General features: G+C 44.6%; 59 protein-coding genes and 1 riboswitch (2 of these 60 running past the window's edge). Of the genes, 7 read left to right on the top strand and 52 right to left on the bottom strand.

Features of this window, described 5'->3' with window-relative positions:
* The 11 genes from KSZ58_RS01790 to KSZ58_RS01740 form a co-directional block, all read right to left on the bottom strand.
* Window positions 1-376: the beginning of a PTS system mannose/fructose/sorbose family transporter subunit IID gene (locus KSZ58_RS01790; RefSeq protein WP_002607133.1), read on the bottom strand. The gene continues 443 nt to the left of window position 1, outside the view; the window shows 376 of its 819 coding nt (coding positions 1-376); it begins with the start codon at window positions 374-376; the stop codon falls past the left edge of the window.
* Between the two features lie 14 nt (window positions 377-390).
* Entirely contained in the window at window positions 391-1,143 is a 753-nt protein-coding gene (locus KSZ58_RS01785) for a PTS sugar transporter subunit IIC (protein WP_009270277.1), read from the bottom strand.
* Between the two features lie 18 nt (window positions 1,144-1,161).
* A complete protein-coding gene (locus KSZ58_RS01780) occupies window positions 1,162-1,638 on the bottom strand; it encodes a PTS sugar transporter subunit IIB (protein WP_008818377.1) in 477 nt (158 codons plus the stop codon).
* Window positions 1,639-1,661: 23 nt separating this feature from the next.
* The gene (locus KSZ58_RS01775) at window positions 1,662-2,057 is read right to left on the bottom strand and encodes a PTS sugar transporter subunit IIA (RefSeq protein ID WP_008818376.1); all 396 of its coding nucleotides are present in this window, start codon (window positions 2,055-2,057) and stop codon (window positions 1,662-1,664) included.
* A gap of 19 nt (window positions 2,058-2,076) precedes the next feature.
* Window positions 2,077-3,240, bottom strand: a complete 1,164-nt coding sequence (locus KSZ58_RS01770) for a MalY/PatB family protein (RefSeq protein WP_009270276.1) — start codon at window positions 3,238-3,240, stop codon at window positions 2,077-2,079.
* Window positions 3,241-3,253: 13 nt separating this feature from the next.
* Complete coding sequence (locus KSZ58_RS01765; RefSeq protein WP_009270275.1) at window positions 3,254-3,961, bottom strand: N-acetylmannosamine-6-phosphate 2-epimerase; 708 nt, start codon at window positions 3,959-3,961, stop codon at window positions 3,254-3,256.
* Complete coding sequence (locus tag KSZ58_RS01760; RefSeq protein ID WP_008818374.1) at window positions 3,958-4,695, bottom strand: sugar isomerase domain-containing protein; 738 nt, start codon at window positions 4,693-4,695, stop codon at window positions 3,958-3,960. Before KSZ58_RS01760 ends, KSZ58_RS01765 begins: the two co-directional genes overlap by 4 nt.
* Before the next feature lie 49 nt (window positions 4,696-4,744).
* Window positions 4,745-5,242: a YcxB family protein gene (locus tag KSZ58_RS01755; protein ID WP_009270274.1), complete on the bottom strand. Its 498-nt coding sequence runs from the start codon at window positions 5,240-5,242 to the stop codon at window positions 4,745-4,747.
* 332 nt (window positions 5,243-5,574) lie between these two features.
* Entirely contained in the window at window positions 5,575-6,390 is an 816-nt protein-coding gene (locus KSZ58_RS01750) for a MurR/RpiR family transcriptional regulator (protein ID WP_009270273.1), read from the bottom strand.
* A gap of 97 nt (window positions 6,391-6,487) precedes the next feature.
* Entirely contained in the window at window positions 6,488-7,726 is a 1,239-nt protein-coding gene (locus KSZ58_RS01745; protein WP_009270272.1) for a folylpolyglutamate synthase/dihydrofolate synthase family protein, read from the bottom strand.
* Window positions 7,723-8,382, bottom strand: a complete 660-nt coding sequence (locus KSZ58_RS01740; RefSeq protein ID WP_008818370.1) for a uracil-DNA glycosylase — start codon at window positions 8,380-8,382, stop codon at window positions 7,723-7,725. The genes KSZ58_RS01745 and KSZ58_RS01740 overlap by 4 nt, the downstream gene beginning before the upstream one ends.
* 201 nt (window positions 8,383-8,583) lie before the next feature.
* Between KSZ58_RS01740 and KSZ58_RS01735 the strand changes: the two genes are divergently transcribed.
* A complete protein-coding gene (locus KSZ58_RS01735; RefSeq protein WP_238135780.1) occupies window positions 8,584-8,778 on the top strand; it encodes a hypothetical protein in 195 nt (64 codons plus the stop codon).
* 267 nt (window positions 8,779-9,045) lie between these two features.
* Here the strand turns inward: KSZ58_RS01735 and KSZ58_RS01730 are convergent, their stop codons facing one another.
* From KSZ58_RS01730 to KSZ58_RS01690, 9 genes are read right to left on the bottom strand one after another with little or no spacing between them, the layout of a single operon-like run.
* Entirely contained in the window at window positions 9,046-9,594 is a 549-nt protein-coding gene (locus KSZ58_RS01730) for an NTP transferase domain-containing protein (RefSeq protein ID WP_009270271.1), read from the bottom strand.
* On the bottom strand, window positions 9,584-11,860 hold the full coding sequence (locus tag KSZ58_RS01725) for a xanthine dehydrogenase family protein molybdopterin-binding subunit (protein WP_008818368.1): 2,277 nt from the start codon (window positions 11,858-11,860) through the stop codon (window positions 9,584-9,586). Before KSZ58_RS01725 ends, KSZ58_RS01730 begins: the two co-directional genes overlap by 11 nt.
* Window positions 11,857-12,318: a (2Fe-2S)-binding protein gene (locus tag KSZ58_RS01720; protein ID WP_002607119.1), complete on the bottom strand. Its 462-nt coding sequence runs from the start codon at window positions 12,316-12,318 to the stop codon at window positions 11,857-11,859. Before KSZ58_RS01720 ends, KSZ58_RS01725 begins: the two co-directional genes overlap by 4 nt.
* Window positions 12,315-13,088 carry a xanthine dehydrogenase family protein subunit M gene (locus KSZ58_RS01715; protein ID WP_008818367.1) on the bottom strand — a complete coding sequence of 258 codons (774 nt, stop codon included), beginning with the start codon at window positions 13,086-13,088 and terminating at the stop codon, window positions 12,315-12,317. The genes KSZ58_RS01720 and KSZ58_RS01715 overlap by 4 nt, the downstream gene beginning before the upstream one ends.
* Window positions 13,045-13,863 (bottom strand): ABC transporter ATP-binding protein, encoded by an 819-nt coding sequence (locus tag KSZ58_RS01710; RefSeq protein WP_009270270.1) that lies wholly within the window; start codon window positions 13,861-13,863, stop codon window positions 13,045-13,047. The genes KSZ58_RS01715 and KSZ58_RS01710 overlap by 44 nt, the downstream gene beginning before the upstream one ends.
* Window positions 13,860-14,828, bottom strand: a complete 969-nt coding sequence (locus KSZ58_RS01705) for an iron ABC transporter permease (RefSeq protein WP_009270269.1) — start codon at window positions 14,826-14,828, stop codon at window positions 13,860-13,862. The genes KSZ58_RS01710 and KSZ58_RS01705 overlap by 4 nt, the downstream gene beginning before the upstream one ends.
* 1 nt (window position 14,829) lies before the next feature.
* Entirely contained in the window at window positions 14,830-15,834 is a 1,005-nt protein-coding gene (locus tag KSZ58_RS01700) for an ABC transporter substrate-binding protein (RefSeq protein ID WP_008818364.1), read from the bottom strand.
* A 3-nt stretch (window positions 15,835-15,837) separates the two neighbouring features.
* Window positions 15,838-16,341 carry a nucleoside-triphosphatase gene (locus KSZ58_RS01695; RefSeq protein ID WP_009270268.1) on the bottom strand — a complete coding sequence of 168 codons (504 nt, stop codon included), beginning with the start codon at window positions 16,339-16,341 and terminating at the stop codon, window positions 15,838-15,840.
* Between the two features lies 1 nt (window position 16,342).
* Complete coding sequence (locus tag KSZ58_RS01690) at window positions 16,343-17,653, bottom strand: uracil-xanthine permease family protein (protein ID WP_009270267.1); 1,311 nt, start codon at window positions 17,651-17,653, stop codon at window positions 16,343-16,345.
* 65 nt (window positions 17,654-17,718) lie between these two features.
* A riboswitch (purine riboswitch) is annotated at window positions 17,719-17,819 on the bottom strand.
* 303 nt (window positions 17,820-18,122) lie between these two features.
* Here KSZ58_RS01690 and KSZ58_RS01685 point away from each other — a divergent pair.
* Window positions 18,123-19,640: a DUF1538 domain-containing protein gene (locus KSZ58_RS01685; protein WP_008818362.1), complete on the top strand. Its 1,518-nt coding sequence runs from the start codon at window positions 18,123-18,125 to the stop codon at window positions 19,638-19,640.
* Complete coding sequence (locus tag KSZ58_RS01680) at window positions 19,621-20,283, top strand: hypothetical protein (protein ID WP_002607111.1); 663 nt, start codon at window positions 19,621-19,623, stop codon at window positions 20,281-20,283. The genes KSZ58_RS01685 and KSZ58_RS01680 overlap by 20 nt, the downstream gene beginning before the upstream one ends.
* A gap of 174 nt (window positions 20,284-20,457) precedes the next feature.
* Here the strand turns inward: KSZ58_RS01680 and KSZ58_RS01675 are convergent, their stop codons facing one another.
* The 26 genes from KSZ58_RS01675 to KSZ58_RS01550 form a co-directional block, all read right to left on the bottom strand.
* Window positions 20,458-21,522, bottom strand: coding sequence for a PepSY domain-containing protein (locus tag KSZ58_RS01675; protein WP_008818361.1), 1,065 nt, complete (start codon window positions 21,520-21,522; stop codon window positions 20,458-20,460).
* 73 nt (window positions 21,523-21,595) lie between these two features.
* Window positions 21,596-23,002, bottom strand: a complete 1,407-nt coding sequence (locus KSZ58_RS01670) for a HAMP domain-containing sensor histidine kinase (RefSeq protein ID WP_008818360.1) — start codon at window positions 23,000-23,002, stop codon at window positions 21,596-21,598.
* Entirely contained in the window at window positions 22,999-23,673 is a 675-nt protein-coding gene (locus KSZ58_RS01665; RefSeq protein ID WP_002607108.1) for a response regulator transcription factor, read from the bottom strand. The genes KSZ58_RS01670 and KSZ58_RS01665 overlap by 4 nt, the downstream gene beginning before the upstream one ends.
* A gap of 255 nt (window positions 23,674-23,928) precedes the next feature.
* Window positions 23,929-24,618, bottom strand: coding sequence for a hypothetical protein (locus KSZ58_RS01660; protein WP_008818358.1), 690 nt, complete (start codon window positions 24,616-24,618; stop codon window positions 23,929-23,931).
* A 57-nt stretch (window positions 24,619-24,675) separates the two neighbouring features.
* Window positions 24,676-25,905 carry a GHKL domain-containing protein gene (locus KSZ58_RS01655; protein ID WP_009270266.1) on the bottom strand — a complete coding sequence of 410 codons (1,230 nt, stop codon included), beginning with the start codon at window positions 25,903-25,905 and terminating at the stop codon, window positions 24,676-24,678.
* Window positions 25,902-26,609 (bottom strand): LytTR family DNA-binding domain-containing protein, encoded by a 708-nt coding sequence (locus tag KSZ58_RS01650; RefSeq protein WP_009270265.1) that lies wholly within the window; start codon window positions 26,607-26,609, stop codon window positions 25,902-25,904. Before KSZ58_RS01650 ends, KSZ58_RS01655 begins: the two co-directional genes overlap by 4 nt.
* Window positions 26,610-26,889: 280 nt before the next feature.
* Window positions 26,890-27,390: a type III toxin-antitoxin system ToxN/AbiQ family toxin gene (locus KSZ58_RS01645; protein WP_074747659.1), complete on the bottom strand. Its 501-nt coding sequence runs from the start codon at window positions 27,388-27,390 to the stop codon at window positions 26,890-26,892.
* 380 nt (window positions 27,391-27,770) lie between these two features.
* Window positions 27,771-28,694 (bottom strand): pseudouridine-5'-phosphate glycosidase, encoded by a 924-nt coding sequence (locus KSZ58_RS01640; protein WP_008818354.1) that lies wholly within the window; start codon window positions 28,692-28,694, stop codon window positions 27,771-27,773.
* Window positions 28,687-29,649 carry a translation initiation factor eIF-2B gene (locus KSZ58_RS01635; RefSeq protein ID WP_008818353.1) on the bottom strand — a complete coding sequence of 321 codons (963 nt, stop codon included), beginning with the start codon at window positions 29,647-29,649 and terminating at the stop codon, window positions 28,687-28,689. The genes KSZ58_RS01640 and KSZ58_RS01635 overlap by 8 nt, the downstream gene beginning before the upstream one ends.
* A gap of 14 nt (window positions 29,650-29,663) precedes the next feature.
* The gene (locus KSZ58_RS01630; protein ID WP_009270263.1) at window positions 29,664-31,049 is read right to left on the bottom strand and encodes a PTS transporter subunit EIIC; all 1,386 of its coding nucleotides are present in this window, start codon (window positions 31,047-31,049) and stop codon (window positions 29,664-29,666) included.
* A gap of 23 nt (window positions 31,050-31,072) precedes the next feature.
* Window positions 31,073-31,930, bottom strand: a complete 858-nt coding sequence (locus KSZ58_RS01625) for a PRD domain-containing protein (protein ID WP_009270262.1) — start codon at window positions 31,928-31,930, stop codon at window positions 31,073-31,075.
* A complete protein-coding gene (locus KSZ58_RS01620) occupies window positions 31,927-32,439 on the bottom strand; it encodes a PTS glucose transporter subunit IIA (protein ID WP_009270261.1) in 513 nt (170 codons plus the stop codon). The genes KSZ58_RS01625 and KSZ58_RS01620 overlap by 4 nt, the downstream gene beginning before the upstream one ends.
* 410 nt (window positions 32,440-32,849) lie before the next feature.
* Window positions 32,850-33,743 (bottom strand): MurR/RpiR family transcriptional regulator, encoded by an 894-nt coding sequence (locus KSZ58_RS01615; protein ID WP_008818349.1) that lies wholly within the window; start codon window positions 33,741-33,743, stop codon window positions 32,850-32,852.
* Between the two features lie 204 nt (window positions 33,744-33,947).
* The gene (locus KSZ58_RS01610; RefSeq protein WP_008818348.1) at window positions 33,948-34,598 is read right to left on the bottom strand and encodes an HAD family phosphatase; all 651 of its coding nucleotides are present in this window, start codon (window positions 34,596-34,598) and stop codon (window positions 33,948-33,950) included.
* A gap of 15 nt (window positions 34,599-34,613) precedes the next feature.
* Window positions 34,614-35,015 carry a hypothetical protein gene (locus KSZ58_RS01605; RefSeq protein WP_008818347.1) on the bottom strand — a complete coding sequence of 134 codons (402 nt, stop codon included), beginning with the start codon at window positions 35,013-35,015 and terminating at the stop codon, window positions 34,614-34,616.
* A gap of 19 nt (window positions 35,016-35,034) precedes the next feature.
* On the bottom strand, window positions 35,035-35,448 hold the full coding sequence (locus KSZ58_RS01600; RefSeq protein ID WP_009270260.1) for a PTS sugar transporter subunit IIA: 414 nt from the start codon (window positions 35,446-35,448) through the stop codon (window positions 35,035-35,037).
* Between the two features lie 105 nt (window positions 35,449-35,553).
* Entirely contained in the window at window positions 35,554-36,375 is an 822-nt protein-coding gene (locus KSZ58_RS01595; protein ID WP_008818345.1) for a PTS system mannose/fructose/sorbose family transporter subunit IID, read from the bottom strand.
* A gap of 3 nt (window positions 36,376-36,378) precedes the next feature.
* Complete coding sequence (locus KSZ58_RS01590; protein ID WP_002607097.1) at window positions 36,379-37,143, bottom strand: PTS sugar transporter subunit IIC; 765 nt, start codon at window positions 37,141-37,143, stop codon at window positions 36,379-36,381.
* 22 nt (window positions 37,144-37,165) lie between these two features.
* Window positions 37,166-37,642 carry a PTS sugar transporter subunit IIB gene (locus KSZ58_RS01585; RefSeq protein ID WP_008818344.1) on the bottom strand — a complete coding sequence of 159 codons (477 nt, stop codon included), beginning with the start codon at window positions 37,640-37,642 and terminating at the stop codon, window positions 37,166-37,168.
* Window positions 37,643-37,677: 35 nt separating this feature from the next.
* Window positions 37,678-38,700, bottom strand: a complete 1,023-nt coding sequence (locus tag KSZ58_RS01580) for a Gfo/Idh/MocA family protein (RefSeq protein ID WP_008818343.1) — start codon at window positions 38,698-38,700, stop codon at window positions 37,678-37,680.
* A gap of 432 nt (window positions 38,701-39,132) precedes the next feature.
* Window positions 39,133-41,223, bottom strand: a complete 2,091-nt coding sequence (locus tag KSZ58_RS01575) for a PTS sugar transporter subunit IIC/EAL domain-containing protein (RefSeq protein WP_009270259.1) — start codon at window positions 41,221-41,223, stop codon at window positions 39,133-39,135.
* 249 nt (window positions 41,224-41,472) lie between these two features.
* Complete coding sequence (locus KSZ58_RS01570; RefSeq protein WP_009588156.1) at window positions 41,473-42,318, bottom strand: AraC family transcriptional regulator; 846 nt, start codon at window positions 42,316-42,318, stop codon at window positions 41,473-41,475.
* Window positions 42,319-42,368: 50 nt separating this feature from the next.
* Window positions 42,369-43,829 (bottom strand): ASKHA domain-containing protein, encoded by a 1,461-nt coding sequence (locus KSZ58_RS23340; protein ID WP_009270258.1) that lies wholly within the window; start codon window positions 43,827-43,829, stop codon window positions 42,369-42,371.
* Window positions 43,826-44,461 (bottom strand): corrinoid protein, encoded by a 636-nt coding sequence (locus tag KSZ58_RS01560; protein WP_009270257.1) that lies wholly within the window; start codon window positions 44,459-44,461, stop codon window positions 43,826-43,828. The genes KSZ58_RS23340 and KSZ58_RS01560 overlap by 4 nt, the downstream gene beginning before the upstream one ends.
* Complete coding sequence (locus KSZ58_RS01555; protein ID WP_008818338.1) at window positions 44,454-45,542, bottom strand: uroporphyrinogen decarboxylase family protein; 1,089 nt, start codon at window positions 45,540-45,542, stop codon at window positions 44,454-44,456. Before KSZ58_RS01555 ends, KSZ58_RS01560 begins: the two co-directional genes overlap by 8 nt.
* Window positions 45,532-46,560, bottom strand: coding sequence for a uroporphyrinogen decarboxylase family protein (locus tag KSZ58_RS01550; protein WP_008818337.1), 1,029 nt, complete (start codon window positions 46,558-46,560; stop codon window positions 45,532-45,534). The genes KSZ58_RS01555 and KSZ58_RS01550 overlap by 11 nt, the downstream gene beginning before the upstream one ends.
* A 351-nt stretch (window positions 46,561-46,911) precedes the next feature.
* Here KSZ58_RS01550 and KSZ58_RS01545 point away from each other — a divergent pair, with 351 nt between their 5' ends.
* On the top strand, window positions 46,912-48,162 hold the full coding sequence (locus tag KSZ58_RS01545; protein ID WP_008818336.1) for an ATP-binding protein: 1,251 nt from the start codon (window positions 46,912-46,914) through the stop codon (window positions 48,160-48,162).
* 290 nt (window positions 48,163-48,452) lie between these two features.
* Here KSZ58_RS01545 and KSZ58_RS01540 read toward each other — a convergent pair whose 3' ends face one another.
* From KSZ58_RS01540 to KSZ58_RS01515, 6 genes are all read right to left on the bottom strand, one after another.
* Window positions 48,453-49,898: a glycoside hydrolase family 1 protein gene (locus tag KSZ58_RS01540; protein WP_009270256.1), complete on the bottom strand. Its 1,446-nt coding sequence runs from the start codon at window positions 49,896-49,898 to the stop codon at window positions 48,453-48,455.
* Window positions 49,895-50,551: a YitT family protein gene (locus tag KSZ58_RS01535; RefSeq protein ID WP_009270255.1), complete on the bottom strand. Its 657-nt coding sequence runs from the start codon at window positions 50,549-50,551 to the stop codon at window positions 49,895-49,897. Before KSZ58_RS01535 ends, KSZ58_RS01540 begins: the two co-directional genes overlap by 4 nt.
* A 132-nt stretch (window positions 50,552-50,683) precedes the next feature.
* On the bottom strand, window positions 50,684-52,123 hold the full coding sequence (locus tag KSZ58_RS01530) for a glycoside hydrolase family 1 protein (protein WP_009270254.1): 1,440 nt from the start codon (window positions 52,121-52,123) through the stop codon (window positions 50,684-50,686).
* 11 nt (window positions 52,124-52,134) lie between these two features.
* A complete protein-coding gene (locus tag KSZ58_RS01525) occupies window positions 52,135-52,473 on the bottom strand; it encodes a PTS lactose/cellobiose transporter subunit IIA (protein ID WP_002607083.1) in 339 nt (112 codons plus the stop codon).
* Between the two features lie 14 nt (window positions 52,474-52,487).
* Entirely contained in the window at window positions 52,488-53,741 is a 1,254-nt protein-coding gene (locus tag KSZ58_RS01520; protein WP_008818329.1) for a PTS sugar transporter subunit IIC, read from the bottom strand.
* A gap of 113 nt (window positions 53,742-53,854) precedes the next feature.
* On the bottom strand, window positions 53,855-54,169 hold the full coding sequence (locus KSZ58_RS01515) for a PTS sugar transporter subunit IIB (protein ID WP_002607081.1): 315 nt from the start codon (window positions 54,167-54,169) through the stop codon (window positions 53,855-53,857).
* A gap of 339 nt (window positions 54,170-54,508) precedes the next feature.
* On the opposite strand from KSZ58_RS01515, the gene KSZ58_RS01510 reads away from it, so the two are divergent.
* From KSZ58_RS01510 to KSZ58_RS01500, 3 genes are all read left to right on the top strand, one after another.
* A complete protein-coding gene (locus KSZ58_RS01510) occupies window positions 54,509-56,437 on the top strand; it encodes a PRD domain-containing protein (protein ID WP_022300153.1) in 1,929 nt (642 codons plus the stop codon).
* Window positions 56,434-57,264 (top strand): Cof-type HAD-IIB family hydrolase, encoded by an 831-nt coding sequence (locus KSZ58_RS01505; RefSeq protein WP_022300154.1) that lies wholly within the window; start codon window positions 56,434-56,436, stop codon window positions 57,262-57,264. Before KSZ58_RS01510 ends, KSZ58_RS01505 begins: the two co-directional genes overlap by 4 nt.
* A gap of 314 nt (window positions 57,265-57,578) precedes the next feature.
* A protein-coding gene (locus KSZ58_RS01500; protein WP_008818325.1) for a hypothetical protein crosses the window boundary here: on the top strand, window positions 57,579-57,671 show its 5' portion. It continues 57 nt past the right edge of the window; 93 of the gene's 150 nt are visible here — the first part of the coding sequence; it begins with the start codon at window positions 57,579-57,581; its stop codon lies off the right edge, out of view.

Genomic DNA, 57,671 nt, shown 5'->3' with positions numbered 1-57,671 from the left:
CAATCGAACATAAAATAGGGCGCAGGGTTCCACCTATTAAGGAATCTCCCATACCGGCAAAGGGTCCCATCAATGCTGTTTTCGTACTTTGTATCAATTCATCCGGTATTTCCTCACCTTCAGCACGCTTTTCCTCCATTCCCAAAATCACGCCTGGAATAATAGAGCCGAAAGCTTCCTCCGTATTGAAAAACTGAGTATGTCTGTCCAACAGCTTCTGCTGTTCTTCCTTGGAATCATATAGCTTCTCGGATACAAGACCAAACATGCGGACAAATGCCGGAGCCATCATTCGTTCCATATTCTGACAGCCCAATGCAAATGTTATCCAGTTCACATAACATTTTCGTACATCTTTCTTTGATAAAATTGTCATACTTTTCACCTTCCCTAAGACTGTTTCACGCAGCGCAGATAGTCAAGATATGCAATAAATGCTGCCAGCACCGTGATTGCCACTATCGGCATTTTCAATATTGCCATCATAATGAACCCAACAAGAACATACAGTAATTCGATATTCTTTTTTAAAGTGAATTTAATCAACAATGCAAAGCCAACCGCCGGCAGAATACCACCAAGCACCTGGAATATAACACCCAGCTGATCCGAGATCAATGCAATCATTTTTGGAACATAATCTGCCCCGAAATAGCAGGCAAGGAAAATTGGAATAAAGCGGACGACAAATTGTGAAATATTGGAATAAATCGGAATTCTTGTTGCCTGCTTCAGCTTACCTTCCTCGATCCAGCGATCCTGCAAATGGACAAAGACTGCATTAAAGGTCGCAACACTATATACAGCCGCTACCCCAAGAAGACTCAGCGGTACAGAGATTCCCACTGCATATTCCGGAGATGCATTTGATACCAGCGCCAGCGGTATACCTATATAGGATGCAAAATTCACATCTCCCGGCACCGACATTCCCGGCGTTACCAGTCCCACATAAAGCGCCTGTATTGCTGCTCCAATTAAAACACCATTCTTAACATCCCCCAAAATCAGACCGATCAGAGCCCCTGCAACAATCGGGCGGCCAATCATATTCCATCCGCCAACTGTCCCCAACAGAAAGGTTCCATAAATGGAGCCCAGATACCCAAGTAACGCGATTAGTAAAGCTTGTAGTAAAGTCATAGTCCTATTCTCCTTTCACTAAAATGCTTCTTTCCATTCCATTTCTTTTTCACCCGGAACCTGTTGGAAATAAACACGTATTCCCATGGCATGCAGTTCTTCACACGCCGCTGCTTCACTATCCAGCAGGTACGAAAAGTAAGTAGCCTTTTTCGTTCCCTTTCGATTGCTCATCGGCCCGATATTCAAAGCCTTCGGCAGCACGGTACAGTTCTTCTGAAGCTCCAAAGCGATGATCGGATCCTTTACCAAAACCAGTGTACGCTCACTACTCTTTTCCGCCTGTTCAATTAAAGCAATCGCCGATTGTGCAGATGCCACATCCAGATGTACATTCGGAGGTACAGACATCTTGTAAATATTGCTCATGACCGGATTGGATGCAGTGAATGCATCAACCAAAATAATATAATCAATTTTGTAATCATTCAGAACCTTTACGATACATTGTCCGTGAATCAAACGGTCATCACACCGTAATACAGTAATTCCCATACTTCATTTCTCCTTTCAAAAGATTAGATGATATCACTTTGTTCAATCCAGCGATAATCGGTTTTGCTCACTGCCTGCAAACTGTCTCTCATGTCTTGCAGTGATATACTTTCCCGTTTTACTGCAAAATCCAGTAACAGCGCTAAATTGACACCACACACAACATGACAGCCGGTCTGAGCACTTAGCACACTTGCCGCATGGAAGGGCGTAGCCCCAAACAGATCCGTAAAGATAACAAGCTCCTCTCCCTCCATGGCAGCGGCAGCTTTTTGAAGACGCTCAATCAGTATCTCCAGACCATCTCCTTCCCGCAAGGAAACTGCTAACAGATTTTCCTGTTTGCCGGCAATCATTTCAACAGCCTCCAGAAATCCATTTGCCAGTCCGGCGTGCGTGGCTATAATTCCTCCTATCATAAATCCTCCTTTCTGTTCGTTATTCGTTCTCTATTTCCTTTAGTAATGTATCCAGCCGTCTTAATCCTTCCTGTAACAGCGGTCTTGGACAGGCAAAGTTCAAACGCTCATATGCAGCGCAGGAAGAACTGAATTCTGCACCATGATTCAAAATCAAACCTGCTTCATTCAGCAGCCTTTCATGTATATCGGCATGGAATTTCATCCAGTAAAAATATGTTCCCTGCGGCTGAAATGCAACTATCTGATCAGCATGACGCTTCACGAAGGCAGTTATAAGGTTTCTGTTGTCCTTCAGGTATGTAAGCAGCGCCTGCTGCCAGTCATTGGATTTCAAATACGCTGCCTTCACCGCCTCCATGGCAAAGATATTGATACTGCTGATTCCAATGAGTGAACAATAATCTTTTAGCTTTTTTTTCATTGATTCGTTTTTCACAAGAATTGCAGATACTTTCAAGCCTGCAAGATTGAAGGATTTGGTCGGTGATACGCAGGCAATCGTATGCTGCCGTGCGTAGGTGCTTACCTTCATAATCGGTATAAATTTTGCTTCATAAACAAAATCACTATGAATTTCATCTGAGATGATGAGCAAATGATATTTCTCACAAACTTCGGAAAGCCGCTTCAATTCCTCATATCCGAAAACACGTCCGCTGGGATTATGCGGATTGCACAGGATCAAGGCCTTTACAGTATCATCTTTTTTCAATCGATTTTCCAACTGTTCGAAATCAATTTCATACTGTTGATCATGTACACACATATCCACTGGTATCACCCTTCTGTCGCTGTTTTCCACACACGTTACAAACGGGTGATAGCAAGGCATCAGCAATAGAATACCGTCCTTCGGATTTGTAAACAGATGTATGGCAGCGGCAATGGAATACATGACACCGGTGGATAACATAACATCATCTGCGGTTATATCATAAGCATATTGTTTTTGAAAGCGTTCTGCGAACACTTCATAGTACAGTCTGCCTCGATCACTATAGCCGTAAATAGGATGAGAAGCACGTTTCATCAATGCTTCTTTTATTTCATCCGAGGCAGGCAGATCCATGTCTGCCAGCCACATAGGCAGAAGATCATCGCGTTGCAGTTTATCCTGATAACGATCCCATTTTGTAGACTCTGTATGTCTTCTATCTATCAGCTCATCAAATGTATACATATCATCATCTCTCTCATTTTTTCATTTGATCAATCAAATAAGCTGTGGTTTTCATAGGATTCGTTATGGCACTGCCCATTGTAACCATATCAGCTCCTGCCGCCCATACACCACGAAGCTGTTTACTATCCCATATTTTACCCTCTCCATTCACCAGACAGCTCGTCCTGCTTTTCAATTCGCGAATCAGCTGAATATCCGGTCCGCCCAGGTTGTTATGCATCGTATCTCTTGTATAGCCGCTTAATGTAGAGGAAAGGATGTCAAATCCTGCTTTTTCACAGATGATGCCTTCCTCAACCGTAGCCAGATCCGCCATCAATACGATATCGGGATATGCGGCTTTCAATCTTTGTACAAGCTCAGTTAATTCTTTCTCATTTCTACCCCGCAAGGTACCATCCAGTGCGACGACATCACATCCTGCCTCAATAACAGCTACAGCTGATTCATAATTCGGTGTGATAAAGACACTGTCATAAAAATCCGTGTCCGCTGATGGCATGACTTTATTGATTCCTATCAGCGGTGCATCTGTAAGTGCACGTATGGCTCTTACATTTTCAGGCCAGCATGCCCGGATCCCTTTGGCTCCGCCTGCCAGCACACATTTTGCCATCGTGACCATATTTTCTGTGCCATACAATGGATTATCTTCGTATGCCTGACAGGAAACGATTAGTTGTCCCTTCAGGCGCTGTAGAATTTCCCGTTTTGTCATAGGCGCGCCTTTTTATACATTCTTGTATATTTCTCGAAATATTCATCATTGACATGCTCAGTGCCTTCGCTATTCAAGCTTACAAATACAGGTGGTGTTACTCCTTTTTCTTTTATATAATAGGCACACTGAACACTGATTGCCTGTGCGATAAAGGTATTGGCCATAGATGAAGTCGGGCACACCGCAGCAGCTACCCCCTCCATCTGTACTGCACAATCTCCGGGCACACCACAGTTATCAATCACGATATCTGCAATATCCATCAGCATTTTTCCACTTTCATGACGGGATGAAACAGCGTTTGAATGTGCAATATTGGTGATTGCAATGACAGAAGCTCCTCGTTTCCTTGCTTCGATTGCCATTTCTATAGGGTAGGCATTTCTTCCGGAATTGGATGCGATCAATACGACATCCCCTTCCTCTATATCATACAAATCAGCCAGTATAGCCGCATAACCGCTCAGTCTTTCCAAAAACGAGCTTTTTGTAGGATGCTCTGTCATCGTCAGCTCACTAGTCATAATGGGAACTACAAATGCGAGACCTCCTGCACGTCCATAGAATTCTTCACAAAGTGTATGGGAATGACCGCTTCCTGTAACGTAAAACGTTTTGTGTGCCAGAAAGCAATCTGCAATCAGCTTTGCCGCCTGGTCAAGCTGTTCCTGCTGGGTTTCCCTTACCTTGTTTAATACATCAAATCCAGTCTCAAATACTTTATTTATCATTTTTTCCTCCTTAACATGTATATACATGTAATAACCGTAAAATTTTTTATCATTGCGGGCAATGGTTGAGAATGTGCATATAGAAAGCCTTATAATCATGGTTGCTGTTGAACGCATGTCTTGGTATCAATATGCTGGATCCGTCATGGAGTGTCAGCAGCAGAAGCTTTTTGAAATATAAGAAATGTGTAATTTCCTCATACGGATAAGAATGTTGCTTTTTTCCTGTGTGTATCAGCAATGACTCTTTGGCTGAAACTATCTCGATTCTCTCATAAGTTATTTCTTTATGTTCTTTTAATATCTGCTTTAATAGTATATGATTCATAAATGTATCGCAAAAAGTCAGCCATAAAAAACAAATCACCAGAACCAGAGATATCGCTGCCGGATGTTTCAACTGAAATGCTGGAATACTAGCAAGCAGCATAATTGCGACCATCCATCGCAGCACCGTTTTCCTCCGCTTTACATCTGCATTCTCCAAACTTCTATACAGCGTAAAGCGTGCAGCATCGCGATAATCTAATTCATAGGATATCTGCATACGCACACCCTCCTTTATGGAGTTTTCTCCATAATATTTTATTATTTTGAGTTTTAACTCCACATCCATATGATACCATGGATGTATATACATGTAAATAGTAAAATAACACTATTTTCTATTTTTTATACAAAACTTGTAACCGCTATAATAATAAAAGTATGACAAATGCGTATCAGATGATACAAAGCATTGTTGTGTCCTGCCCCTATATGTTTTTTCTCAACCTCAACATAAAAAAACAATACGACCATATAGACCATCGTACTGTTCTTTATAACTGATTTATCATGAAAACTATTTTGACAATAAAGCCCGAAATGAATTTATTTCTAAGATTCATCTCTTGTTTTGCCATAGATAACTCTAGCAATATTTTCTCTGGCAATACGGACACTTCCAGCATTATGCAATCCATATCCACTGGTAAGTAAATCAAGAATAAACAGCTGTGAGACCATGGATGAGAAGGTTCCTGCATTCATTAAATTCACTTTTCCATAGCTGATAATTACACAATCTGACAATTTGGCAAGCGTCGATGTTATGTGATTGGTTATCGTTATTATTTTGCAGCCTGTTTTTATTGCTACTTCAGCCGCTTCGATCAGATCCTTTGTTTCACCGGATACCGATACAATGATAATCAAATTCTTTTCATTACAAAGACTCGCCTGCATTAACTGTCGATGTGAATCCGTCACTGCCTTTGTCTGTTTACCGAATCGAAAAAGTCTTGATTCGCCCATGGAAGCCGCGAGACCGCTTGTACCGATACCGAAAAAATAGATATATTCAGCTTCCTCAATCAACTGTATTGCATGATTGATTTCTTCCTGCTGAATCATGGAATCCGTTATCTGAATTGTTTGTATCAGATTATTCTTTATACATTCGTGCTTATCTGTCTCCTGCTGCTTTCCGTCATCGTCGATTGCCAATAAAAATTTCAATTCCTGAAATCCTTTCAGCTTCATTTTCCGACAGAATCGTACGATTGTCGCTTCTCCCACGTTCAGCATAACGGCAAGCTCGGACAGCGTTAAATCAATAACCTTGGAATTACTCTCGATTATGAAATCCGCTATTCGCTTCTCTGATTTTGTGAAGGATGGATAATATGACTCAATAATGCCTAATGTTTGCATGAACCTCACCTCTATTATATTCTTTCATGTCTATCTGCTTTCATTATACATGAAAACAATTTAATTTCACGAAAAAACAGACGTGTTCCATACCTTTCTATCCTGCATACCCTTTCTCAATCAGATATTTACGTACATCACTGATAAAATACAGAGATCCTGTAATAACAAGAGGCTTCACTTTTTGTAATGCATGTGGAATCGCCCGCTCATAGCTCTCCATCAGATGTATATGCTTTCTACCCTCCAGCAGTCTCACATCCAATGCACGTTCATTGTAAAAGGGCACAACGAGAATTTCTCCACATACTGTTTCCAGCTCCTGCAGCATCGCTTCGAAATTCTTATCCTTCAACACAGAAAACAGTACCTGCACATCCTCCATCTGCTTCAGCGTTTCACACAGGGCATGAATACCATCCGCATTATGTGCGCCGTCCAAAATGATGAGAGGCTCTTTTGAAATTGTTTCAAACCGTCCGATCCAGACAGCCTGATGCAGACCTGTTCGCAGCTGTACTTCTGTAAGCCGGATATGCCCCTGTCTTTGCAGATATAAGCATACCTCTATCGCAAGGGCAGCATTTCGACACTGATACCTTGCTTTTCCATATAATGCAACATCCTTTAAATTCCCATAATCAAAGGACAACCCGTCAGCTGTTTCCTGTATATTTGAAATTTCCCCTGCCTTTATACATTGTGCATGAGCCGAAGCGGTATGCTTCTGAAACACCTGCAGACAGCACTCCTTATCCTCTGCAGTGATCAAGTCAATACCTTCCTTCACAATTCCAGCCTTTTCTTTTGCAATTTTTTCCAGAGTATCACCGAGAAATTCCATGTGATCCATTCCGATATTCGTAATCACCGACACGAGCGGCTGCAGGATGTTGGTTGCATCCTTTCGACCGCCAAGTCCTGTTTCAAACACGCAGAAATCCACTTGTTCCTCCAGGTAATAGAAGACCGCAATGCACATATCGATTTCAAACATACTGAGGTCCCATTCCATCCAGCTGTCGTAATACCGATTGGTGATTCCAAGAAACGCTTCCTCCCTTATATCCTGATTATTGATCCGAATACGATCCAGATGGGTAATCATAAAAGGAGATGTGAAGCTTCCTACCTTGTAGCCGGCTGCCTGCAGGATACTACGGATATCATTTGTCGTGCTGCCCTTGCCATTCGTTCCGGCGATATGAATGCTTCGTAAACGATTCTGCGGATTTCCAAGTGATGCCATATACTGCTTAAAATGGTCAAGTCCATAGCCTCGATTTTTTCTTTGTTCAATGATGGCAATCACATCCTCTGCTTTCTGAAATCTCATTCACTCAGCCTCCAGTCGATAGGAGTTCTTCCCATTTCCTCTAAATATCTGTTCACAGTGGAAAACGGCCGGCTGCCAAAAAAGCCTCTGGATGCGGATAACGGGGATGGATGTGCAGACATCAGGATGCGATGCTGTCTACCGGTAATCAGCTCTGCTTTTTTCTGTGCATGGCTCCCCCACAGTACGAAAACTATTCCCTTTTCCTGCTCATTCAAAGCTGAAATAACCGTATCCGTAAAGGTTTCCCAGCCCTTTTTCTTATGTGATGCCGCCTGTCCTTCCCGTACGCTCATAACCGTATTCATCAGAAAAACACCCTGCTTCGTCCAGTCTGTCAAGCATCCGTGAGACGGTGCATCAATATTCATATCACTCTTTAATTCCTTGTAAATATTCTTCAGGCTGCGTGGTATTTGTACGCCCTTTCGAACAGAAAAACAAAGTCCGTGCGCCTGATCTGGCTGATGATATGGATCCTGTCCGAGTATCACCACCTTCACTGCTTCAAAGGGGCAGCTTGTGAAGCAGGTGAATAAATCCTCCCTTGGAGGATAGATTGTCCTATGTGCATATTCCTCATCCAGAAACTGCATCAGCTTCCGGTAATATTCCTTTTGTTCTTCCTGCTGGAAGAGTTCCTTCCATTGCTTCATGTTTTATCACTTCCTCAAACGGTATAATCATATCATAATTAAAGGAGAGGTAACAGTACCATTCCTTTGATAAAATTCTGAAACGATATAAAAGCCGAAACTGTAAAAAAAGAAAACCATATCCTTTATAAAGCATGATTCTCTTAGAAAGATGTACACAGAATGATAAAAGGGATACCTTCAGATTGCCTCGATTCACAGATGAAGTTCACAAATCTTGAGGCACAGCATAAGGATAACCCGGACTACCCACTGGTTAGTCGAGCCATCTACTATTGCAGCAGGCTTCTATCAAAGCAGAAGAATGCACAGATGGATTTCAGCATTCTGATTATGATAAGATTAAAAAAGGTATTCTATTTGGATCTGTATCCAGCATGCTGGGGAAAAGGATAATGCCATCAAGGTATACTCCATTGTTGAAATCTTCAAAAAAGACTCTTCCATCGAATGAATAAGACACCATTCCTATGAGACAGAAAAGATTACACATGGCCGATATACCAATGCGATGTTTACATCCATAAACAGGAACCGGAGAAACTGTATATCTTGTACAATGACTGTTTATTTTCATATAAAAGAAAGTCTATGAATAGTTGTGGATTCAGCTTTTTTCCAAGCAATTCCCAACCGCCATGACTTTCCTTTTTAACAATTCTATTATTTTAAATCACTTCTTTTATCAATATCCCGTACCTCATCCACATCGCATGGCACAGCGATGACCTTTTCCCTGTATTTTTTCAAAATCTGTTTTCCACCCTGTTCATCCGCCAAGGCTAACAGCTCCTTGTAATATTTCCTGGGGAATATAGCAGGATTTCTTAAAATACCTTGACAGGTAACACAGATAATATGTTCTCCATCTGCCAGCTCCAGCAGCTTCTTAAATGTATGTAAGCGCAGATACGGCTGATCCGCAACACACAGCATTGCCTGATCAGCAGTACTTCTTTCAATTCCAAGTCGTATGGAAAACGATTGTCCTTTTCGGGCCTGCGTATTGAAAACCACAACTGCGTTATAGTCCCTTGCCAGCTTTTCAACTTCTTCATACTGTGTTACCACGATGAGAGAATGCGGGTTTAAAGTCGAAAGCTTTTGCAGTGTATGTGCAATCAGCGGCATCCCGTCCAGCTCATACAACAGCTTATTTCCCTGAAACCTGCGCGAATATCCGGAGGCTAACAGAATGAGGTCAGTCTTCATCCTTCTTTATTAAAACCTTTTCTGCTGTGATCGGCAATGTGCGAACCTGCACACCGCTTGCATGTGCTACAGCCGACGCAATTGCCGGTGCCGGTGTGTTGATAACAACCTCGCCGATGGATTTCGCCCCGAACGGACCATTATCCTCGTAGCTGCTTTCAAAATCAACCCGTATTGTACCGACATCCTGCCGTGACGGGATTTTATATTGCAGAAAGGAATTGTTGCGCATCCTGCCCTTACAGGAGTACGTGATATCCTCATAGAGCGCCATACCGATTCCCTGAGCAATACCACCCTCTGTCTGAATTCTGGCAAGATTGGGATTGATAACCGTCCCGCAGTCCACAACAGCCGCATAATCCACCAGCGTAATCTCACCCGTGAGCTTATCTACATCCACCTCTGCGATTCCTGCCATAAACGGAGGAGGAGAAGTCGGTGAACAGTGGGATGCACTAGCTATCAGACACGCACCCTTGCCGCCCGCAAAACAGCGGTTCGCAAACTCTGCCAGTGTGATTTCTTTGTCATCCTCCACTGCACGAAGCATACTTCCATCAAATGTGATATGCTCCTCTTCCACGTCCAGAAGGACTGCCGCCTCACGCAGAATCTGTTTCTTTAACTCCTCACACGTTTTCACAACTGCCATGCCGGTTACATAGGTCGTTGCGGAAGCATAGGAGCCGGTATCGTATGGAGATGCGTCTGTATCCACAGACTGTGTTATGATATTATCCACATCACAGTCCAGACATTCCGCAGCCATCTGCGCCAAAATCGTATCACATCCGGTACCCATATCCGTTGCGCCGATCGACAAGGTGTAAAATCCGTCATCCTGCAGCTTGATCACGGTTGATGCGATATCCACGTTGGCAATACCGCTTCCTTGCATGGACAAAGCTACACCTAGACCACGCACCTTATCTCCCATGTCACGGCACAGTGCCTTCTCCTTCCAACCAATCATATCCATAGCCTTCCTGAGACAGCGATCCAGTGCACAGCTGTTTAAATGCTCGCCATAATACTGCTTCATAACTTCATCTTCCTGCACCATATTCTTCAAACGCAGCTCACATGGATCAATATGCAGGGTATCCGCCAGTTCATTCACTGCAGATTCTACTGCAAACTGTCCCTGCGTAGCGCCATAGCCGCGGTATGCACCTGCTGTCATTGTATTTGTATAAACGACATCCGAAACAAAGCGGCTTGCCTTTACATGATTATAAATCGGAAGTGACTTATGTCCGCTTAAACCGACAGTCGTTGACCCATGCTCTCCATAGGCACCTGTATTGGACAGGGTGTACAAATCGATTGCACGGATTTCCCCATCCTTCATGGCACCGATTTTCACATGCATCTTCATTTCATGGCGGGAGTTGCTCGCCATAAAGGTTTCCTCTCTGGTATACACAAGCTTGCACGGCTTCTTCAGCTTCCATGTCACAAAGGCTGTAAAGATTTCGGTACAGCCTGTCTGCTTGGCGCCAAACCCTCCGCCGATTCGCGGCTTGATCACCTTGATCTGTGATTTTGGTAGCTCCAGCGCATTGGCAACCATGCGCCGGATATGGAAAGGCACCTGTGTGGAGCTGACCACATTCAAGCGGTCAAAGGTATCCATATAGGCATAGGAGCGAAAGGTTTCCATCATCGCCTGTGCATTGGCTTTTGTATGATACTCACGTTCCAAAACAACATCGCATTCCGCAAACGCCTGATCGACATCACCAACGATGCTTTCATCATGAGAGTGCAGATTGCGCAGCCGTTCATTCCCGATTTCACACAGCAGCTTATAGTCCTCTTCCGCATGAACGATAACCGGATGGTCGAGTGCCTTTGTGAAATCCAGCACAGCATCATATACTTCATACTCAACACGAATCAGCTTCATCGCCTGCAGCGCACTCGCTTCATTCTTTGCGACAATGATGGCAACCTCATCACCGACATACCGTACAACCTCATCCAGTATCAGACGATCATATGGGGATGGCTCGGGATAGGTCTGCCCTGCCAGCGTGAATCTTGATGCAGGAACATCCTTATAGGTAAATATGGCTTCGACACCGGGAATGCGTTTCGCAGCACCGGTATCGATGGATTTGATTCTCGCATGCGCATGCGGTGAGCGAAGCAGCTTGATGACAAGACAGTCCGCAGGAGCCAGATCATCCGTATACACCGGCTTCCCGCTAAGCAGAGCATAGGCATCCTTCTTTATAACGGGCTGATTGATGTACTTCATGCGGCTTCCCCTCCTTTCAACAGCCAGGCTCTGATGGCACGAAGCTGTCCCATATAGCCGGTACAGCGACAAAGATTCCCTGCCAGCCAGTGCTTGATTTCCTCATCTGTCCAAGTCCTGTTTTCCTTTTTCATGGCAAGCACCTGCATCATCATTCCCGGTGAACAGAATCCACATTGCTCCGCCCCCTCTTTTGCCATAAAATCCGCAAATTCCTTTGCCTCTTTTTCCACACCCTCCAGCGTGGTAATGCGATGACCATCCGCGCGTCCCACAGGCACACTGCAGGACAGCACTGTTTTTTCATCCATCCATACGCTGCATAAGCCGCAGTTTGTCGTTTCACAGCCGCATTTCACACTCCTGTAGCCCTGTTCGCGCAGAAACTGCAGCAGCGTCTGCCCTGCAGGAACATCTGCCTGTATTCGTTTTCCATTTACGGTAATTGTTACATTCATGCGGCATCCTCCTTCAGCTGTTTCAAAAGACGCAGCGTTAATGCATAGATCAAAGCAGAACGATATTCTGCACTCCCCCGCATATTATCTTCACATTCCACACACGTCTGCATATGCTTTGCGATCATTTCCTGATCCTCACTCCAGGGCATGGTAAAACGCTGCGCACGTTTTGGGCGGGAGCCTGCGACAATACGCAGAGATTCCCCTGCTTTTGCGGCAGACATATTCAGAACCGGAAGATCCGTAGCACTTCTTCGCACACAGGCAAAGGCTGTGTTTACCGGCTCCTTTTTCAGCACGACATGCGTCAGAATATCCCGTTCATACGGCATGGCTGCATACTCCTGTAAGGAAATCCTTCCCTGTTTATGCAGAATCACCTCTGCATCCAGACAAAGCAATGCGCATAGTACATCAGAAAAGCCGAAGCGGGAATACAAGGAGCCTCCCAGCGTAGCAGTATTTCGAAACTGTACTCCTACGATATCCTTCAGTGCATCCGTTAACAGCGATCCGAATGCTTCTTGCAGACCTTCATGGGTTTCCAGTGCACGCAAAGAGGTCATAGCACCAATCGTGAAGCTGTCCTCATCTTCTTCAATCATATCCAGATGCAAATCACATAAATCAATAGCAACCGGAATCGTACGTTCCTGCATACGCAGCCACAGCATCCCAGCGATAATCTGATTCATTCGGTTTTTCTGCAGAAGCTCATATGCTTCATCGAGGCTCTTTGCCTTGCAGTATTGCTGAATCGTCAGCATAGTTATTCTCCTTCCATATAAGAGTAGGTTCACTCTTAGTTCCAATCACTGTAAAGGTATCCCCGTACAGTTCATTATAATACGTACAGCAGGCTGCCGTCATTTCCGGACGCGGCCCGCGTATATGTGCATACAGCTTTCCCTGATGCAGCAGCACAAGCTCATCCGCATACTGCAGGGCCAGGTTGGGATCATGCATACTGATCAGCATACTTCTTCCCTGAAGCTTCAGCCGCAGCATCTCCTGCAGAAACTGATGCTGGCGCCGATAATCCAGATAGGTACACGGCTCATCCATCACCATAAGGGCAGCATCCTGTAAAAAGGCTCTGGCAACATAGGTCATCTGCAATTCTCCACCGCTGATTTCCTGTAATAATTTTCCTTCAATATGGGACAGGTTCCAGTCCTTTAACAGTGCATGCACCTGCTCGTACTGTTTTTTCGAAGGCAGGGCAAACGGGGAGAGTGTACGTGCAAAGCCGCTTACGATACATTCCTCCACCGCAAGATCCTCTACGGTTTCCTTAATCTGGGGAACATAGCTGAACAAAGCGGCAAGCTGTCGCTGCTTCAGCGAATGTATATCGCTCTTTTCATGCAAGATACAGCCTTTATAGGGAATATATTGCAGAAGGGAACGAATCAGTGTTGTTTTCCCGCTGCCGTTCTCTCCCAGCAGCATAACGATGCGGCCCTTTGGTATCGCAAAGCTGATATCCTTTAAAATGTCTCTGCCCTGCAGCTGTACTGATAGATGTTGTATGGAAATCATAAATGCAGCCTTCCCTTCACAAATAGTACCACAAGTGCAAGAGCACCAAACAGACTGGTAAGTATGCTGATGGGTATTTCAATCGTCATAAGGGTCCGTGCCAGTGTATCGCACAGAAGCAGAAAGATCGCTCCGCTGACTGCTGTAATTCCCATCGTCTGTGAAATCGGCTTGCGACAGGCGATACGGATAATATGGGGTATCAGCAGAGAAACCCAGCTGACGATTCCCGCAACACTGATCACACTGGAAATCAGAAGGGTAGCCAGAAGCAGGGATACCCATCGTATGAGCTTCACATTGACGCCAAGGGTGGAGGCCTCTTCTCCAAATGAAAGCAGCTGTATCTGCCAGCGCAGCAGATACAAGCCACTCATTCCAAGTGTGCACAGCACAAGGGTAAGAAGGACGGCAGACCACGAGGCATCGGAGAACCCGCCCATCAGCCAGTATTCCATATTTGCCAGCTGCGTTGCAGGATCTGCATACAGCTTCATCATCATCATGAGAGAGGTCGCAACCGCCTGCAGAATCAATCCGGCAACCACCAGATTCAGGATTCTGTTCCCTCTGACGCGGGAGGCAAGCAGAAAGGTCAGAATAACCAGCAGCATACCTGTAAGAAAGGCACACAACTCGATAAACCAGGATTCCTGATAGAAAAGTATCGCAAACACCGCACCCAGAGAACAGCCACTGCTTGCACCGATAACATCACCGCTAGCCAGAGGATTTCGGAAAATCGTCTGATAGACAACGCCGGATACCGCCAGTGCCGCACCGCTGATACTGACCAGAAGAATCCTTGGCATCCGCAGATTCCACACCAGTGACTGTGTCAGCTCATCACTGGAAAACAGCAGCGCCCTTGCGATATCCGAAAGGCTGCTGCCGTATCTGCCTGCGCACAGAGAACCCAGAGCCAGCACTGCCAGCAGCAGTCCAAGCCAGAATCTGCGTCTCATATCACAGGCCCAGATCGCTGTCCTTTACCTCTATGTGATAGAAGGTACGGTAAAAGTCCTTTGCTTCCTGCTTTACTGTATCCATGGAGAGATTATCCGGATACAGCGTTGCATATGCCCACAGTGCACCCAGACAGCTGGACAGATTCGGGGTATCCCAGGTTTCCAGCGGACTTGGGAATTCATACACCTGCTTCTTCTTTACCGCGTTTAAGGAAGACAGTGCGGAATCCTGCAAAACACTCTTCACATCTGCACCGCCGTTTTCAAGGAAAATCACATCCGGATTCATATCCAGCAGGGTTTCTTTCCCAATCGTACTCCAGCCCTTTCCAGCCTTTGCCATGACATTTTCAGCCTTCGCACTCTTCAGGAGGCTGTTCTGGAACATATCGGAGCCTGCTCCCTCCAGCAGACTGCTGCCGGACATATACACCTTCTTTGCTACTCCGGTATCCGTTATGTATTTTTCCATCAGTACATCACGATAGTTGAAATAATTCTGTGCTTCCTCTCTTGCACCAAGCGCGATTGCAATCAGATTAACGGCTTCATCATATTCCGTCTGTGTTTCCGGATTCAACAGGATAACCTTCATTCCGGCGTCCTCCAGCTTTCCGACATAGCTCTTCAAAGCAATCGGCAGAAATGCAACATCCGCCCGCGTTTTGATGGCAGCCTCTACATTAAAGGACTTTTTATTTCCCATTGCCGGAAGCTCTAGGATTTCAGGAGCAGCCTGCTTATAAATTTCACGCTGATCCGCTTTCATTTCCACACCGACCAGCTTGTCCTTCTGACCAAGACCGATCACCGTACTCGTTGCGATATAATATCCGCTGATCGCCTTCTCTGCAGGCTTATCGAAATTTACCTTTCTGCCGGCCTGATCGGTAATGATAAAGCCTTCACTTACTTTTTTTTCATCTTCCTTGCCTGTATCCGTACACGCCATCAGAGACAGCGCCATGATAGCAGACATAGCTGTCATTAAAAACCTTTTCATATCTTAGCCTCCCATTGCTTTCAGAATGTATTTTTTTACATCCTCATATGCCATCACATCCAAATCAAAGACGATCACATCTTTTCTGGCTGCTATTTCATGAATATATTGTATATCATATTTCTTTAAAACACCAAGAATGTTTGGAAATTTATCTATACTATCCAGCAGTGTTTGCAGGTATATGGTTTCCTTTTGTTCCAGATGTCCGATTTCATCGAGAATCAGGATATGCTCCTGCAGCCTGCACGCCTGCTGTAACAGCTGTGTGCCAAAGCTGTTGAATACTCCCGGTATCACTTCGTTCCACGTTTCATGCTGCATCGAAAAGCGCTGATCGTTGTGCCCCATTGCATGCAGCGCATGCAGATAAAAGCCGGCTCGCCGCTGTTCCTCATAAAAAGGGAGTGTCAGAAAGCCGCAGACAGACTTATGACACTCCCGGATACATTCCTGAATGCAGGTCGATTTTCCAATCTGTTTCTGTCCAGTCAGGAAAATCTTCATACTATTCCTCTTCGCTCTTTTTCTTTGGCAGAATCAGATTCAATACCGTAGCAATCACAAAGGTCATGATGATACCGTTCTGTGCAAAGATGTTTCCAACCCAGGAAGGAAGCTGTGCAAGAACAGCTGGTACATTTCCGATTCCCACTCCCAGACCAATGGCCAGAGCAACGATCAGACCGTTACGCTCATCCAGCGGCTCTCTTGTTAAAGACTGGATACCACTGACCAGAATCATGGCAAACATAATGACAGCGGCACCACCTAACACAGACTGCGGCATAACAGAGAATAAGGCACTCAGCTTCGGACAGAATCCGCACAGAATCAGGAATACAGCACCTGTCATAATAACAAAGCGGTTAACGACCTTTGTTACAGCGACAAGACCGACATTCTGTGAAAAGGAGGTGTTTGGCAGTACACCGAAGATTGCGCCCAGAATAGAGCCAAGACCATCAGCCATAACACCACCCTGCAGCTCTTTATCTGTGGCTTCCCGGTTCAACCCGCCGTTTGCGACACCGGAAACATCTCCGATCGTTTCCACAGTCGTTGCGATGAACATGATTCCCATCGCTATAATTGCCTGAGAATTAAACTCAAAGGCTACCGGCATAAAGGCCGGAAGTGCAAACCAGCTGGCAGAGGACACCTGTGTAAAGTCCACCATACCAAGTATAGTAGCCAGAATATAGCCTGCGACGATACCAATCAGTATAGAGGCATTGTTTATTGCTCCCTTAAACTGCTTGGCAATCAATATGACAATGATAACGAAGGTTCCAACAAGCAGATGATTGGTGCTTCCGAAATCTGCAGCGCCGTTTCCTCCTCCGAAGTAGTTGATTCCTACCGGCAGCAGGGAAAGTCCGATCGAAATGATGACCAGACTGGTCACAACCGGTGGAAACAGCTTACGCAGCGGCTTGATGAAATACCCCATAACCATTTCAAAAATACCACCGATAAAGCTCGCCCCCATCAGGGCACCGTAGCCAAACGCCGCCCCAATGGCCTTTGCTGTTCCGATAAAGCCGGAGCTGGTACCCATTACGATTGGCAGTCCGCTTCCGATTTTCCAAAACGGATACAGCTGAAACAGGGTCGCAATACCTGCGACAAACATAGCATTCTGAATCAGTGTCATTTTTAATACACCGCTCATTTCCAGCATACCGCAGACGATAATCAGCGGGGATACATTCCCCAGAAACATCGCAAGAATATGCTGAATCCCAAGTGGCAGCGCTTTTTTCAGCGGTACCGTTCCATCCAATTCATAGATGGAGTCTTTCTTTTTCTCTTCCATTACGTTCTCCTTCAATGAAAAAAGTTCCCGTCGATTATGCGGGAACCAATCTTTTATCATAGATATAATAAAATGATCAGTTCCGTAGTCCCAGAGGTATCGGTCTGGGGTAGAGACATTCGCACCATACCACGCGAATTATACGAAACGTAAAGATTTTACCACATATTGTATTATTTTTCTACATAAATAAACACTTTACCTGTCAGCTTTAAAAAAAGTGTGATCACACCGTACAGGATATCCGATATTACAACCTGCAAGCTTTCTTTTTCCTGTATACAACAGCTGACAATGCTGACCCCTATCCGAGCGATTGTGGAATACAAGCCGTTGGAAATCAATGGATACTTATCCATATAATGTATACCATCCATTGATTTGAACTATATGTAAACAGTCACAAAACAATCATACATGTTAAAATAGAACTATAAGATGTATAGAGAATGAAAAGAGAGGTGAATCAATGACAAAACTGAAAAACAAAATCAAAGAAGCGGTATCCTCTGTATTACCGATTACCTGTATTGTATTTTTATTAAGTATCACAATCACTCCGATGCCGGTGGGTACCATGCTGCTGTTTGCCTGTGGTGCCGTAATGCTGATTATCGGCATGGGACTTTTTTCCCTGGGTGCGGATATGTCCATGATGCTAATGGGAGAGGGCATCGGCACCATGCTCAGCACGTCAAAAAAAAGATGTCTTATGGTATGCATCACCTTTGTCATCGGCTTTATCATAACGATTGCAGAGCCTGATCTCACAGTGCTTGCACATCAGGTTCCCGGCATTCCGGACAACACGTTAATCTGGACAGTCGCTGCCGGTGTCGGCTTCTTTCTGGTCATGGCTTTGCTGAGAATACTGTTTCACTGGAATTTGAAATATCTGCTTATGCTGTTTTATGCACTGGTATTTATGCTTGCCTACTTTTCCATGGATACCTTCATGGCAGTAGCCTTTGACAGCGGCGGGGTTACAACCGGTCCAATCACGGTCCCCTTTCTCATGGCACTGGGCATTGGTATGGCCAATGTCACGCAGAAGCATGCAGAAGAGGAGAGCTTTGGTATCGTAGCGCTGTGCAGCATCGGTCCGATTCTGGCAGTCCTGCTGCTGGGCATTCTGTATGAGCCACAGGGTGCGACATATACACCGTTTGAAATGGCTTATGTGGAAACAAGCAAGGATGTCATTCGGATTTTTCTGACAGAGCTGCCGCATTACATGTGGGAGGTAAGCAAGGCACTGCTTCCCATCCTGTGCTTCTTTCTCCTGTTTCAGCTTATCAGCAGCTATTTCAACAAACGTGCCATCATTAAAATTCTCGTTGGCGCTCTGTATACCTTTCTCGGTCTTATTCTGTTCCTATGCGGAGTCAATGTCGGCTTCATGCCCGCCGGTTATTTCATAGGAACGCAGATAGCAGCCTTGTCCTATAACTGGATTTTAATCCCCATCGGCGTGCTGATCGGCTTCTTCATTGTGAAGGCGGAGCCGGCTGTGCATGTGCTTACCCGTCAGGTGGAGGATATTTCATCAGGTACCATATCGACGAAGGCCATGCTGTATTCTCTTTCAATCGGTGTTGGCATATCGCTTGGAATCGCCATGCTGCGCATATTGAGCTGTATCAGCATCATGGTATTTCTGATTCCGGGGTATCTTACAGCAATTATACTGAGCTTCTTTGTACCTAACGTATTTACAGGCATCGCCTTTGATTCCGGCGGTGTAGCCAGCGGTCCGATGACAGCCACCTTCCTGCTGCCGTTTGCCATGGGTGCCTGTGAGCAGCTTGGGGGAAATGTTTTACTGGATGCATTCGGCATTGTAGCGATGGTGGCAATGACACCGCTTCTGACCATCCAGATTCTTGGTCTTGTGATGACAAAGCATAAAAAGACAGCTGCCGGGGAGCTGCAGGAGGATAGCATTATGGAGTTTGAGGAGGTCATAAATGAGCGGACAGAAAATTAAGTGTCTGGTGATTATTGTAAACCGGGATAAAGGAGAGCAGGTCGCAGAGCTATGCCGGTCATACCAGCTGTATTTCACCTATGGCATTCTCGCACTGGGAACAGCAGGCTCTGATCTGCTGGATTATCTGGGAATCGGTGAAACGGATAAGGAGCTGCTGTTCTGCTGTCTTCCTGCCCAGCTGGAGCATGAGGTTATGCATCGGATCGCAAAGGAAACACAAATCAGAAAAATGGGGCACGGTATTATGTTTACCATGCCGCTGAGCGGAATCAGCAGCCTGTTTCAACGTAAAATTTTATGTGGAAGAATCTATGAGGAGGAAGAGATGGAACAGAAGGAACGTAAGTATGAGCTTGTTATTGCGGTCGTAGAACACGGCTGGCGTGATCAGGTTATGGAAGCTGCCAAGGAAGCGAACGCCACCGGTGGTACGGTTCTCCATGCCCGTTCCCTGCATGAGGATGATGCGACCTCCTTTCTCGGTATCAGGCTGCAGGGTGAAAAGGATATCGTTGTAATTTTATCCGTCTATGAGAATTACAAGCAGATCATGCATGAAATCAATATGGCTGCAGGTCTTCAAACCGAAGCCAAAGGTCTTATTTTCTCCATGCCGGTGGATGAATTCATCGGAATGTAAACTGAAAAAGCTTCAGCTCATGCCTTTGCTCAATGCAGGTTTGTTACATCATGATGAAAAGGGTCAATGCTGACCCTTTTTTCATCTTGTTTCAACGTGAATTGTTCCAGCCCCTCAGCGATAAGCAAGGTGCAGCAACGTCCCCTGTCTTATCTCACGTCGTCCGCTTGCCGCTTAGTCGTGATCCGTTTCCTTATCCCATTCCAGAATTGTCCCCTTGTATGCATCAATTGAATACTCATATTCTGTGGAGCCTTTGCGAAATTCAATTTCATATACCGACATACCGTCATCGTTTTCCAGCTTCGCCTTGGTGAAGGTCACACTGCCTGCCTGCAGACCGGCGTGTGAGAGTGCTGTGCTTTTTGCACGATCCACTCCGATATAGGAAGCGGATGGCTTTGACTGCTCCTGATTTTGAATTTCCAGCCGTTCAGATTTTCGTTCTCTGACAGCCCCGCTTTCTGCATCAAGCTCATAATCATATTCCATAGTCGCAGTCACAAATTCGATTTCATATACCTGCCTGCCATTTTCATAATCCAGCTTTGTCTTTGTAAAGGTCGCAGCTTTTGCACTCACACCGGCATCCTGCAGCGCTCTGCTTCTGGCATCTGCTTTACTGATCAGCTGTTGTGAGGCTGTTGAATTGCCCTTGTTGTTTTCTGGTTCACTGCCTGAAGCTGCATTCGTTTCCATATCCTTTTCCAGAATCGTCCCATCCTTTGCGAGCAGCTTGTATTCATATGTCTTCTGTGCAGTTTTAAATTTCAGCTCGTAAATCTCCTGCGCATCCTCTTTGTTTAAGGAAGCCTTGAGAAAGGTTCCGTCACGTTCCTTCAGCCCTGCATTCTTCAGCATCCTATTCTTTGCATCCTGTAGCGAAATCGGGGACGTATCTGCTGCGGGGCCTTGTTTCCATGTGTCCACATCCCGATCCAGGATATGTCCGTCCTTTGCGGTAATCGTATATTCATAGGCATGCTCATCCGTATGGAATTTCACCTCATATACGCTTTGTCCGTCATCCTTTTCCAATGCCGCCTTTTCAAACTGTGCCGCTGTAGCTTTCACACCGGCATCCTGCAATGCAATTTCCTTTGCCTTGTCCGCATCGATACGGCTGTCTGCTTCCATCGCGTTCGTTATTATAACACCACCGCCTGCTAAAACTGAGATACCGCCGATTGCCAGTAATGCCTTCACAGATGTGGAAAGCTGTTGTATTTTTTTCATCATCTCATTCACTCCTTTATTTCCTTTACACCAGTAGTATAGCAGAGAAAGATGAAAGCAATATGAGAATACATATTTATTTCATCGGTACACAGAAGGTAAAGCAGGAGCCCTTTCCCTGCACACTTTCCACCTTCATATAGCCATGATGCAGCTGCGCAATCTCCTGTACCATCGCCAGTCCCAGACCGCTCCCCTGATTGCTGCGGGAAGCATCCGCCTGATAAAACCGCTGCCATATATGTGCAAGCTGATCCTTCGCAATTCCCCTGCCGTCATCCGTCACCGATAATAAGACCTCTGCGTGTTCCTGCTTCAGATCAACCTGAATATGCCCGTGCTCTTTTCCATAGCGATACGCATTGGCAATCAGATTTGCAAGCAGACGCTGCAGCAGCTCCCTGTTTCCCATGACCAACACATGCTCTTCCAGCTGCCAGCTCAGCGCGATGTTCTTCTCGCGTATCAAGCGAAGATCCTCACAAACGGAAGCACATAGGCTGCTGAAGTCAAGCTTCACCATGCATATGCTATCCCTTTTCTGCTCCATGCGTGTCATCATCAGCATATCATTGATAAGGACGGACATCTTCTGTCCCTGTCTTTGAATCAGCCGCAATGCATCCGCATAGGTACTCTTGTCCTGTTCCTCCTCCAGTGACAGCTCGCATTGGGAAAGAATCACCGTTACCGGGGTGCGAAGCTCATGGGACATATCTCTGGTAACCTGCTTTTCCGCCTGAAAGGACGCCTCCAGCCGATCCATCATACCGTTGAAGGTATCTGCCAGCTGATGCAATTCATCCTGTCCCTTATTCAGCTCGATCCGCTTCTTCAGATCCTGTCCCTGCTGAATACCGGAGGCTGCCTGTATCATTTGCTGAATCGGGCGCAGAAACCGGCCTGCCAGAAAATACCCGCCCGCAAGTGCCAGTAAAATCAATACGGGAATCAGCCACATGGAAAGGATAACGATTGCATCCATCCAGCGTGCTCCCTGACTGCGGGATACTATGCCGCGCAGCCACAGATCCTCCATGCCTTCTCCCTTCAAGGAGCGATCATACAGATAATACGTTGTTCCCTTATAGCGAAGTGTCTGCAATTTATTATCAGCAAAGGCAATATCTCCGCTTGCCTCTGCTATTGGATTTTCTCCATACAGCAGCTCATAATCCTCCTTATATAAGGTGGTATATATCCCATTCATCTGATCCAGATAGTCATCATCAATTTCAAGATACCCGTTTTTATACTGTATGTAAATATCTCTGTCGCCATCCGGATTGGCATCCTCCTTATTTCTGTAATACTCTACCTCGTCCACATTGTCACTGACCATTTCCACCAGAGAGTCCTTGATGTTTTTCTGTACGACATTATCACTGATCATCCACACACAGCCCAGTGTCAGGGCAGCCAGAACACTCATGGCCAGTGCAAACCACAGCGTGATTTTCGCACGAATACTCAGACGCTTCATGAAGGCTCCTTTATTACATAACCGCTTCCTCGTACTGTATGAATCAGCTTGCAGGTGGATGCGCCATCGATCTTTTTACGCAGATAGCTGATATAAACATCTACCAGATTCGTGCCTCCTGCATAATCGAAATCCCAGATATGCTCCTCAATAGTTTCTCTGGAAAGCACGATATTTTTATTCAGCAGCATATATTCCAGCAATGCATATTCCTTTGCGGAAAGCAGTATCAGCTTATTTGCGCGGTGCACTGTATGCGTAGCCGTGTCCAGAGTTAAATCGCCGACCTGAAGAAGGGAGGTCTGACTTCCCTTGGACAGACGGATCATCGTTCGGATTCTGGCCATCAGCTCAGCAAAGGAAAACGGCTTGATCAAATAATCGTTAGCTCCGCTGTCCAGCCCCAGAACACGGTCTTCAATGGAATCCCGCGCACTCAGAAACAATACAGGTGTCATTCTTCCCTCAGCACGCAGCTGCTTCAAAACCGCATAGCCGTCCATCACCGGCATCATGATATCAAGAATTACAGCATCGTAATCGGCAACAGCCAGAAACTCCAGAGCCTCCGCTCCATCAAAGCAGGCATCTACCGTATAGCCTTCCTTTCTGAGCTTTTGACATACTATATCATTCAGATCACGTTCATCCTCTGCAAACAATAGTCTCATTCCTGCATCTCCTTCCTTTGCTTCCATAGTATCATACAAATATGAAAGTAACATGAGAAAGCTATCACTTTTATCTTAGCAGTATTATGCTCCATTCTCCACAGTCTTTTCAAGAATTTGATACCTGCGTCCTCTGAAGGTTACGTGTTTTTCAACAGCAGCAATTTATCTTTATTCTTTTAGTTTACTGTGAACAGCTTTACTTCAAAAAAAGCCACCCTGCTGCGAATTACACAGGGTGACGCTTTCTGTTGCTTAATATCTTCTTTTGATCTGCAGACTTTCCAGATAATCGTAGATTTCGATATCTCTTCGTTTCATCGCATCCAGGATATGGTGGGGATCCTCCAGGCGCATACCGCCGGCCGTGATCAGCTGCATCATATTCAGAATATCCTCACTTGTGCGAAAGCCGGTCAGCAATATTCCGCCTTTACCGGCAGGCAGCAGAATACCGTTATCCATAGGATTGATATACAGAGTCACAAACAGATCCTTTTCCTTATACAGCTTCAACAGATAGGTGTATCTGGACAGACCCCATACACCGGCCTTACGATCCACCGTGAAGGTCGCATGATCAATATCCTCATATCGTATTTCCTGCAGAAACGGTGTCACATCATCACTGCATAACACATGCAGGATCATATTCCATTTCTGACGATCCTTATATGCCGGAATAATGACAAGTGCATCCTCACGCATATCATAAATCTGACCGCCGCCCAGACACAGCGGCACCCACATAATCACAGTAAAAAGCGGAAACAGTACAAGGAAGCCGATTTGCAGGATACGGATATCCGCAAAATCCTCAAAGCTATCCGCAAGACCGTACATAAAGCCACCCAGACATAATGACAAAACAAGAACAACCAGAAAGCTTGAAATAATCTTTTTTCTACTTAATACCTTTCGTTTGAATTTCATATTTTCTGACATGATATATCCCTTCTTTCGCTATCATTATATCCGTAAAAGTTCACCTTGCCCGCGTTTTTACATAAGCGGTTCATTTTCCGACATCAGCGGTTTATCGAAGGCTACCGTTGTACGAAACAGCAGATGTGTGCGTTCCCAGCCGGCGCTGAGTGTTCCCTGATAATGACGGGCGATATCTCTTATATTCTGCATGCCGAAGCCATGTGCAAATGCGTCCTCTTTTTCCTGTTCCATGCGTATACAGCTGTTTTTCATTTTCCACAGAATCGTGGAATGCTGTTCCACCATGCGCAGTAAAATAAACGGCTCCTCTGCGGCAAGACAGCTTTCCAGTGCATTATCCAGCATGTTGCAGAGTACCGCACAGCGATCAATTGGATCCATGAAGCTGTAATCTATCACATCGCTTTCCAGCTGAAAGCGAATCCCTGCCACCTGAAAACGCGGATGATACAGCTGTAATATCTTATCAATCAGCTCATCACCTGTTTTCTGTACATTCAGCATATGCTCAGTTTTCACAATAATATCACTACGATAGTCATCAACCGCAGGATTTCCCTGCTTCATCTGTTCCAGCAGCTCCACATGCTTTTTTAAGTCATGCATGGATTTCATGATGTATGCATTCTCTTTTTGAATGCGTTCATAGCGCTCTCTGTTTTCCACCATATGCTGTGTCTTCACCATCGCCTGCAGCTCCTTTTCCCGACGGATTTCCAGACAGAAGCAGATCCGATACAGCTTCATCACCAGTATCACCAGCACCTGCAGGCTGCAGATGATACCGGTATCCACATGTATCCCCTGACTTCCTATATAGGCACAAATGATTAAATAGAGAAAAGCCGCACCGGCAAAAACAGGCACATAAAGCTGTTCATATTGAACATGCCGATAGTAAAACAGAAGCAGCTGTATGAGAAATACGACTCCGCAATACAGACAGCCCTGCAGCCAGTCTGCAGGCTCTGCATGAAAGGCTGGATTCTGCGTGCTGATGATCTGAACGATAATCGCACCGGCTATCAGGGAACCGATAAAAAACAGATGGGACCGCCAGTCGTTGCGATACAGCAGGATGGACAGGCAGAGCAGAACCGCCAGCAAAATCCGCAGTATGGTTATAGAAAGCCAGGGCGATATGAGAATCAGAAAGAATCCGGTTATCAGATAGGGCAGGATTTTAGCCAGTGAGGAACGGTATTGCGAACGCATAGTTTCATGGTAGGAATAGCAAAGCGTGCACATCATCAAAATCTCAAAGACCCGCAGGAACAAGCTCATGCGTACTTCTCCTGAAAGCTGCGCCATACCGCCTTCACAGTTTCCACACGTCGTCTTGCCAGAGGCAGTGTTTCACCGGTTTCAAGCAGAATCGTGTCTTTCTCCATCGATACGATGCGGCGTACATGGACGAGGATACCCTTGTGACATTCCACAAACAAGGCAGCATCCAGACGTTGTTCCCATATACTCAGACTTTCTCTGCTTTCAAATGTTCCCTCCGGGGTATGAAAGCGGGTGCCTCTTCCCATTGTTTCGACATACAGGATGTCTCTTCGCTTGATTCTATGATACGTATCACGTTCCTCCAGAACGAGTGTCTGTCGGTCATCCAGAGAGAGCACCTCATCCAGCTCACTGTATAAAAGCTGTGCATTCACCGGCTTCAACAGATAGCGTGCAGCCTGAATTTTGTAGCCCTCCACACTGTATTTTAAATATCCTGTGATAACAACGATAATCATATCCGGTGCTATCTGACGCAGCTTTCTGCCAATCTCTATACCATTTTCCTGCCCCACCTCAATATCGAGAAACAGCAGATCACAGGGGATGGCTTTTACATGCGCAAGCAGCTCATTTCCGTTATGGAAGATATCAATGCGCCGCTGCATCAGTTCCTTCCTGTCAAAATATACATCTGCCAGTTCTTTTATATGCTCTGCTTCTTTTCTTTCATCATCCAGAATTGCTATATGATACATCGGTATCTCCCCTTGTCTTTATAGTTTATTATACCATGTTCCCTTTTGTTTCTACCCCTTATTTTTCAAGTATGGAAATTTCTGTCCCTGTCATAAATCTCCTGCTTCTTTCCGATTACACATTCCTTTCATTCCATTACGCCGTGGTATGCTTATAGGGCAAAGGAATGATCAGACACAAGCTTACGGAAATCAACGCACAATACAAATACTTATGCAGATTTTGTTAATTGTTCGTTTAAATAAAAAAACTTCCTATTGAAGCTTTTTCATCATATTATTACTTTTGTGATAATGTCTGTGTTATATATTCTTTATAGTGTTTTTCAAGCTTTTTAAAATCATAACACCTCTTCTTTATTTTATCCTGTAAGGTATCGTTTACATATGCTTCATAAAGCTTCTCTGCTTTTTTTAAAACCATTTCCTTATTTTCTGTTTTATTCAGCCACGAGATTTGGTTTATTAACAGATTACTGTATGTATTCACATCTTTTAATGGCCTTATTATTTTATAAACAGAAGGATCATGCAAAACAGGAAACATATGATTGAAATTTATCGCTCCCCACTTCCCTCCATTTATTTTATGAAAATCCATCGTATTTTTCATATTTTTATGCTTATCTTTAGGTGATGTTAAAGGAATGACATATTCAATATCATCATGTGTCATAAGAATACCGATAAATGGACGCATTTCACTCACCGATTCCCGGTGTTCAGCAGATATTCCCAAATCAATGTGTTTTCTTAAATAATCAGTATATGCAACATCTATTTGTAAAAACTGTACCCTTTTATTTTTGAATCACCACACATAACCACCCCTTATTTAAAAAAGCCAGCTTGCGCCAGCCACTTTTTTAGCTCTCACTTTTAGATTTCTCCAGGGTAGAGTACACCGCTTTTTTAGCTCTCACTTTTAGATTTCTCCAAGGTAGAGTACACCGCTTTTTACCTTCATTATTATAGTACTACAGAAACGAAGACATGTCACATCTGTTTAAAAATTTTTTAGAAAAAACTTTTATAAATTTCAAACGACACTTATAAAACAAATAAAATTGGAATTATTTATAACATAGTGCACAAAATGCAAGAAGGAAAGATTACCAGATCCATCTTTCCTTATCTCTTCATGTATGCCAACTTAGAAAGCTATTCTTTTTTGGCATATGCATTAGCCAGTGCCGCACCCACTTCCGCATTATGATACACAAGCTGAATATTCGCCGCAAGGCTTTTTCCCTGTGTTGCCTTCACAATATGTGCCAGAAGGTATGGCGTTGTATCCTTTCCCTTAATATTTTGAGCCTTTGCGCATTCCAATGCTTTCTCGATCATTGCATTGATATAAGCTGCATCCATGGAATATGCTTCCGGGATCGGATTTGCTACAAGAACACCGCCCTTTATTCCCAAATCCTTTTTCACATGCAGCATATGTGCAATTTCCTCTACCGTATCCATACGCTGCTGTAGTCTGCAGGAACCCTCTCTTGTGAAAAACTCAGGAAGTGTATCACTTTGATAGCCGATAACAGTTACCCCTTTTGTTTCCAGATATTCCAGCGTGCGCGGAATATCCAATATGGACTTGGCACCTGCACAGATTACCGTTACATCACTTTGTGCAAGCTCTTCCAGATCGGCTGAAACATCCATCGTTTCCTCATAGCCCCGATGAACGCCACCGACACCACCTGTCACAAAGAATTGAATACCTGCCATGGCTGCACACATCATCGTTGTTGCCACAGTGGTTGCCCCCATTCGCCTTTCAGCCACTGCCACTGCCAGATCTCTTCTGGAAACCTTCATCACAGTATCCGCACTGGCCAGCCTCTGCAAATCCTCCTGTGAAAGACCAATTTTTATTCTGCCGTCTATGATGGCGATCGTTGCAGGCACGGCACCTGCTTTTCGGATAATGCGTTCACAATTTTTTGCCATTTCCACATTTTGCGGATACGGCATGCCATGGGATATGATGGTTGACTCCAGTGCCACAACTCCACGATGCTCCTCAAGCGCTGCCTTTACCTCTTCCTGAATATCCAGATAATCTATGTACTTACCCATTATTCCCGTCTCCCTTCACATGGTTTTCCAAATCCTTCCAGAAATTCAATACAGACGCAGGCGGGATAATTCCATATTCACAAATAATCGCCTGAATATCGGAAGCCGGTGTGATATCGAAAAACTGGTTCACAACATCAATTCCATCCAGAGAATCAAAATCATCCTTATTCAGAATCTCCCATGCGCTGCGACGCTCCAGAACAACCCGATAGCCAACCTGCGTACGCAAGTCTAGTTTATATAGTTCGCTGGCGATATACACTTTTTTCTTACAGGCCTTCGCTAATCCGGCAATCATAGCCGTTCCCATTTTGTTTGCGACAGAACCATCGGCACACAGGGTATCCGCTCCCATAATAACCATATCGGCTCTTGGAAGGAATTCATATATGGATGCATCTGTGATATAAATCACCGAAACGCCTGCACTTCTCAGCATGTTCACTGCCAATCTGGATTCTCTCAACGGACGGGATTCCGTACAGATGACTGTAAATTTTCTTCCCATTTCTGCCGCCTTCAAAAAAATACCCATCAGCGTTGAGCTATAGCTATGCATCATGATGACCTCTTCATCCTGTATCAGCGAAGCCCCATACACTCCAAGCTGCTCTACCGCCTCAAATGAATACGCAATGATATTGGAGCACAGGCTGATCACTGCCTGCTTTTGCCGGTATACATCCTGTTTCTCTTTCAACATTGTCTGTTTCACAAGCTGCCAGGTATTGAATATCGTAGCCATGGTGGGCTTTAAGTCCAGCATCTGCTGTGCGATGTGCTCCATGCGTTTCTGTAACTGCCCCGTATCCTGAAATTCCTCCTGCTCACAGGCCAGACGGAATGCCCATGCAGCAGCTCTGCCAAACGGACTACCGCCCTTTACATTCATACTTTTGATTTCTTCAATTACATGCTCAGCATTTTTAAATTGTATGTCCTTTACACGCATATAAACGCTCCTCTCTATATTGCTTTTTCATCGAATCCCATAATCCAGGTCAGGATAAAGGTAACACAGGCTCCTACACCGCAGCCAATCAGCAGGCCGGTAAAGCCGGCACCGAGATATGCGGGAATCGTATACAGACTGAATGCTACTGCTGCTGTTGTCCCCGCCAGACTTGCCCCTGTGATTGCACCGCCAATCGCACCGCCAATACAAACTGCGATAAACGGCCTTTTATACTTCAGATTGATCCCGTACATGACCGGTTCAACAACACTGCCCGCAAAAAATGAAGTCAATGACAGCGTAATCGCATTCTTCTTGATTTCAGGATTTTTTGCCTTTAAGCCAACCGCCAGACCTGCCGCAACCTGACAAATCAGGCTTGGAGCATGTGTCATAATCACCGTATCTCTTCCATAAGCTGCAATATTCGGTACGGAAACCAGACCGAGAATCGCAATATGCATTCCGAAAATAATCAGTATCTGCCAGGTGCCTCCAATCAATGCTCCTGCCAGTATCGGACTGAAGTCATACATACTGGTAAACAGGGAGGCAAACAGATTTCCTCCCCAGACACCGATTGGACCGATTGCCAGAATCAACAGGGGAAATACGGTCAGGGTGCTCAGAAATGGCACGAAAATACTTCTCAATGCTCCCGGAATGATTTTCCGCAGCAGCATTTCCACCCTGGAAAGAAGATAAATAGATAAAATCGCTGGAAGAACAGAGCTTCCATAATAAACATCCGTTACAGGAATTCCCAAAAAGGTTACACTTGCACCATCCGCAAACAGCCCTGTAAATGCCGGATTCACAAGCAATGCCACAATCACCAGAGAAACTGCCATGTTTGTTTTAAATTTCTTGGCAGCCGACCATCCGATGATGACTGGGAAAAATGCATACAGTGTATCCGATACCACATTCAGTACCTGTATGGTACTGTTTGCTTCGTCAACCTTAAAGACGACAGTGAATAAAACAGCCAGCGTTTTTATAAATCCACAGGCAAGCATCGCCGGGATGATCGGTGTAACAATAGCTGAAATCGTTTCCACCAGCATACCGAGAAGAGAACGTCTTCCCTTTTTTGTCTCTGCATCCAGATTCTCTGCAATCATTTCCTCATTTATGTTGACCCGATCCCCGCATACTGCCGCTACCTCATCAAAGATGTCGTCAACTATACCACCTAATACTATTTGATATTGTCCCCCGAGAATGACGACTTTCATAACCCCCTCCAGCTTCTCGAGCTGCTTCATTTGCACTGCTTTTTCATCCTTTACAACAATACGAAGTCTCGTCATGCAGTGTGCTACATCACAGACGTTGTCTACACCGCCGACATATTCCAGTATATCGGCCGCAAGCTTTTGTTTTTGTATTGCCATGGTTACTTCCTCCATTTTCAAGATTATTTTCTTTTCGTCAGCATTGGTACAATGTGCATGGTCAGATATCCAAGCTCTTCATCCGAGGTATCCACCCTGTATTTCTGCTTTAGATGCTCCCGGATATGCAAAGCACATTCCCATTCAGACTGATATTTTTCCTTTACCAGCTCATGCATATTCTGTTCCTCACGCAAAAAGCTGTTCTCATGCCGGTCATTCAGTACTCTGCCCAGAAAATATTTCAGATGCGTAATGAACCGTGTATAATATATGGATTGCTCGTCCAGCTCAATCTGAAAGGTATCCTGAATAATATCCGTCAGCTCACTCATAATGATCGTCATTTTCTTATTCAGGCTGTGCCCGTACGATGACATGGCATTGATTAAATGAAAGGCGATAAAGGCTGCCTCATTCTCATCAAAATGTACATGCAGCTCATGATTGATCAATTCCACCGCCTGCTGTGCAGCGTCATATTCCTTCGGATAAAACTGCCGAATTTCCTGTAACAGCGGATTCTGGATATCCTCATGAGCCTGTAATCTTCGCACGGAGAATGAAATATGATCCAGCAGCGTAAGAAACAGCTGATCCTTAAAGTTATAATTCAACAGCCTTTCCGCCAGAGCTACAACCTTATTTACCGTATCGATATAGGGAAACGGGATTGACTTAATCAGCTCCTCCACATAGCGTTCATTGGCCTTTTTTTCCACAACGAACACCTTTTCTATCAGACTGGACGCAACGATATAGCGCCTGTGCTTGATACAGCGGACACCGATTCCCTTCCCCAGAAGAATCACTTCCTCCCCCTTTCGATCAGCCCCTACAATCGCATTATTATTGATAACACGAACAAATGTATAACTCATTCTATCTGCATCCTTTCAGTAGTATCACGTACCTCCATCAAGGTCTCTCCGTGATAGACCTCCCGTTCAAAAACTGTCACCTTCTTGTGCTCTGATTCAAGAATAATGACATACACATCGGGATCATAGCCGGCTTTTATCACACCGGCAATGTTCATTTCCGCAAGCAGCTTTCCTTCAGTTATCACATCTCCTTTCCTTACATGGGTTTTCATATACAACCCGTTTAACTGTACAGTATTTATTCCAAAATGGAGCAGCAGCTGCAGACCGCTCTGGCTGCGGATTCCAATTGCATGCCTGGTTGGAAACACCGCCTCCACAACTCCATTAACTGGCGCATATATACAATCGTCTTTCGGATAAACAAAACAGCCCTGTCCCAATACCGCATCACGGAACATGGGATCCTTTGATTCCTGCAGCGGCAGTACCTCACCGTCACAGGGGGATGCTATATAAATGTCTGCTGTAGAATTACAGCTTTTTCTTTTTCTAAGTAATCTCATAATTTCCTCCATAAACGTCAGAAAAGGCCCAAAACGTCTCTGCGTTTTGAGCCTTGCCTTACTTTCTTCATAAGTTACAAACTCTATGATTCCTATATTCTTTTTACACCTTTATTTAAACACTGCCGGATTTTTCTGTCAATCCTTTTTTTAGTTTTTATATTTCCAATATTTAACATGATGTTTATTCGCGACATATTTCTTATAAGCACTGAAGCTTATCCTGCCTATAAAGTCGATTCATAGATTCTAATTCCTGCTCACGACCGATACACATATCGTTTCCATACGCCAAGGTATATTACTTATGAGTATATTATCATTCAAATACATCCGCACGGATAAGAAATTAAAAAAGGAAAGTAATCGCTACCTTCCTATCCGTTACGCTTACCATCACTTTCTAAACCTTATTTGTAATCATTCATATTATAACCCAGCTCTGAAAAAATCCGATTCTTTTCTGCCACACCCTCCTGAATTTCAGGCAAATTGTCAAGTGCCAGTGATAAAAACAATGTATCAACGATCAGGGACTGTACAATCAGTGCCGTGTGACTTGCCAGCCGCAGATTATTTTCCACAGCCGATACAAACAGCGTTACCGTTGCCTTGCTTGCCAGCTCCTGATTGCCATACTGGGTGATGAGAATAATCTTTGCCTTTTTCTGATTCGCAATATTGATATACTGATGTGACTGTACCGATTTCCCCAGAGTCGTAAAGCAGATAAGCAAATCATCCTCTGCCATATTCAGATTGGACTCCAGCTGAAGATGCACATCCTCATAGTAGATTACCGGAATATTCAGCCGCATGAATTTTATCTGCAGCTGCTTCACCAGTGTACTGCTTGCGCCCAGTCCGCTCAGATATATCTTACGTTTATGCTCATTTGTATCCCGAATCAGCTTTATCGCCTTATCCAGCTCCTGTGAATCTATGATATCCGTAGTAGACTGAATAGAAGTAACAATAAAGGCACTCAGCTTCTTCAATACGGAATCCGGTGTGTCTGTAGGCATGATTTTATCCAGAATCATGTCTGAATTCTCATTATAGAAATTGGCAGACAGATTTGCCGAAAGGGAGAGTTTGAAATCGGAATAGCCCTCACAGCCCAGCTTGCGCGCAAACCGGATCACGGTTGCCTCACTAACCTCCGCCTGCAATGAAAGATCCTTTAAGGTTAGCGAAAGAATCTCCTGACTGTGGGTTAATACATAATTTCCTAACTTTTTTTCTTTTGCGGATAGAAACGGCATGACCGATTCCAGACTTGATATGATATTAACTGCTTGCATAAACTCTCCTTCACTTGGCTTCCACACATCGGGTGAAACCATCTGTGATGCTTGTAATGAAGCATACACTTACATATCACATTCTACCAACGGAGTGAAAAAAATGCAATATGTTCCCGGCAAAGGGTACCATATGTTCTGCACAAGGCGCGCTATAAGCCTTTGCAATCATCGCTGAAAGCTATATGACAGGCAGACTGTATCCTAACACGTATATGTCTGCAACGCATGTAAAACCGCATGAAGACTTGGATAAATACCCGTACATTGCTCATAAAGCTCCTTTGTCGGCGGCACCAGATCAGGAACCATAATGGTAGAGCAGCCCGCCTGTATGCCTGCCCTCACACCATTGATACCATCCTCAAAAACATAGCAGTCCTGCGCCTGCAGATTCAGTTTCTGTGCAGCTAGAAGGAAGATATCCGGGAACGGCTTTCCATGCTCTACCTGCTCCCCGCTCACTACAGCGTCAAAATAGTCTGCTATTCCTGCCAGACGCAGATTGCTTTTGATCAGCTCCATAGGAGCACTGCTTGCCACTGCCATGCGAACTGCATGCTGCTTCAGATACTCCAGAAGCTCCACAACACCCGGTTTCATGGGAACCTGTTTGGATAATGTTACGATAGCATGTGCAAACAATTCATCTGTCAGCTTCTTTGCATCAACCCTTGGCCAGTATGTATTCACAATTTCACTCATACGGGTACCGTTCGTACCACGCAGCTCATCCAGCATCGCAGGATCAACCTTTAGGCCGTAAAGCTCTGCAATATAATACCACTCCTGATTATATACCAGCTCTGTATCGAACAGCAGACCATCCATATCAAAAATAGCTCCAGCCCTCATACTGCCTCCTTTTTCCTATGCAGAAGGTGAATTTAACAGAAGGAAGGAGAGATTTTCTTTATGCCATGGTGATGCCAGTACGTTTTTATGTAGCTTGTACACGATGGTCCCCTTCCTTGTCTCTATCGTGAAAAGAAAATGAAGCAGCTTGATTTTGATAGTAGTCGATACAATATCCTCATGCGGAAGAAACAGCAGGGTATGCTCCTGCGGCGCTCCATTGATATCATCAACCGCCAGAATAGCGATTCCCTGCGCATTGATATGCAGTATATGATCCTTCATCGTATGCATGATTTCACCCAATCCGTTTTGGTAGGCTCCAATTCCTGCTTTCACTGTTGCACAAAGGGTTCCATGCTGCGCAAAGCAGATCTGATGGCTGTTTAATATGTCTCTGATCTCCTCTTCCTTCATAGCTCCATCTCCTCCTGCATTATGCTGCCTGACGTTCCCTCAGCAGCTTATTGAAATCCACGATTCCCTTATGTCCGGTATCCACCAGCGCTTCCCTGTCCATGCCGGCAGCTCCGGAACCGATATATTCCAGTACCATGCACAAATTCATCCCCGTTATCACACTGATTTTCTCCGCATACTTCGCGTCCTGCAGCAATCTCGCACTGCAGTTGCAGGGAGAGCCAAAGAGCAGATCGCAGAAAATCACAACACCCTCTCCGGTATCCACCTTTTGTATAGCAGCTTCCAGCTTCTCCATAAATTCTGTGATTTCCTCACCGGGGAGAAGACACAGCGCCTGCATCTGCTGCAGCTCTCCGCAGAAAATTTGCAGCGTATCCAGCAATCCCTCCGCCAAACGGCCATGACTTGCCAATAATATTCCTTTCATTTGTGTTCCTCCTCATTTTGCACCATATGGGCATCCGATTTTCGGAATGCCCATACGGATTATGTTTCATTACCTGAGAGAGTATTCTCCCATGTTGTTATGTGTTTAAAACAATCCGATTGCGGCACAGAGCAGTGCAATCACAATGGTGAAGAAGACAAGCTTCGCTACACTGACATGCTTTTTGCTGATCAGATAATAATAGATAAACAACACACCGATGGACAGAATACCCGGCATGATACCGTCGATTTTTTCCTGTACGCTCAAGGTTGCCTCATCAAAGTTTGCTGTGATAGCAACTGCCAGATTAACCATGGAAGCAGTCAGTGCACCCATCATTGCCATACCAAGGATGTTCGCACCTTCAATGATATTGCTCATCAGCTTACTTGACATGATATCCTTGATTGCAGAGCGCCCCTTTGTATAGGTCATTTTGGTAAAAATAATCAATTCGCCAAGCGTATACATCGTACCGAGAAGCAGCAGCCAGAAGCCGGCAATTGAGCCGCCCTGTGCCAGAGAGCAGGAGGCCAGAATGAACAGAGTGGTAATGGTCCCTGCACTGAAGGAATCCCCCAGTGCCGCAACCGGCCCCATTAACCCGGTTTTAACGGCAACGATGGATTCGGAAGGAATCGCATCCGGATTGTTTGCCTTTTCCTCTTCCATTGCCAGCGTAGTTCCCAGAATCAGACCACCGGCTGTCGCATTGGTATTAAACAGCTCCAGATGACGCTGCAGCGCAGGAATCATATCCTCCTTGTTCGGATATAGTTTTTTCAAAGCCGGAATTAAGGCATATGTATATGCAATAGACTGCATACGTTCATAATTCAGTGACATTTCCGTTGTAATATACCATCTGGCGATTACACGGTTGACATCCCGTTTTGTCAATGATGTTTTTCTTTCCTCAGCCATCTTCTATGCACCCTCCTTTTCTCTTTCACGTTTTTCCAGTACAACCAGCACTGCAACACAGCCTGCGACCAGACCAGCTGTCAGGGTATTCAGACCTACTGCCTTTACAACAATGAAGCCCAGTACCGTATAAGGAATCATCTTCGGCTTTCCGATCATGTTCATAATCAGAGCAAATCCGATTGCCGGCATCACACCGCCTGCAACCTCCAGACCGTGCATAACCCAGCTAGGCACGGAGTTCATGAAGGTCAGCATAGCATCCTGCCCAAACATAACAATTAAAAATACAGGAAGAAACAGCAATGGAATCTCAATCAGCGGCGGATACACCACTGCACATCTGGTAATGCCGGAAAGGTTTCCCTTTGCCGCAAATTCATCAGCTCTATGCACAAAGATAACATTGATCATTTTACGCAGGTTTGTCACAAAGGAGCCCAGCAGTCCCATCGGAACGGCAAATGCTATCGCCTGCTCCGCCGTAAGCCCCGTTGCCAAAGCAATCGGTATGACGGTTGTCGCCGCCAGTGCCGAGTCCGTCGGAAGATTCCCTCCCGGCGCAATGATTCCTGCAAACGCTGCGGCAATACCGCCGCCGATAATCAATCCCTTTGTCAAATCCCCGTAAATCAAACCGGCAACAACCCCTACTACGATAGGACTTGCAATAAAGAAGAATGCAAAATATCCACCAATCATTCCCCGGGCGATCCAATACATCAGACCCATTGCCACCGCCATGATAACCAACTGTGTACCACTCATAATAACCTCACACTCCCTTTCATTATTTCAGCTTCTTTTCAATCGATCCAAGACTTACCGGATCATTTTCCGGTATCGGCTGCAGGAACACGTTTACACCCTCCGCCTTCATTTCGCTTAATTTTTCGTATTCTTCAACGGTAAGCGCAACCCCCTGAACAACCGCTTTACGCTGTGCACTGTTCTGCACTGCACCGACATTCAGCTCCGGCAGCTGAAGGCCGTTTTTGTATACCGTATATGCAGATGCCACATCCTTGAATATCAGCAGCACGGTATCATTTTTTCGGTCAATCGCTGTCTGCACATCCCCCAGCTTGACAATATCAACCTCGCGATCCGGTACTGCCATGCGATAAATATCACCCATGAAAGGATCATCCACCAGGCTGTCATCTGCCAGTATCAAACGATCAACCGGACGGAACTTGATCCATTTTGCCACAATCTGTCCATGTACCATACGATAATCAACACGAACCATATTCAGTTTGCCCATAGCTTTTCCTCTTTTCCTTTTACCCTGTCGGGACTTTATCTTCTTTCGATTTTTACTACCTGACGTGTATCCGCACTCTTATGCACAGCCTCTGCAATCAGCTCTGCTTCCAAACCGTCATTCAGATTTGCGACAAACGGCTTATCATGGAGAATGCAATCCACAAAATCGTTTAACGGATCAATTCCAAAGCCGATCGCACGACCGTTATGGTTCTGGATAAAGCAGATATTCGGGGTATACTGCTTTTGATCATCAAAGAATTCAACACCGCGTTTCTGGGAATCCACACGAATCATTGCATGTTCACAGAGAATCTCAGAGCATCCGTCATCTGCCTTCGCAAAGCCGTTAGGCAGAATCCACGCATTTTCCACAGTCCAAGTGCATCCGTTTTCAAATTCCAGAATTGCTGTAATACTGTCATACGTATCCACACCCTTTTCCTGCAGGATTCCCTTATGTCCCACAGCATACACCTGTACGACCTCACATCCCATATACCAGCGAATCAAATCATAGCAGTGTGTTCCGACAAAGTGGACCGGGCTGGAATCGGATGACCAGTTCAGCCAGTTGATTGCGACATCATAGACATTATCCATACGCATATAGCCGCGTACCGGTTTTCCTGTCCCTGCATCTGCAAGCTTGTTTTTAACTGCTATGGATGCCGGATCCCAGCGCTTGTGGTAATCCACCATAACACGGACACCGGCTTTTTCCGCTGCCTCGATGATGTCATAGGCATCTGCAGAAGTAGTTGCCAGTGGTTTTTCCACCAGAACATCCTTTCCATAGCGTATGGCGGTCATCACAGGGTCCTTATGATACGGATCCGGTGTTGCTACGGAAACAGCATCAATTTCCTCACTTTTGAGCATTTCCTCCATGTCGTTATACGTTTTCACCTGATAATCCTGTTCCACTTTATCCGTGATTTCCTTTTTTAAATCACAGACTGCAACAAGATTAACGTTGGGATTTGAAGTGTAGGCATCCAGGTGATTTTTTCCGTAAATCCCCGCGCCTACAACAGCAATATTCAGTTTTTTCATACGTTGCTCACCTTCCTTTAAGTATTGCTACATTGAATATATCATAAAAGTAGTAATACTTCAATATATTTTTATAAATTTGTAGTTTTACTTCTTTTAAATCGAAAACAGCCTGTATAAACTATTTGTAAGACCTTTCATCATGCATATGCAACTCTGTATGAAGTAATGCTTCAGTATGTATACTTCAGCTTAGGATTTGTTCTGCTTTAAAAAGCAAAATATTGAATAACGGTATCCATACACAAACGGTACTGTCAACTACGAATGTATTCCATCCTTTACAGAAAGATTTCCTGCAGCACGCATTCAGCTTACTACCCCTGCCATTTCAATTATGACTGTAGGGCTTTTCCCATCATGACACATCTGATGATCCTTTTGTAGCGCTGTTGGAACTGACAAGTTACCTTATCATAAAAAAAACAGGAATCAGCGAGGTTCCTGTTTTAGATATTTGATAATAAATTCATCACAGCTGCATGGCTTTCCATAATAATATCCCTGATAAATATCGCAATGCAGAGCTTTCAGCAGCTCCATCTGTTCCCTGGTCTCTACAAATTCCGCAACGACATGAAACTGCATAGATGCCGCAAGCCTTGTGATACCGCGCACGATATCACGCGAACGTTCATTTTCCAGAATCTGACGAACCAGACTGCCATCCAGCTTAACTTCATCAAATGCATTTTCCTGCAGATACATCATCGAGCTGTGCCCCATGCCAAAGTCATCCATGCTCATTTGAATTCCCAGCTGCTTCAGTTCCCGGATGCGCTCCAGAATACGTCCGGAGGTACTGAGCAGGGAACGCTCCGTAACCTCAAGAATCAGCTGGATGTCATGCAGATCGACTTCCTGAAGAATTCTGCGCACCTCCCTGACGAATACAGCGCTTTCCAGCTGCTTCGGTGATATGTTTACAGAAATCGACAGGGGCGTACCTTCCTTCTGTAATTTCTGTGCGTCTTTGCATGCTTCTTTTATGATATAAAGTCCAAGCTCATCCAGAAAGCTTTCTTCTTCTGCCAGCTTTACCATCAGCGGCGAGGAAATTCTTCCGGCTACCGGATGCTCCCAGCGAAGAAGAGCTTCCGCCCCATGTATATGCTCGGCGTTATCCCGCTGTATCTGATAATGCATATGAATCTGATTTCGCTGCATGGCGTTCTTTAAATCCATCGCCAGTGTTTTGGCAGGGAAATGATATAAGTAGTGATCATCAAGAAAATCCGGAAGTGCTCCGTTTGCCTCACCTTCCGCCATATCGGTTTCCATTGTCCGCACCGCCGTTTCAAATTCCTCACTCTGCTGGTTTTCGCTCAGACGAATAAACGGAATATACAGCAAAGTCCCCAGAATCAGGTTAAACAGCTGCAGCAAACTGCCGGAAACAGAGCCGCATGCCTCGTATCCGCTCATGAGAATCGGAACCGTCCATTCCACGAAATGTGTGGGCAGAGGTACCAGCTGCAGCTGCATGGCAAACGCACTGGTCAGTGTCAGAACCAGAGGAACAAGCAGAAACGGCAGCAGCATCAGCGGATTGAAGATGACCGGAAAACCGAATATTACAATTTCATTGATATTGAATAAAACGGAAATCCCCGCTACCTTGGCGAGCTTGCGGTTATTACTCTTTCTCGCTTTTAAAAGCATCGCCGTAATCAGACATAATGCAGCACCGCAGCCTCCCATAAAGACAAACGTATCCAGAAAAGTCTTTGTGAATATTTCCGTTGGAAGCTGTCCCGCCTGTACCAGCTGCTGATTGATCAGAATACCGGGCTCCAGAAACTGCTTTGCGACCATCTGCAGCGTATTGGTACCATGTATTCCAAAAAACCAGAGAAAATGTGCAAAGAATACATACAGTAGAGCACCGGGCAGCCCTTTTCCCACTTTTTCAAACAATCCCATAAATAAATAGGCACCGAAATTTGTAATGTTGACTTCTCCAAACTGTGCACGCAGCACTGCACCGATAACAGCGAAGAACAGAGCAATCGCAGCAATCGGAAAAATCCCCTGTATGGCTTTGTTAAACGTATAGCCCGCACCGGCAGTATGCAGCTTTTCAAAACGCCTGCCGCAATGCATACCCTTGTGGAACAGCCAGCAGGACAGCATTGTGATACACATAGCTGTAAACACCCATTCCGGATGGAAAATCTCATTGGCATATTCCATTCCTCCGCAGAATGCCAGATAGGAAACCATGGCCACCACAGGATAAAAGAAAACATCGTCCAGCGCATGCAGCTGCCCATAGGAAAGTGCAATCGTGATAATCAGAATCAGTGCAAGCGAATTCAGTGTTATTTCATACAGACTGTTAAAAACGGTAAGCAGAGCTCCGTGATGAAAGGAGGTCAGAAATGACTGGTAGGCATCCAGTGGAAAGCTGGACAGCAGCAAAGCAAAGCTTCCAAGGATAAGAAAAGGGATTGCCAGCATCAATCCGCGTTTAATTGACAATATAAATATGGAATCAAAAAATTTCCGGTACCCTTTTTTCATACGTTGCCCTCTACAATATCTCTATTTTACCATAGAACCAGGGATGCAACAACGCTTTCCAATAGAACCAGCAGCACAGCACCTGTGTATCTTCAGAAAAAGCAAAGGATATAGAAACAGCAGATTTTTCCTGATTTACGCAAATTCCCTTTCTTATTTGAAATGAACAGGACACACTTCATTTGAGGGAAATATCAAAGTTGATCCTTTTTGATAATGTTTCTTTGAATTACCGAAAGCACAAGAGCCTTATCCCCTGCCTACGCATTTTTTATATTCCCCGGGTGTTATGGAATACATATTCTTAAATGCCTTATATAAGCTGATATCTGATTTAAATCCGCATTCCAGCGCGATTTCCTCGATTGTTTTCCCTGTAGACAAAAGCAGGATTTTCACCTGTGAAAGCCGCTTACGTATAAGATATTCGTATGGAGTCATCCGCATAACCTCTTTGAAAACTCTTAAAAAATAGTATTCACTGTAGCCGCCAGCCTCTGAAATATCCTTCAGACCGATATCTCTGCGATAATTCTGCTCGATAAAAGAAACTGCCTTATCCACCATTTCCTGTTTCATACTGCCAGGCTGTGCCTCGTGCAGCTGATAGTGAAGATCACTGTACAGGCGAAGCACGGAAGAGCTGATGGAATACTCGTCCACCAAATGATATTTATCCAGACTCTGAAAAACGGAGTGAAAGAAAATTTCTGTTTTCTTATGAAAACGAAGGTCCTGAAGAATTGTTTCCTGCTTTATATATCCCTGAATACTTTCCCCTGTTAACAGTGCGGCATATACCTCGCAGCCTTCATCCAGATAAATCGAAAACACAGAAGCATAGGACTGAATCAGCGTGCAGGAGCCAGTCAGCGCCGTATAATCGCTGCCCTTTACCAGGATACCTGTACCCTGTGGCAGATACAGCACAAGATATTGGCGATCGTCATGTTTATGAAAATGCAGAATATGAGCTTCTATACATGTAAAATGTGCAACATGCTTTACCATCTGCATATGTACCTGTGCAAATTCTGTTAAATGTATTGTTTCTTCACGCAGGATATGGTTTTTTCCATTCGAAAACACAGGCATCACCTCATATGTATTATAGCATCTTATGAGGAAAAGACCTGTGTGTTTTTTTATGTGAATGGTTCCAGCAGCATATGTGAGATAAACGCATCCGAAAAGCCGGTATCCGAAGCCAGTAGAATACAGTGTCCATTTTTACAAAGCAGCTCCATACGTGTGCGATTTTGTTCCAGAGCATATCTGCAGCAGCCTTTTAATGCCGTATTACCGCTAATCCGTACAGCTTGTTTCAAGGCTGTTGGAAGAATCCCTGTTATACACAGATCCTCTACATGCAGATGCCGGCCGAAGCCTCCTGCAAGATAAACTGCTTCAATTTGCTCATAGGAGCATTGTGCTCCAGCACATACCCGTTCCAGTGCGGCAGCTATCGCAGCTTTCGCAAGCTGGAACTCACGGACATCCTTCTGGGTCAGAAGTAGTCCGTCGAAGAGGGTAACCTGTTGATTCAGATATCCACTGACATCCAGCAGTGAAGCGGTAAGAAGGCAGCTGATGAGAGAAAGATATCCGCTTCCGCAAATTCCCACCGGCTTACCGTCATGAATAGTCTGCAGTCGAAAGCCATTCTCCCAGCGTACCTCGCTGACTGCCCCTGTTACAGCACCACAGCCGCAGCTCATGTTTCCTCCTTCAAAGGCAGGTCCGCAGGCGGCACTGCTCACGCTCAGCATGCCCTCATGGTATAGAGCGAGCTCTCCATTTGTTCCCAAGTCCAGCAGCAGTGAGCTTTGTTTGGTCTTTTCCATATCCTGTGCATAAATTCCCATCAAAATATCACTACCAACATATGCGGAAATCGGAGGTAGAACCTGTATCTCAAATTCCGGTATAAAATCCGGAAAAAACTGTTTTGATGAACAAATGACCAGCTCCTTTTGTACACACTCATATGGTGCAGCTGCCAGTGGTATAGGGTCTATCCCAAGAAACAAATGTGTCATGACGGCATTTCCGCAGACGCACATACGGCGTATATCCTTATTCTCAACAGCTTTCAGCTGTGCACGCAATCCCTTCAGCAGCAGCTCCTGAAGCAGTGTAGGCCCCTTTTCATGAGCATGCTGTATTCTGCTGATCACATCACTACCATACCGTCGCTGCGGATTGAGAAAGCTTTTTTCCAGCAAGACATTTCCTGTCTGTAAATCCAGCAATACAAGAACGACAGTTGTCGTACCGATATCAACAGCAAGTACACAGCCTTCCTCATGATGACCAGCCAGATGCAGCTCTTCCACTCCCACGATCTGCATATCCCTCTGCTCATGCAGCAGTTCTCCTTCAATAGCCGCCTCACAATTTCGATGCTCACAGGCCAAGCGAATTCCCTGTGCAAGCTGTACCTTGGACAGCAGTTTTCCTTCTGCATCTGTAACAGGAAGAAAGCCCTTTGTGACCTGAAGCCGGCACTTTCCGCATTGTCCTCTGCCTCCGCAGGACAGATCGAGCTGCGGATGTTTTTGAAGCAGCAGCTCCAGAATATCGTCATGCTTCTGAAATTTTGTCACGCAAATTCCTCAAGCAGTCTTCCTGCCAGTGATACAGCATCCTCCGTAAACAGGTCTGCTCCGATTTCATCTGCGTAAGCCTGTGTCACAGGTGCACCGCCGATAGCGACCTTCACACAATCTCTGACACCTGCTTCCTGTAAGGCATCCAAAACCACCTTAAAATATCCCATGGAGGTTGTCAGCAAAGAAGACATGCAGAGTACATCCGGCTGATAGGTCTTTACAGCCTCCACAAACTTCTCGGCGCATACATCAACACCGATATCAATCACCTCAAAGGATTTCGCCTTCAGCATGAGTGTACAGAGATTTTTCCCAATATCATGCAGATCCCCCTGCACCGTTCCGAATACCACCCTTCCACTGAATTTTTCTTCTTTTTTCACAAGATAAGGCTCCAGTATTTCCATAGCACCATTCATACAGCGGGCACTGATTAGAACCTCCGGTATAAATGCCGTTCCTTCCGCCCATTTCTTTGCTACGATATCCATGCCCTCCAGTAATCCACCCTTCAATATTTCCTGTGGCGATATCCCCTCCTGCAGAGCACTCTCCACCAGGGCATTCACCTCCTGCATCTTTCCAAGCGGCATCAGCTGCTGTATCTTTTCCAGCTTATCACTCATTTTCCTTCACTCCTTCAATCGCTGCACCATACCGGTGGGCTTCTTCAATGAATGCGATAAAATTTTCAATCGGTACGTTACCCTGCATACGGTTATTCAGCGTAAACACCATACGCCCCTTCCCCCGCTGATGGAAAACATCAATAAAATGTCTTGTTTCTTCCCGTACCTCCTCTACGCTACCAAACGGCAGCACACGCTGAAGGTCAATTCCAGCCCAAAAGGAAATCTGATTCCCGAAGGTGTCCGCAATTTCCTGTTCTTCCATCGCATACTTCTGAATCGGATGCAGAACATCAATTCCACTTTTAATTATATCCGGCAACAGCTTTCTCACATCACCGCAGCTGTGCAGCCAGACATGCAGACCGAGGGAATGCGCATACTCACACAGCTCAACGTAATACGGATAGTAGAATTCCCGAAACATCTCAGGTGACATAAACGGCCCCTTCTGCATCCCAAGATCATCGCCGAAAGCTATACCGTCTATATGCGCCTCTTCGACACCGCGCTTTGCGGCGCGTTTAAAGAAATCCACAACTCTTCTGCATACATGATGCACATCCTCTGGATTCGTGTATAAATCCATTAGAGAGTTTGTCATGCCTCGATAGTCCCACAATCTTGTCCACGGACCATCGGAGAACCATGCAAGACGATAGCGTCCGTCTTCAACCGGCGCATTGCAATACATTGTCGCTTCTTCCGCATCCGGCAGATGTTCACTGATTCGGCGAATCACCTCCCAGTCCAGTGCATGCTCCTCATCTACACCTACAATTTCTTTACGACCGATAGATGGATCGGCCCCTGCTACATCACACCATGTATAACGATCTCCATCTTCCGCAAACAGCTTTGGCTTTTTTAAATAAAACACCTGCATATCCTCCGGAAAACGTTCCAGCAAATCTTCTACCGGCTTTTGATCCTGCAAAGCCAGTTCATCAATATGAAGCCAGTTTCCACATGCCACACCAACGCGCGGTGTACCATTCCCCTTTAGCAGAGATATCATTTCTTCTCTTGTCAGCGGCAGCATTTCCGCCTTTGGAAATTTCCTGCGATCACATACCATATGGTAACCTCCGTTCACTATTCACCTGTTCCAGTGTCCTGAAAAATCTCTGTATATTCTCCCATTTTGCCTTGGGTGGCAAATCACAGCCTGTCGAAAGGACGAAGTTGGAATATGCACCGCATTCTTTCAACAGAGCCCTCTCCTTTTGTTCCAGCTCATCCGCACTGCAGCCGCAGAAGCAGCCAACCGGATCCAGATTCCCCATAATCAGACAGTCGGCCGGTACCTGTTCCAATATCTTTTCCAAAGAAACAGCATTTCCAAAATGCCATGCCCCGCAATCGGATGATAATATTTCCGGAAGGCTCTGCACAGTATTCGGGCCGCAATTATGATAAATGACCGTAAAGGTATCATCCTGCAGCTCCTCCGTAATTTCTTTGATATAGCTGCTGGAAAACTCCTGAACCATCGTTGGTGACAGAAGACCCGCCAGTGGTTCTGCCAGTATGACACCTGACGCACCCACATCCTTGTATGCCTGTATATACTGCTTCAAAAAAGTGGTAACCTTCTGCAATACCAGATGTACAAGCTTTGGATCCATGATGCACTGCATCATGATTTCACTCACATCCATCAGTCTTCCTGCGAGTGAATAGGGCCCGCAGACACCGCCGAATACCGGACGGTCGCTTTCCTTTGTGATATTCTCCACACCTGCCAGATATACAGACATGCGCCCTTCTTCCATTTTCGGAATACGCAATGCTTCACCATCCTCTCGATTTTTTATGATTCCGCTTGTTACAGCAGGAATCTCTCCCTCATGAAAGCTGACAGGACAACCGAATGCCTGCGCCTCTACAGACAGATCCATCATACTGACCAGCGCTTCCTGCAAAGGAAATTCTTCTTTGATTCTGCGCATGACAGCACTCTGCATTTCAGCGTTCTGTACCAGCTCCTGTACGGTAGTAGCGCATTGTGTAACGGCAGGAAATGACAAGATTGCCATGGCATGCACATCCTCATCCATTAGATGCTTTTTCCATTGCGTATAACTGTAATTCATAAGCACCACATCCTTTCTACCTTAATCATAGAAAAAAAAGCGGCAGTTGAACATGGTATATCTTGTCGGGTATCTTCCCAAAATTGCGGTTTCATCCAGTTGCATCAGAAGCTTTACATTTTTTCAGGGACAGTAACAGTATGACAAAAACGCTGCTATGCCATATTTAGCAGTGAAACATGGCATATTCGATTTAAAAATGGTTCCACATGCTTTTTTTTATATGAGAAACTTAGATATTATCAAATCTCAATTTTTAGCACAAATTTATGGCCGACCATAAATTGGCCATATTAAAATATGGTTGAAATATGGTTGAAAGTGAGTATACTAAATCTAAGAGGTGATTTCATGAAAGAATCAAAAACACTGGAGTTCAAAGAATCCATAACAAAATCATTTTTGAAAACAGTAAGCGCTTTTTCAAACTATGATGGTGGAGAAATCATTTTTGGAATTGATGATGATGGAAATATAAAAGGTCTTTCCGATCCCAAAAGCACTTGTCTTGATATTGAGAATAGAATCAATGATAATATTGTTCCTCTGCCAGGCTACAGTCTTAAGATTGACGAAACAAATAAAATAATTTCACTTGTCATTAAAGAAGGAAAGAACAAACCCTATCTATACAACTCAAAGGCCTATAAGCGAAATGATACTTCAACGATCGAAGTGGATTCCTTCGAATTAACAAGGCTGGTTTTAGAAGGAAAGAAAATCAATTTTGAAGATTTACCTTCATCCAATCAAAAAATGGACTTTCATTATCTGGAAAATAAATTAAAAGAGCATATTGACATTAAAATATTCAATCAAGATACTTTAAAAACTCTGAATCTTTACAATGTGCAAATCGGGTACAATAATGCTGCGAATATTCTATCAGATAACAACTCATTTCCAGGAATTGATATTGCTAAATTTGGCGATAGTATCAACATTATAAAAAAAAGACTGCTGCTGGAGAATATGTCTGTGTTAGAAATGTATGATGTTGCTGTCCAAACGTATAGAGATTATTATCAATATGAAGAAATTGAAGGCAGCTACCGTAAAAAGGTCGACCTTGTACCAGAGGAGGCATTCCGTGAATCTGTTGCAAACGCACTCATTCATCGAGCATGGGATTTAAATGCAAATATAAGGATTTCTATGTATGATGATAGAATAGAAATAACTTCACCAGGAGGATTGATAAACGGTATTACAAAGGATGAATATATAACAGGAATGATTTCAATGCTTAGAAATCCGATTATCAGTAATATATTTTATCGATTAGGAATCGTTGAAATTTTTGGTACCGGAATTCTCAGAATATTACATGCTTATGAAGAAAGTATTAAAAAGCCTATTTTTAATGTAAGCACAAATACGATACAAATCATATTACCTGTTTTTGATTCGAATCCTGTTTTACAAAAAGATGAAGAACATCTATATGCGGTGTTGAGTAAAACAAAGCCTATGTCGATTAGTGAAATATTGCCACATGTAACGTTTAGCAGGTCTAAAGTAAAAGAATTATTGAAAAAAATGGAGAAGGACGGTATCGTGAAAATCAAGGGAAGAGGTAAGGGAACAAAATATTATTTATAAATAAGTTTGAAGAAACATCTTAAAAATACCATTCGTAAGGGGTAATCTAATGCTTTCTGGTTTGTTCAAACAATAATCAAATAAAAAATATACGATAGATACAACGCAAAAAATCTTCAGGACCATAGTCCCGAAGATTTTTATGTATAGTTTCATCAAATGCAGGGAAATCACGAATGAAGATGCTTTAGAGCTGAGTCCATCTTCGTACCTAAATCACATGGTCGCACATTGTGTACCCTATCATTCGTCTCTGTTTGATTTTATTAGGTTGGCACACGCTGTGTACCCTATAGTTCTGATCCGTTGGTTTCTATCAGGTGAGCATACCAGTAGAAGGAATCCTTTTTCAATCGCTTCTGGCTGCCCTTTCCGAAATCATCACGATCTACATACACAAAGCCGTATCGCTTACTCATTTCCGCAGAGGAGGAAGATACGATATCAATCGGTCCCCATGCACAGTATGCGAAGATATACACTCCATCCTTAATACATTCCTTCATCTGCTCAATATGCTTTTTCAGGAAGTCAATACGGTAAGGATCATGAATGCTTCCATCCGCTTCCACGGTGTCCAATGCACCGAAGCCGTTTTCTCCGATCATCAGCGGAATCTGATAGCGATCCCAGTATTGAGACAGACAGTTATAGAATCCCAGCGGATCCATTCTCCACTCCCATGGTGTCGGCTCCAGATTTGGATTTTGTTCCGCCTGCATCGGCGTCATATCATTTTTATCGGAATCTACAACTCTGCTGTAGTAATAAGAAATCGCGAGGAATTCCATTGTGTTGTTGCGAATAACCTCTTCATCCCCATCCTCCATCTGAATGTTGATATTTCTTTCCTTAAAATAACGTAGTGCATATACCGGGTATTCTCCGCGCAGCTGTACATCGGAGAAGAAATACTGCATCCTGTTTTTCTTCATGGTCAATACAACATCCTTTGGACGGCAGGTTGCCGGATAGAAGGTACAGTCTGCCAGCATCGTACCAAAGACAGCATGCGGATCAATCTGATGTCCGACTTCCTTGATTTTTGCACATGCCACAAACTGATTATGTACCGCCTGATACATCAGCTCCTCCATGTTTTCCGCCTGATCATCATAGATCCCCAGAGAACCAAACTGCACCGTCGGAACCAGATTTACCTGATTGCAAACAATCCAGTATTTCACTCTTCCCTTAAAGCGCTCTACAAGCACTTTTCCGTAATTCACGAAGAAATCAATCACCTTTCGGTTACCAAAGCCGCCATATTCGGTAACCAGATGCAGTGGTATATCATAATGAGACATCGTGATAATCGGCTCCATACCATCCTTTATGATTTCATCAATCAGATCATCATAAAATTTCAATCCTGCCTCATTTGGCTCTGTCTCATCCCCGTTTGGAAAAATGCGTGACCAGGAAATGCTTGTACGAAAGCACTTAAATCCCATTTCCTTCAGCAATGCAAGGTCATCCTTATAAGTATGATAGAAATTGATTCCGTAGCGTTTCGGATAATAGCCTTCTGTATCTGCGGCCTTGCGTTTGATTTCAGCAAGCGTTCCACCGCCCTCTTTTTCTATTTTGGCACGGTTTAAGCCCTTTGTATACTCATGAATGTCACTTGTGGACAAGCCGCGTCCGTCTTTATCATATTCCCCTTCACACTGGCAGGCTGCAAAAGCACCGCCCCACAGAAAGTTATCAGGAAATGTTTCAGGTACCTGTTTCATAATAATATCTCCTCCTCTATATTCATCGTTCTACGTAACCATTTCAGTCGTTTCAGCAATGAAAGCGCCGCCGTAATCAGCCTGCCAAGCACCAGCAGATTGATAATGGTCACCACACCGTAAGTACCATGCAGTATCATACCGGATACAAGCATACCGCCATCCAGTATCCAGCGAATCACAGGATAGGAAAGGCCTGTTCTTTTCATCAAACCAAAGGTTACACAGTCATAGGGATTCTTTCCACAGTCAGCATAAATGCTTAATGCAATGGACATTGCGATAATGCCAATGCCTGCCATGCAGAACAATACACGATGAAGCAGTGTATCCGCATGTACCAACGGTGTAAGAATCCGTATGGTAATCGTCGTAACAACGGGAAATATAATCGTTCCCGCATGAATCTGTTTTCTATCGATAAAAAACGCTGCCAGCACAAATGTGAAGGATAACAAATTGTTACAGGCATCCACTGATAGCTGCAATGCCTGACTCATCCCCTGCAGCAGCGTATTCATGGAATCTGCACCATTACCGCCTGCAAGGAACAAAACCGCAGCAACTCCCATCAGCATACCGCCGGCAGCACAGAGACTGCATCGATAGAAGAAAGAACTCTGATGCCCGGTTTCTCTTCTGTTCTTTTTCATCCCGGTTGCCTCCAAAGTGGCAAGTATCTGCGTATCGCAACAGCGCAAAGCCCCTGTAGTTTTGGATAGGCTTCCCTCTGCAATGCGATGACGTCAATGTTCAATAAGCCGGGGGCAGGAAATACCTGCACCTTATAAATCAGCTCCGTTAGATTTTATCACCTGCTTGTACCAGTAGAAGGAATCCTTACGAATTCTCGCGCACTCCTTTGGATCATCATCGGTACGGTCTACATAGATAAAGCCATAGCGTTTTTTCACGCCGTTGCTGGTTGACAGCAGATCAACCGCAGACCATGGACAATATGCCAGCACTTCTACTCCATAATCAATTGCTCTGTGCATTGCTTCGATATGGTCGCGCAGGTATTTAATACGGTAATCATCATGAACACGTCCGTCCTCTGTCAGGGTATCAAATGCTCCCATACCGTTCTCTGTAACCATCAGCGGCTTGTTATAGCGAGTGTAAATATCGCGGAAGATGTATTCCAGACCTGTCGGATCAATTGCCCAGTCCCAATCGGTTGTATCAAGATTCGGATTCTTGCACATCTCATAGAAGCCCGGATGTGTTTCAAAGCCGGACATGTCGCCCTTTTTGCCTGACCAGTTGACACCGCTGTAACGAATTTCCTTACCTTCTTCCATCGGACATGCCTTTGCACACTCACTTGCATAATAGTTCAGTGCCAGAAAATCGGAATAGCCTTCCTTAATCAGCTCCATGTCACCTTCTTCGATGACCGGTGCAAGACCGTGCTCTTCCAGATAAATCATAGCTGACTTCGTATAAAAGCCCTTAAAATAAATATCCAGATAGAAGGCATTACGCAAATCGTGTGCATTTTGTGCAGCCATGACATCCTCCGGCTTGGAAGTAAGCGGATAGACCGGGGAATACCCGATTGCCGCACCGGCAAGACCACCCGATACAAGCTCATGGACCAGCTTACAGGCAATGGCATGTGCAAGATTCATATGATGATTGATCTGATAGCGCAGCTGATTGTTGTCTCTCAGCTCCTCCGGTATGTAGCATTTCTGTGTCCAGTATTGAACGATGATGCTTTGCTCATTGATAGTCGTCCAGTATTTCACCTTGTCCTTAAATTCATTGATGACATAGCGGGCAAAGTATGCAAAATCCTTTACTACCTCTCTGCTCAGCCATCCGTTATATTTTTCCACAAGCGCCCATGGCAAATCATAATGATACAGCGTAACAATCGGCTCAATACCATTGGCCAGCAGTTCATCAATCAGATTGCGGTAATACTGAATACCCGCTTCGTTTACTTCTCCAACTCCATCAGGAAATACGCGTGACCAGGCAATGGAGAAACGATAGGTCGTAAAGCCCATTTCCTTCATGAGGGCTACATCTTCCTTGTAATGATGATATTGGTCACTGGCGATATCCGCAGTAGCAAAGCCGCGCTTTGTATAATTCTCTTTATTGATGATATCCTGCTGGCTGGCTTTCTTGCCATCCTCATAGGCAGCACCCTCTACCTGATAGGCACTGGTAGCAGCACCCCATAAAAAATTGTTTGGAAATCCCTTTGACATGGTTCAGCCTCCTATTTTTCTTCTATTTTCTTATTCATGATTTCAAAAAATGCAATCAATTCCTTTGCCAGATTAAGCTCTGACATAATTGTCATCAGCGTATCCTGTGCATGTGCAAACAGCAGACAGGGCTCATAGGTTTTTCCTCTTGTTTCATTCTGAATCACCTCGGTCTGTGCGACATGTGCCTGATGAATACATTCCTCCGCCTCTGCAATTTTCTGTTTCGCCTCATCGAAGTGAAACTGCTTTGCCTGTGCCAATGCATCCTCAACCCGCAGCCGGGCATCACCTGCATGCAGAATAATCTGCATAGCAACATTGACAAGCTCATTTTCCATAATATCCATAGGTAAATCCCCCTTTAGTTCTGAGAAGGAGCGTTTTCCTGTGCTTCTTCTGCCAGCTTTTGTTTTTCAAATACCTTGAAGAACGGGTACCAGATTGCAAAGTAGACAACAAACAATACAACTGCCCATAAAATACCACGCATATCCTGTGTAATCATAACGGTGGAAACCGGTACAGGCACCTGTCCAACCTGATTCAGTGTTGCCGGAATGTTCAGCCATCCAAGGCTCATAACAATATAGACGATAGCAGGTCCAACGATGGAATTCAGCCACATTGGCAGCATCAGCAGCGGATTGAAGACAACAGGCGCACCGAACATGATTGGTTCATTGATGTTGAAAATACTTGGCCCGATGAAGATTCTTCCCAGTGTTTTCAGCTGCTTTGATTTTGAGAAGCACATGAGCACATTCAGCGCAAGCGTTGCCCCCATACCGCCCATGGTAACAAGAGCCGCCGTAAACACCGTCTCACTCGTCGCGATATTCGTAGCAGGAAGTCCCTGTGCCACCATATTGATATTTTCCTGAATACCGGCAAGGAAGATCGGTGTTGTAACCGCGCCAAACAGCCAGGAGGAAATACCCATACTGTACAAAACAGCAGGAATAAAGCAGCAGAGTATGAAACCGGGCATGGTCTGTGCAAAGCCTGCCAGTGGTGAGAAAATCCATAAAACGATTTCAAATATGTCGAAATTACAATATTTTGTCAGAACCATACCCAGACCAAGCGTAATCAGGGTAGGCAGTATGTAATTGATCCAGCCGACAACGAAATCCGGAATGGATGTGGAATCCTCCAGTACATGCAGCTTGGAATACAGATTGAAGATAATGGATGTAAACAGTCCGGCTACGATACCGACAGCAATACCGGTAGCACCCAGACGTCCTCCCTGAATGACCATATTTCCTGCTTCATCTGTTCCCGGAATGATGAACATCATGAAGACTGCCATGGAAACGATACCGCAGTTGGTCAGGTAGAACGGATGATTCAGCTTTTCCATACACTGCTGTCCGACTACGAATGCCAGAATCAAAGAAATCAGTCCGAAGCTGTAATCGGCAATCATGCCAAGATCCGGAAGTGCAGGCAGGTAGGAACGGAATACGTTGTAGAAGTAGATGACAGAACCCGTTAAAATAAACGGTATGATTTTCTGCATGGATGATGATACGGCGGCAATCCAGGGCTTGCTGCAGATTTCATTCATCTTTGGAGCAAACACTGTAGAAAGCCAGTTCATAAACTTTTTCATTTTTCTTTCTCCTCAGTCTTTCCTTTTCCCCATGAACCCTATATAATAATCATGAGGAAATCATTAAACAAACGCGTGATTTTCTTCAAGCTAAGAGTGCCATCTTAGCTTTTTTATTTCCCCAGTGTATCCAGTGCCAGCTGAATCAGTGCATCTCCGTTGAGCTGTGCATAAATATCCTGTGGAATGACAACAACCGGAACATGATACGGATCACAGAGTGATTTCCATTTCGGCAGCTCTCCTCCGTAATGCGGTCCCAGCATAAGTATACTGATGCTTGACAGATAGCCGCTGACATCTGTATGGGACCGTGCTTCGATCGTTGTGTCCAGCTTGCGTTTTTTTGCTGCCTTGCGTGCCTGATTTGCCAGAAAACCACTGGACATCCCGGCTCCGCAGCACAGCATGATGAACATCTTGTCCATAATGACTCCTTTCCGCTTTTTATGAGCGCTGTACCTTGTACACCCATATTATCTTTAAAATTCACGTGCTTCTCAACTTACGTTTTGCACCGCATGGTGCAAGCTTTTCCCTGAAGGATGTAAACTGCTTGTTTTGTTTCTTTATAATATAGACAGGCAAAAAAAACACTGCTGCATTATTAAAAAAACAGACCTTTTCATCGAAACTTAATTATTTACAGCTGATTCATTGTCTGAGAATGAACATTTGCACCATGTGGTGAAATCTTCTGGTTGTACAGTGTTTGCGGGTAAATTATAATAGATATAACAAGTGTCTTTGCAAGGGGAGTTGGTATCATGAAGAAAAAACACGTTGAGCTGCTGCAATTTCTGCTACATCACGCTACAGCGGTTACCAGTCGGCAGCTGGCCGCCGCTTTATCAATTTCCACGCGGTCTGTAAAAAATTATGTCAATGAAATCAATCTGCTCGGCAATCAGAAGGTGATCCTTTCCAGCAAGCAGGGATATACCGTTCAAGCAGCACAGGCAAAGGAGCTTTTATCTGTAAAAGAGGAAAGTATTCCGCAGACCAGTCTGGAGCGCGGTTTTTACATTGTGAAGCAAATCATGCTGGAGCATTCCTCCCACATGGATCTGTATGACCTCTGCGATGCCCTATATGTCAGCTATTCCACCATTAAAGCGGATATCGCGAAGATGAACAGGGCATTTGCGAATTTTCATATTGAATTCACATGTGAAAATGAAGAGGTTCGTCTGCATGGCAGTGAAAAAGACAAGCGCAGACTTGTCAGCTATGTTATGTATGAGGAAACAGATCAGCAATTCATGGATGCCAATATCATCACCAGCAGCTTTCCTGAATTCCCGGTGGAACAGGTCTCCATGATCATCCGCTCCACCTTCCAGAAATATAACTATTATATCAATGATTTTTCCTTCGTTAATCTGTTACTGCACTTCGCCATTATCATCGACCGTGTAAAGGAAGGAAATTTTGTTGAAACAAGAGACTGCGACTTTCTCATCGAAAGCGAAAATGAACGTGCACTAGTCGAGGAGCTGTGCTCCCATCTGGAGGAGGCATTGTCCATCAGCTTTAACCGCAATGAACAGTTTGAGGTCTATATGCTGTTTAAGACAAATGCAAATTATTCACTGCCAAGCTCTGAGGATAGTCTGAAAAAGCTGGTTGGCGAGGATATTCTCGCATTAACCAGAGATATCATTCAAAAGGTGAATGACAGCTATTACATCGATTTGAATCATGAAACCTTTCTTACGCCCTTTGCATTGCATTTAAAAAATCTTCTGCTTCGTGTCCGCAATGATACCTACACAAAGAATCCCATGGTGGATGCTATTAAGTCCAGCTGTCCGACAGTTTATGATATCGCCATTTTTATCGCTATGGAGCTGATGCAGCGCTTTCATGTGGATATCAATGAGGATGAGGTTACCTTTCTTGCCCTTCATATCGGTGCGGATATCGAACGCCAGAAAACCAATGACGGAAAAATACAGTGTATCCTGCTGTGTCCGGACTATATGAATATGACAGCCTCTATTTACAATAAGCTGCTGATAGATTTTGGGAATCAGATCAATATACGCAAGACGATTTCCTATGAGCATGAGTTGAAGCATCAGCATTACGATATGCTGCTGACCACCATACCCTTAAAATGTCCGCTGCATAAGGAGGTATGTCTGATACCGCCCTTTCCAAATCCAAACAGCCGGATGGATATCCAGAATACCATAGACCGCTATCGTACAAATAAGAAGAACTATATTCTGAAAAAGAAATTTCACGACTTTTTCTCCTCCTCTTTGTTTCTGGCAAATGAAGACACCCCGAACAGAGATGACGTGCTGCCATTGCTGTGCAAAAGCATGGAAGAACTGGAATATGTCAATGAAGGATTTCTAACCAGTGTCATGATTCGCGAAACAGCCGCCTCCACTGCCTTCGGCAATATCGCTATTCCACACTCAATGGAAATGGAGGCACTGAAAACGTGCATCGGCGTTGCAATTTCTAAAAAAGGGATCCAATGGGATAACCATATCGTCCATGTGGTTCTGCTTGTCGCATTGAACAAAATTGACAAACAGATTTTCCATGATCTCTACGAGGCTCTGGTGGACCTGTTCAGTAAGGAGGATGTTATGGAACGGATGAAGGAATGCACTTCCTTTGAACAATTTGAGCATATGATGTGCGCAAGTATTTCCTATCAGGAAGAGGAAGCCGCATGAAAGCATGTATTTTTCTCGATATCGACGGTACGCTGCTGGATCATGAAATCGGTATACAGGAATCCAGCAGAATAGCGATTGCACAGGCACAGGCAAACGGACACAGGGTCTGCCTTGCGACAGGACGCCCCAAGCCGGAGGTGGATGATGAAATACAGGCTATCCCGTTTGACGGCTGTATTTATTCCTGCGGTGCTATGGTAGAGAGTCATGGCAAAGTCCTTTTTTATAAGCCGTTTTCACAGGAGCTGGTACTTCACATGATGCATTTACTGCAAGCCCATGCGATCGGATTTAATCTGGAAGGCAGCCGAACTTCTTTTCTTGACCCTATTGGATATGACTTCTTTCATTCACTGTTTCAAAGATGCATGGAAGACAACAGTGAGCTGGCAAGACAGTATATGGCAGCGGTCCGCATGCATCCACTTCAAGAGGTAAAGGAAACAGACACCCTGCAAATCATGAAAATCGCAACCTTTATCAACGAGGATTCCCTTTTGCAGGAATTTGACAGACAGCTTCCCGCACAGCTGAAGCACATTCACCATGGTTTTCATGAGGGATGTACAAATGGTGAGATATACCATCATACTATCACAAAAGCGACCGGTATTGATTGTCTGCTGTCTCACTTTGATATTCCACTGGAAGCCTCCATAGCGATTGGAGACAGCTTGAATGATGCGGAAATGATACGGCATTGCAATCTAGGTGTGGCGATGGGAAATGCCTGTGAAGAGCTGAAGCTGATCAGTGACATGATTACCACGACCAGCAAAGAGGATGGAATTTATAACTGTATGAAAAAATTGAAACTTATTTAGCAAGCTGAACATAAAGTTTGCTTTTTTTTCTGAAAGTATTGCTAATTATAGTTAAATACCGTACAATATAAATAGATAAACACCTACAAAAAATTGAAAACCCATATAATTATAATTTTATCAAATTCTTTGAAACTTTTTCTCTACTTTCTTCGTTTATATTATAGGAACAGATTTTCTTACAGTTCCATTACAGTTTAGTAACATAAGCCGATGAATCTGCCGCCTGTGTTAGAATATACCCATAGAAACGCAATGATGTTGAAGAGTATGAACGACAGAGAGCAGAATACAGGTTAAAGGAGATAAAGAGTATGATGAGCAGAGATCTGATGAGACAGCAACCGACAAAACCGATGATTCTGAAAAACTGCGCAATCTGCAGACAGATTATCAGTATGCGAAAA

Source organism: Erysipelatoclostridium sp. DFI.2.3, from assembly GCF_019132535.1.
Taxonomy (GTDB): domain Bacteria; phylum Bacillota_I; class Bacilli_A; order Erysipelotrichales; family Erysipelotrichaceae; genus Clostridium_AQ; species Clostridium_AQ innocuum.
Note: the sequence above shows the minus strand (reverse complement) of the source record. Positions and strands in the feature narration are given on the sequence as shown.

Bases quoted from the DNA above. Each gene is read 5' to 3' on its own strand.
- KSZ58_RS01585 (WP_008818344.1), bottom strand. From the start codon at position 37,642: ATGGGCAAACTGAATATGGTTCGTGTTGATTATCGTATGGTACATGGA.
- KSZ58_RS01785 (WP_009270277.1), bottom strand. From the start codon at position 1,143: ATGACTTTACTACAAGCTTTACTAATCGCGTTACTTGGGTATCTGGGC.
- KSZ58_RS01600 (WP_009270260.1), bottom strand. From the start codon at position 35,448: ATGAAAGGAATATTATTGGCAAGTCATGGCCGTTTGGCGGAGGGATTG.
- KSZ58_RS01615 (WP_008818349.1), bottom strand. From the start codon at position 33,743: ATGCAAGCAGTTAATATCATATCAAGTCTGGAATCGGTCATGCCGTTT.
- KSZ58_RS01745 (WP_009270272.1), bottom strand. From the start codon at position 7,726: ATGAGATTTCAGAAAGCAGAGGATGTGATTGCCATCATTGAACAAAGA.
- KSZ58_RS01555 (WP_008818338.1), bottom strand. From the start codon at position 45,542: ATGGTATGTGATCGCAGGAAATTTCCAAAGGCGGAAATGCTGCCGCTG.
- KSZ58_RS01755 (WP_009270274.1), bottom strand. From the start codon at position 5,242: ATGCAGATATCCTATGAATTAGATTATCGCGATGCTGCACGCTTTACG.
- KSZ58_RS01570 (WP_009588156.1), bottom strand. From the start codon at position 42,318: ATGCCTGTGTTTTCGAATGGAAAAAACCATATCCTGCGTGAAGAAACA.
- KSZ58_RS01550 (WP_008818337.1), bottom strand. From the start codon at position 46,560: ATGAATTACAGTTATACGCAATGGAAAAAGCATCTAATGGATGAGGAT.
- KSZ58_RS01515 (WP_002607081.1), bottom strand. From the start codon at position 54,169: ATGGACAAGATGTTCATCATGCTGTGCTGCGGAGCCGGGATGTCCAGT.
- KSZ58_RS01675 (WP_008818361.1), bottom strand. From the start codon at position 21,522: ATGATGAAAAAAATACAACAGCTTTCCACATCTGTGAAGGCATTACTG.
- KSZ58_RS01680 (WP_002607111.1), top strand. From the start codon at position 19,621: ATGAGCGGACAGAAAATTAAGTGTCTGGTGATTATTGTAAACCGGGAT.
- KSZ58_RS01590 (WP_002607097.1), bottom strand. From the start codon at position 37,143: ATGAGTGGTACACAGTTGGTTATCATGGCGGTGGCAATGGGTCTGATG.
- KSZ58_RS01530 (WP_009270254.1), bottom strand. From the start codon at position 52,123: ATGTCAAAGGGATTTCCAAACAATTTTTTATGGGGTGCTGCTACCAGT.
- KSZ58_RS01560 (WP_009270257.1), bottom strand. From the start codon at position 44,461: ATGAGTGATAAGCTGGAAAAGATACAGCAGCTGATGCCGCTTGGAAAG.
- KSZ58_RS01765 (WP_009270275.1), bottom strand. From the start codon at position 3,961: ATGACAAAACGGGAAATTCTACAGCGCCTGAAGGGACAACTAATCGTT.
- KSZ58_RS01595 (WP_008818345.1), bottom strand. From the start codon at position 36,375: ATGGCTGAGGAAAGAAAAACATCATTGACAAAACGGGATGTCAACCGT.
- KSZ58_RS01685 (WP_008818362.1), top strand. From the start codon at position 18,123: ATGACAAAACTGAAAAACAAAATCAAAGAAGCGGTATCCTCTGTATTA.
- KSZ58_RS01670 (WP_008818360.1), bottom strand. From the start codon at position 23,002: ATGAAGCGTCTGAGTATTCGTGCGAAAATCACGCTGTGGTTTGCACTG.
- KSZ58_RS01760 (WP_008818374.1), bottom strand. From the start codon at position 4,695: ATGATAAATAAAGTATTTGAGACTGGATTTGATGTATTAAACAAGGTA.
- KSZ58_RS01725 (WP_008818368.1), bottom strand. From the start codon at position 11,860: ATGAAGTACATCAATCAGCCCGTTATAAAGAAGGATGCCTATGCTCTG.
- KSZ58_RS01605 (WP_008818347.1), bottom strand. From the start codon at position 35,015: ATGAAGGAAGAGGAGATCAGAGACATATTAAACAGCCATCAGATCTGC.
- KSZ58_RS01740 (WP_008818370.1), bottom strand. From the start codon at position 8,382: ATGAAGCAATGGAAGGAACTCTTCCAGCAGGAAGAACAAAAGGAATAT.
- KSZ58_RS01700 (WP_008818364.1), bottom strand. From the start codon at position 15,834: ATGAAAAGGTTTTTAATGACAGCTATGTCTGCTATCATGGCGCTGTCT.
- KSZ58_RS01660 (WP_008818358.1), bottom strand. From the start codon at position 24,618: ATGTCAGAAAATATGAAATTCAAACGAAAGGTATTAAGTAGAAAAAAG.
- KSZ58_RS01690 (WP_009270267.1), bottom strand. From the start codon at position 17,653: ATGGAAGAGAAAAAGAAAGACTCCATCTATGAATTGGATGGAACGGTA.
- KSZ58_RS01730 (WP_009270271.1), bottom strand. From the start codon at position 9,594: ATGAAGACTGACCTCATTCTGTTAGCCTCCGGATATTCGCGCAGGTTT.
- KSZ58_RS01770 (WP_009270276.1), bottom strand. From the start codon at position 3,240: ATGTATACATTTGATGAGCTGATAGATAGAAGACATACAGAGTCTACA.
- KSZ58_RS01520 (WP_008818329.1), bottom strand. From the start codon at position 53,741: ATGAAAAAGTTTATGAACTGGCTTTCTACAGTGTTTGCTCCAAAGATG.
- KSZ58_RS01525 (WP_002607083.1), bottom strand. From the start codon at position 52,473: ATGGATATTATGGAAAATGAGCTTGTCAATGTTGCTATGCAGATTATT.
- KSZ58_RS01575 (WP_009270259.1), bottom strand. From the start codon at position 41,223: ATGAAAAAAGGGTACCGGAAATTTTTTGATTCCATATTTATATTGTCA.
- KSZ58_RS01630 (WP_009270263.1), bottom strand. From the start codon at position 31,049: ATGGCAATACAAAAACAAAAGCTTGCGGCCGATATACTGGAATATGTC.
- KSZ58_RS01695 (WP_009270268.1), bottom strand. From the start codon at position 16,341: ATGAAGATTTTCCTGACTGGACAGAAACAGATTGGAAAATCGACCTGC.
- KSZ58_RS01535 (WP_009270255.1), bottom strand. From the start codon at position 50,551: ATGAAAAAGAACAGAAGAGAAACCGGGCATCAGAGTTCTTTCTTCTAT.
- KSZ58_RS01505 (WP_022300154.1), top strand. From the start codon at position 56,434: ATGAAAGCATGTATTTTTCTCGATATCGACGGTACGCTGCTGGATCAT.
- KSZ58_RS01580 (WP_008818343.1), bottom strand. From the start codon at position 38,700: ATGAAAAAACTGAATATTGCTGTTGTAGGCGCGGGGATTTACGGAAAA.
- KSZ58_RS01705 (WP_009270269.1), bottom strand. From the start codon at position 14,828: ATGAGACGCAGATTCTGGCTTGGACTGCTGCTGGCAGTGCTGGCTCTG.
- KSZ58_RS01610 (WP_008818348.1), bottom strand. From the start codon at position 34,598: ATGAGGGCTGGAGCTATTTTTGATATGGATGGTCTGCTGTTCGATACA.
- KSZ58_RS01715 (WP_008818367.1), bottom strand. From the start codon at position 13,088: ATGCTGACGATTCAGCAATACTGCAAGGCAAAGAGCCTCGATGAAGCA.
- KSZ58_RS01635 (WP_008818353.1), bottom strand. From the start codon at position 29,649: ATGCGTGTAAAGGACATACAATTTAAAAATGCTGAGCATGTAATTGAA.
- KSZ58_RS01750 (WP_009270273.1), bottom strand. From the start codon at position 6,390: ATGCAAACATTAGGCATTATTGAGTCATATTATCCATCCTTCACAAAA.
- KSZ58_RS01545 (WP_008818336.1), top strand. From the start codon at position 46,912: ATGAAAGAATCAAAAACACTGGAGTTCAAAGAATCCATAACAAAATCA.
- KSZ58_RS01775 (WP_008818376.1), bottom strand. From the start codon at position 2,057: ATGATAGGAGGAATTATAGCCACGCACGCCGGACTGGCAAATGGATTT.
- KSZ58_RS01640 (WP_008818354.1), bottom strand. From the start codon at position 28,694: ATGGGTAAGTACATAGATTATCTGGATATTCAGGAAGAGGTAAAGGCA.
- KSZ58_RS01510 (WP_022300153.1), top strand. From the start codon at position 54,509: ATGAAGAAAAAACACGTTGAGCTGCTGCAATTTCTGCTACATCACGCT.
- KSZ58_RS01540 (WP_009270256.1), bottom strand. From the start codon at position 49,898: ATGAAACAGGTACCTGAAACATTTCCTGATAACTTTCTGTGGGGCGGT.
- KSZ58_RS01710 (WP_009270270.1), bottom strand. From the start codon at position 13,863: ATGATTTCCATACAACATCTATCAGTACAGCTGCAGGGCAGAGACATT.
- KSZ58_RS01650 (WP_009270265.1), bottom strand. From the start codon at position 26,609: ATGTATCATATAGCAATTCTGGATGATGAAAGAAAAGAAGCAGAGCAT.
- KSZ58_RS01655 (WP_009270266.1), bottom strand. From the start codon at position 25,905: ATGAGCTTGTTCCTGCGGGTCTTTGAGATTTTGATGATGTGCACGCTT.
- KSZ58_RS01620 (WP_009270261.1), bottom strand. From the start codon at position 32,439: ATGAGATTACTTAGAAAAAGAAAAAGCTGTAATTCTACAGCAGACATT.
- KSZ58_RS01780 (WP_008818377.1), bottom strand. From the start codon at position 1,638: ATGGGAATTACTGTATTACGGTGTGATGACCGTTTGATTCACGGACAA.
- KSZ58_RS01720 (WP_002607119.1), bottom strand. From the start codon at position 12,318: ATGAATGTAACAATTACCGTAAATGGAAAACGAATACAGGCAGATGTT.
- KSZ58_RS01625 (WP_009270262.1), bottom strand. From the start codon at position 31,930: ATGAGTTATACATTTGTTCGTGTTATCAATAATAATGCGATTGTAGGG.
- KSZ58_RS01735 (WP_238135780.1), top strand. From the start codon at position 8,584: ATGAAGTTCACAAATCTTGAGGCACAGCATAAGGATAACCCGGACTAC.
- KSZ58_RS01665 (WP_002607108.1), bottom strand. From the start codon at position 23,673: ATGAGACTATTGTTTGCAGAGGATGAACGTGATCTGAATGATATAGTA.